This is a genomic window from Staphylococcus edaphicus, assembly GCF_002614725.1.
Taxonomy (GTDB): domain Bacteria; phylum Bacillota; class Bacilli; order Staphylococcales; family Staphylococcaceae; genus Staphylococcus; species Staphylococcus edaphicus.
The window spans coordinates 57672-115342 of record NZ_MRZN01000002.1; the positions used below are offsets into that span (position 1 = coordinate 57672).

The following is a 57671-nucleotide window of genomic DNA, read 5'->3' on the forward strand; positions in this document are numbered from 1 at the left end:
TATTAAAAAGCGTTTTGAGTTAAGCGTGAATTGTTTATTATTGTATACATTGTTCGTATTTTGCTATAATGGAGTACATATCTAACTTTTTAGAAAATTCAAAAAATAAGGGGGACCATGATGTGAAACAAATAAACAAGCTTTTGGTAGCCAATCGTGGTGAAATAGCAATAAGAATTTTTAGAGCAGCGACAGAATTAGATATTAAAACAGTTGCAATTTATTCAAATGAAGATAAGGGATCTTTACATAGATATAAAGCAGATGAATCCTATTTAGTAGGGAAAGATATAGGACCTGCTGAGTCATATTTAGATATAGAAAGAATCATTGAAGTTGCAAAACGTGCAGATGTAGATGCGATACATCCAGGTTATGGTTTTTTAAGTGAAAATGAAACATTTGCCCGCAGATGCCAAGAAGAAGGGATTAAGTTTATTGGCCCGCGTGTGGAACATTTAGATATGTTTGGTGATAAGGTTAAAGCGAGAACAACCGCGATTAATGCTAATTTAACCGTAATTCCTGGAACTGACGGTCCAATTGATAATCAAAAAGATGCTGTAGCATTTGCGAATGAAGCAGGTTATCCGCTTATGATTAAAGCAACAAGTGGTGGCGGCGGTAAAGGTATGCGTATTGTACAATCAGAAAATGAATTAGAAGATGCTTTCCACCGAGCTAAATCTGAAGCTGAGAAATCATTTGGTAACAGCGAAGTTTATATTGAAAAATATATTGATAATCCAAAGCATATTGAAGTACAAGTGATTGGTGATGAACATGGCAACATTGTACATTTATATGAACGTGATTGCTCTGTACAAAGACGACATCAAAAAGTAGTAGAAGTAGCGCCTTCAGTTGCTTTGTCAGACGATTTAAGAGAACGTATCTGTAATGCTGCAATTCAATTGATGGAAAATATTGACTACGTCAATGCCGGCACTGTTGAATTTCTCGTATCAGGTGATGAATTTTATTTCATTGAGGTTAACCCACGTGTCCAAGTAGAACATACTATTACCGAGATGGTCACAGGCGTAGATATAGTGAAAACTCAAATACTTATAGCTGATGGTGAAAACCTGTTTGATGAAGAAATTAGTATGCCTAGACAGGATGATATCAGAACACTAGGTTATGCTATACAATGCCGTATTACGACAGAAGATCCGACAAATGATTTTATGCCGGATACAGGACGTATCATCGCCTATCGTTCAAGTGGTGGATTTGGTGTGAGATTAGATGCGGGTGATGGATTCCAAGGTGCAGAAATTTCGCCATACTATGATTCATTATTAGTGAAATTATCAACGCATGCGATGTCTTATAAACAAGCGAATGAAAAAATGGACCGTTCATTGCAAGAAATGAGAATTCGTGGTGTTAAAACGAATGTTCCATTTTTAATTAATGTAATGAGAAATGAACAATTTAAAACGGGCGACTATACTACTAAATTTATTGAGCAAACACCCAATTTATTCGATATAGAACCAACACTAGATAGAGGAACGAAAACACTAGAATATATCGGAAACGTTTCAATCAATGGATTTCCAAATGTGGAAAAACGTCCAAAACCAATTTATGAAACATCACCTATACCACAAATTTCTAAAAAGGAAATAGCTCAATTAGAAGGAACAAAGCAATTACTGGATGCAAAAGGGCCAAGGGCAGTAGCGGACTGGTTAAAACAGCAAGACGATGTGTTAATTACTGACACAACATTTAGAGATGCGCATCAGTCATTATTAGCTACACGTGTGAGAACTAAAGATATGATGAACATTGCTTCGAAGACGGCTGAAGTAATGAAAGATAGCTTTTCACTTGAGATGTGGGGAGGCGCGACATTTGATGTTGCCTATAATTTCCTGAAAGAGAATCCATGGCAACGATTGGAAAGATTGAGAAAAGAAATACCTAATGTGTTATTCCAAATGTTGTTACGTGCATCTAATGCTGTAGGTTATAAAAATTATCCAGACAACGTAATTAAAAAATTCGTTAAAGAAAGTGCAGAAGCGGGTATAGATGTATTCCGTATTTTCGACTCATTAAATTGGGTGGATCAAATGAAAGTAGCCAATGAAGCCGTACAAGAAGCTGGAAAAATATCAGAAGGGGCGATTTGTTACACAGGCGATATCTTAAACCCAAATCGTTCGGATATCTATACATTAAAATACTATGTTGATATGGCTAAAACACTTGAACGTGAAGGATTCCATATCTTAGCAATTAAAGATATGGCAGGTTTATTGAAACCTAAGGCTGCCAATGAATTAATTGGTGAATTGAAAGCTGCCGTTGATTTACCTATTCACTTACACACGCATGATACAAGTGGGAATGGCTTATTAGTGTATAAACAAGCTATCGATGCAGGTGTGGACGTAATTGATACTGCCGTTGCTTCGATGAGTGGCTTAACAAGTCAACCTAGTGGTAACTCGCTATATTATGCATTAAATGGATTTGAAAGAAATATGCGTGCAGATGTAGATGGTATGGAAGAGCTATCACACTATTGGGGTACAGTACGTCAATATTACAGTGATTTCGAAAGTGATATCAAATCACCAAATACGGAAATCTATAAACATGAAATGCCAGGTGGTCAGTATTCAAACCTCAGTCAACAAGCTAAAAGTTTAGGTTTAGGTAATCGATTTAACGAAGTGAAGGAAATGTACAAACGAGTTAACTTCTTGTTTGGTGATATCGTTAAGGTAACACCATCTTCAAAAGTAGTCGGTGACATGGCATTATACATGGTACAAAACGATTTAGACGAGGCGTCTATCTTGAAAGATGGTTATAAATTAGATTTTCCTGAGTCTGTAGTATCGTTCTTTAAAGGGGACATTGGACAGCCTGTAAATGGGTTTAACAAAGATTTACAAAAAGTCATACTCAAAGGTCAACCTGCTATAACAGATAGACCAGGTGAGTACTTGGAGCCTGTGGATTTTGAAGCAGTAAGAAGTGAATTAGAAGAAAAACAACAAAGTGAAGTGACAGAACAAGACATCATTAGTTACGTATTATATCCAAAAGTGTACGAGCAATTTATAGCAACACAAGAACAATTTGGTAATGTATCGTTATTAGATACACCGACATTCTTCTTCGGTATGCGTTCTAATGAAACAGTTGAAATTGAAATAGATACAGGTAAACGATTAATTATTACACTCAAAACAATAACAGAACCAGACGAAAAAGGTATACGAACAATATTTTATGATATGAATGGTCAAGCACGACGAATCTTTATTCAAGATGAAAATGTTAAGGCAAATGAAAGTGTTAAACCTAAAGCGGATAAATTAAATCCTAATCATATTGGTGCACAAATGCCAGGTTCGGTTACAGAAGTTAAAATTTCCGAAGGTGAGTCTGTAACGAGTGGTCAAGCATTATTGATTACTGAAGCGATGAAGATGGAGACAACAATTCAAGCACCATTCGATGGCGTGGTTAAGAAATTGACAGTACAAAGTGGTGAAGCTATTGAGACAGGCGATTTGCTTATTGAAATAGAAAAAGAGCCAGTTGACTAAATTAAGTTGAAATTAACATTTAACATAAAAAAAGTACCTTCAAATTGAAATGAAGGTACTTTTTTTGATGATGAGGATGAAGTTATTATCCGCCACTGCGAATTGTTCGTAACATTAATACAATAAAGTATGCGATTAATCCAAAGAGTAACGTAATAAATAGCGCATGTAATAATGCGATGAATAAGTTAACTTCAGTAATAATAGATAATGCGCCTGTTGTTACTTGTAAGATAACTAAAATAAATGCTGCAGTATAACCATAACGAATGGTACGATTATCTGCATAATTGTTTATTGCATGGATAAATGTAATCATAATCCAAATAAAAGCGATTAAAGCCATACCTCTGTGTGTGAAGTTCACCCAATCTTGAACGTTGTGTGGCATCAAATCGTTAAATGGTAAAGGCCATTGTCCATAAGCTAAACTAGCTTCTTTGTGTCTCACAAGTGCACCGGTATAAATTGTCATGTAAACAATGAGTGCCATAATCCATGTGTAAATTCTCAATGGTTTTCTGATAAATAATTCATCAGCTTCATATTTACGATCAATCTCATATATGATTAAAGTAAGCACGAATACAGATGAAAAAGAAATTAAAGATATACCAAAGTGAAGTGCTAATACATATGCATTTTGTTGCCACATAACTGCTGCAGCACCTACTAATGCTTGTATTAGTAAGAAGCCAATACTGATACAACATAGTGGTTTAACTTCTTTAATGTAACCAATATGTTTCCAAGATACGATAACGAGCCATAATACAATGATTAAGGATAAACCTGATACGGCCCGATGACTTAATTCAATTATAGTTTGAATTGGTAAATTTTGAGGTAAGAAAGCACCATGACAAAGAGGCCAGTCAGATCCACAACCATCTGCCGAACCGGTCTTTGTTACCAATGCGCCACCAAGTTGAACAAAAGCCATAATGACTGTTGCTATCACAGATAACCATTTTAGGTTTTTTTTGCTAAACAAGAAGTAACCCCCCACTTTAAATATATAGCGTTTGAGAAATTCAATGACCACATATTATTAATTAAGCCACATAATAGTAGTTATAAATCTCATTAATATATTTTATGTTCATAAATCTTAAATTTAATTATAACAATAAATGCCAAATAAAATGTGTCACAAAAATGACTTTTTATTAATGTCGATAAAGTGTCACAAATATCTTCGCATTAATGTAGTCAATCGAACAAAATTAATATATCATTGAATTATATGAAAAAATAGGAGGGAAATTATGAACAAAGAACAAACTTTGGCACATAATTCTAGCCGCATCACTTTTAAAGAGTTGCAGCAAATTATTAAAATGGGATTAGTTCAAGGCAATCTCATCCCTGCATTTGCTGGATCATGGTTAGCAATTGTGTTGGCAAATCATTCCTTCCTCTCGTCAATACCACAAATCTTAATGATGTTAGTGGGCTCTACGTTAATTATGGGGGGCGCATGTGCTTTAAATAATTACTATGATCAAGATATTGACAGTATCATGCCAAGTAAACAACAGAGACCTACAGTTAATGAAAGAATTTCAAATAGAAATTTATTAATTCTCAGCTTTGGAATGATGCTTATAGGGGAAGCATTACTATTTGCACTAAACATACCATCAGGTGTTATTGGCTTGTTAGGTATTGTGGGATATGTATCATTTTACTCTATTTGGTCTAAAAGACACACAGTTTGGAATACAGTAATCGGTAGTTTTCCTGGGGCAGTGCCACCGTTAATTGGTTGGACGGCAATAGAAGGAAACATTAGTCTAGTTGCAGTTGCACTATTCTTAGTTATTTTCTGTTGGCAACCAATTCATTTTTATGCGTTAGCTATTAAGCGTAAAGATGAATATGCATTAGCAAATATTCCGATGTTACCATCAGTTAAAGGATATAACCGTACGAGAGTAAGTATGTTTATATGGTTAGTCATTTTATTACCATTACCTTTTTTATTGAGTAGCTTAGGTACCACATTTATTGTGTTAGCTACTTTATTAAATTTAGGCTGGTTATATCTAGGATTGACAAGTTTCAAAAAGGATACAGACCAAACTAAATGGGCAACAAAAATGTTTATATATTCACTAAACTATTTAGTTGTTTTTTTCGTTCTAGTTGTTGTCATATCGCTAATTCAAATGTTTTAATAATTTATGATAAGGATGTATTAAATGAACTTACCAATTTTACCTACAATCAGTACAAGCTTTATTGTGATTAGTGCAATCCTTGTTGCAATAGGGTGGCGCCAAATTTGGAAAAGAAAAATTGAAAGTCATAAAAAAGTAATGCTTTGCGCTGCATTTTTTGCACTAGCATTCTTTATTATTTATGCTTCGAGAACAATTTTTATAGGTAATACTGCTTTTGGTGGTCCAGATTCAATTAAAATTTATTATACAATATTCTTAGTCTTCCATATTAATTTAGCAACAATCGGTGGAATATTAGGCATTGTACAAATCGTTACTGCTTTTAAAGATAAATTTAAAGTACATAGATTTGTTGGACCTATTGCGTCAATCATATGGTTCTTCACAGCCATCACAGGTGTGGCTGTCTATCTATTACTTTATGTATTTTATCCAGGTGGCGATACGACTTCGCTCATCAAAGCGACATTTGGATTATAAAAAATCAAAAATAAAGCGTTAGTTTTTACCTAAATAAAAGGCATATAGCGAAGGTGAGCAATCTTTATAAAGATTGCTCACCTTTTAGTTTATAAAGTATAGGTTAAGATGAAGACGACACATATCTTTTTAAATATTTTGCAGTGATGGACGATTTTACCTTTAATAAGCCACGTGGTTCGCCTTGATAAAGTAATTTCCCACCTTTTTCACCAGCAAAAGGTCCAATATCAATAAGCCAATCGGCATGTGTCATCATCGTTAGATTGTGTTCTATTATAATTACAGTGTTGTGTGCTTCAATGAGACGCTTAAAACAATCCATTAATATAGGAATATCGTCTTCATGTAAACCCGTAGTAGGTTCATCAAAAACAAAGGTATGATGCTGCACAGTTTTAGTTAAGTATTTACTTAATTTGACTCTTTGTATCTCACCACCCGATAATGTATCCAAGGTCTGTCCTAAAGTCATATAGTTTAAACCCGTAGATTTCAGTGCTTGGAGTGGTTGAGCGATAAAATCATTTTTTTTGAAAAAAGTGATTGATTCATCAACGGTTAAAGCTAATATATCTGCTATATTCAAACCATCTATTTTAGCATCCAATACTTCTGGATTGTATCGTTTACCATGACAAATATCACATATTTGTGTGAAATCTGGCATAAAGGCTAATTCTGTTTTGATGATTCCCTTACCATGACATTCGGGGCATGCCCCTTCAGAATTGTAACTGAATAATGATTTTTTTAGGCCGGTTGCTTCACTAAAATAAGACCGTACATCATCAAATATGTTTAAATAAGTAAGTAAATTAGAACGGCTCGAAGCATGTGCAGGTTTTTGATTTATAAAAATAGTATCTTCTACTTGCTTTAAACCTGAATGAACCAATGAACTTTTACCAGATCCTGCAACACCAGTAACGACAGTCATTGCATGTTGAGGGATTTTTACAGAAACATCTTTAATATTATTACATGAAATATGTGATAAGTGCATATAATTTAAATCGCTTAAATTAGGTGATTTCAAGTGATGTGTTCGACCTAATGCATCTCCAGTATGTGTGTCCGAGTTTAATAAATCATTATAAGTACCAGTAAAAGTAATTTCACCACCATGTTTACCAGCTAATGGTCCTAAATCTATAATGTGGTCAGCTATTTTGATAACGTCTGGGTCATGTTCAACAACTAACACAGTATTTCCTTTATCTTTCAAAGATTGAATGATTTCATTGATTCGTTGGATATCATCTGGATGGAGGCCAATACTTGGTTCATCAATGATATATACCAAATCACTTAAAGCACTGTTTAAATGTCTAATTAATTTAATTCTTTGTGATTCACCACCTGATAAAGTGGTCGTTTCTCGGGATAAAGTTAAGTAATTTAATCCAATATAACTCAGAGCTTCTAATTGTTGTTGTAACGGCTCAATAATGACATTTGCCTTTGGTGAATCAATGTCTGCTATGAATTTTAAAGCATCATCGATGGATAAATTTGTGAAATCAGCAATATCTAAGTTATTAATTTTACATGTTAAGACAGAAGGGTTAAGTCTTTTACCATGACAATCTGGACATTTTTTAGAAGTTACCACTCTATCAATTGCATCTCTGAATTTATTTTTCTCAAAGTTGTCATTTAATAAAAATGAACGTCTAAATCTATGGATAAGCCCCTCAAACTTTGCAGTTCTAGGCCAGTTATCTGGTGGATGCTTTATTTTAGTTGGTTTGGTATATAGCAACGTATCTAGTTCTTCTTTAGTATAGTCTTTTAACTTTTTATCATTATCAAACAAACCAGAATATAAGTAACGTTTACCTCGCCAACTATCGGGCCTGAAAGATGGGAAACGAATGGCATCTTCATTGAGTGATTTATTAAAATCTAATAACTCATTTAAATCAATATCTTCAACATAGCCAAGTCCTGAGCACGTTTCGCACATACCTTTAGGATTGTTGAAAGAAAATATATCAGAGTATCCAACAAAGGGTTCACCAATTCGTGACCAAAGTAATCTAACTGATGCGTAAATATCAGAGATTGTACCAACCGTTGAGCGCGAATTTCCTCCTAACCTTTTTTGATTTATAATCATTGCAACTGGTAAATGCTCTATTAAGTCGACATTTGGCTTTGAAAATTGAGCTAATTGATGCTGTATGTATGTTGAATAAGTTTCATTTAAGAGACGTTCAGACTCAGCCGCAATCGTATTAAATACTAATGAAGATTTACCTGAGCCAGAACGCCCCGTGAATACAGTTATTTGATGTTTGGGTATATCAACAGAAATATTTTTTAAATTATTTTGATTTGCACCGTGTATACGTATCATTGACATTCATTTTCACCTCTATTATTACTATACCCAAAATTAAGTTGTGTATGACTAAGGTTTAGAAAAAGTATGAAGATGAATATTGCATGTCATATTTAACCATATACACTTAAAATTGTAACGACATGCCTTGCTTGTGATATATTGAAACATGTACAATAAATGAAAGAGAATAATAGGTGGGTGAGCGATGAAAAAATTAATAATTAAAATTATAGGTGTGTTGTTATTAATATGTTTCTTGATTTATCTTTTTTACTCACCTCGATTAAAGTTTGATGTTCTGGAAAATCCCAATAAAGATGCGACAAAGACAACTCAAAATAAAGTGCCCAATACGAATGAGGAATCAGTTGAAAATTCTATGCCCAAAGAAGGTATAGGGACCTGGGTAGGTCAAAATCTTAAAAAACTTACAGATACGTATGGACAAGCTGAAAGGGTTTATTCATATAAAGGTGATTTTAAAAATTACATTTTTAAAAAACATAACCAATATTATCTTGTTACTACAAAACATAATATTATTAGATCAGTGTATGCAACGGGCAAAGCAGCAAAGGTAAACCCATTAAAAATTTCTGATAATGCATCACATGTATTTGAAAAATACAGTATTAATCCTGAACCGACAATTAAAGTTGACGGTAAGCAATATGAATTAGAATTATCTGATTCAGATATGAAGACGCAAACACTTATAAAATTCAAAGATGTTTATGCGCAGGTTTATATTGATCAACAGTCCAATGAAATTGTGGCTGTTCGATTTTTAGACAATGAAGCATTGGCAGCATTTAAACCGTATCAAATGTTAAGCTCTAAAGGAGACAAAGAAGTTCAAAGTAATCACGATGATTTACCTTACGAACAAAATGCTAATCAATTAATGACTTTATATGAAATTACCAACGAGATGAGAAAGCTAAAAGATGCTAAGCCGCTTACTGTAAATAACGATATAGCTCACATCGCATCATTTAACTTGTATGAAGCAACAGGTACTGATAGCGTGGAGTTTACTGAAGATGCTTTAAAACAACAGCTAAATGATCAAGACATACCATTTTTATCTACAAGTCAAAATGTAGGATATGATTTTAACGATGTGCCAACGTTAATACATAGTTGGTTAAACTCTGATATTCATAGATCAAGAATGCTCAATTCGAAATATAATGAAATGGGTGGTGAGGTAACTAACGGTTATTACACACTCATTTTTGTAGAAGATAAATAGAAAGGTGATTGATAGCGATGATTACAGAAGAAACTTTATCAGTGCTTGATGAAATCGAAACACTTAGTGATAAAATATTGGAATCTCGATTATATAAGGCGTATAAAGCAGCTGAACAAGCATTGGCAGATGATGATGAAGCACATCTACTATATCAATCTTTTTTGAAATCTAAAGATAAATACGATGAGATTATGCGGTTTGGGAAATATCATCCTGATTATCAAAGTGTGATGTTAGATACGCGTAAACGTAAACGTGCTTATGAGATGCTTGATGTAGTGATGGATTATAAACAAAAAGAAGTTGCATTACAAGAACTCATTGATCAGGTCATTGTGAAGATTGCATATGCAGTATCTGAAAATGTAAAGATCGAAGCGGGTAACCCGTTTTTCCAAAAGGAAACAGGTGGCTGTGCGACTGGCGGTTCATGCAGTTGTTCATTATAAGACGTTAAAAATGATCTAATCAAAGAGGCTGGGACATAATTAATACGTCCCAGCCTTCTATCATACTTGCCGGGGTGAGACGAGGAAATCTTTTTAATATAATAAGATTTCAGTCCCACTCCCTTTTGCTATAAAATAACTTACTTTATATCAATATGAGTATGGTTTTAAAATGAGTTATTGTAAAAGTAAATTTCACTTCAAAAAAATGTTGCTGTTCTCAATGTTATTTACGATGCGTTTGTTTAAATCTTTGTGCTAAATCTGGTCTATCGGTAACCAAGGTATGGGCGCCATAAAATATTAGATCAGTCATCATATCTAGATTGTTAATACCATAATAGCCAGGTATGATATTTCGTTCATTTAACCATTGTATAAATCTTGGTGATGTTAATTTGATGCCTTTAAAAGAAACGGGCATCTGAAAAGTATTAGCTTTAGGTTGAAACGTGTGGCCAAGCCCTGTGAAAAATTTTAAAACGCCTTCAGCTACTTCTTTTTGACTTGCACCAATAGCTACAGTGCCCTGACTTATTAAATTAAAGCGTTCAATTTGTTTATCATGGAAACTTGTAACTAGAATACGCTTTTGGGCTTGTTGCGCAACAATGAGATTATAAATAATTTCTGGAGCTAATTGGCCTTCTATGTTATCAGGCGTATCTTTCAAATCAACATTAATAAGTTGCTTTGGATATAATTCTAATAGCTCATCAAACGAAAGTATTTTGGCATCTTTATGTCCACGGAAAGGCCTAACGCCATTTATATCAATGTATTGAAAGGCGGCGTCTAGTTGTTTCAATTCTGCTAATGTATGTTCAGCTACTTTACCAGACCCATTTGTAGTGCGGTCGACAGTAGCGTCATGAAACACTACAAGTTGATGATCTTTAGTGAGTCTTACATCAATTTCAAAACCATCTATATCATGTGTGACTGCATTATCAAAGGCAAGTTTGGTATGCTCTGGTCTGACAGCCATACCACCTCGGTGAGCGAAAATATATGGCGCTTTTTTAGAAAAGAAAGGTGGTATACTTTGATTACGTGGTTGCGCTTTATATTTAGTAATAAAAAATAAACTGCCAACCAAGCCGACTGTACCTAAAAAACTACCTTTAATCATTTTATTGAATTTTGCCACGAGCCATCCTCCTTTATTTTTGTGTATATAGAGTAATATAGCAAAAGTTAAAGTTACTTCAAAATAATTGTTATTTATAAAATGAAAAAGTCGTGATATTATATAATGGCTAATAAATGGAGTGATAAATAAATGAATATGATACCGAGAACAAGTTTAATTATATATTTAAAACATATGAAGCATGAAAGACAAGTACGTAAATTTGGTCATATCGTAAATACAAATAGACAAGAACGATTTGTTGTTATGTATATTAATGAAAATGAAGCTGACCAAATTGTTGATAAATTAATGAGGTTAAAATATGTGAAACATGTTGAAGGTTCTCCATATAAATATTTGAAAAAAACCTATGAGAAAGAACAACATGAATTTATATAATTTAAAATTCATGGCATTACGCACTTTAAACTATACAAGTATTTAAATATAATGATTAATTCTAAAAAGCCACAATAGTACAAAATTTGACTACGGTGGCTTATTTGTTTCATTATTGCAACGGCGGAATCCACCTTTGTAAGCGCAAGACACTCGTTAAATAATTAAAGTACAATTCATTATCAGGAAAGAAATCTGGCGGTTGGACATCGATTGCTTTTACATCAACATGATATTTTGCAGCTTGATCGTTTATGAGTTCAAATTTTTTATTGGAATCAGGGTAGGGATATTTAATCGCATTGATCATAATATACATTGCCTGAAAATGGCGTTCACGAGTAGGTTCCATTATAATTGCAACGGATGAACGTTGATTTTCATATTTTGAAGAATGAAAATAAACAATGTGGGCTATCCGTTGATAGTTGAATTCAATTAACGTATTGAATTCAAATAAATCTGTAAGGCCTTCTCCGAGTTTTATAAATGATTGTTTCATGAATCATATCTCTCCTTGTCTACAATATGCATTATATAAAAATTATTTTGAGAATGGAAGTGTAAATCACATGAGAGTAATTTCCGGTATACATAAGAGTAAAGCACTTGAGAGTTTAGAAGGGCGTAACACTAGACCCACAATGGATAAAGTGAAAGAAGGCATATTTAATAGTCTGCATGAAGTATCTGGTATTGGTTTAGATTTGTTTGCAGGTAGTGGGGCGCTTGGTATTGAAGCTTTATCTCGTGGCATTGAACAAATGATATTTGTGGATCAGAATTTTAAAGCGGTAAAAGTAATTAAAGCGAATTTGAATAATCTTGGTATTGAAACACAAGCTGAAGTTTATAAGAACAATGCTGACCGTGCTTTGAAGGCATTAGCTAAACGTGAAATACAATTTGATGTAATATTTTTAGATCCACCATATGAAAAAGGGTTGATTGATGAAGCGTTAGAAGGTGTTGCAAAGTTTAATTTATTAAAAGAAAATGGTATTATCGTTTGTGAGTTCAAACATCATGAAAAAATAAAAACTGAGCCATTCCATGTGATAAAACGTTATCATTATGGCATGACAGACACTTTGTTATTAGAAAAAGGAGATTAAAATGTCTACAACTAAAGCAGTCATTCCAGGAAGTTTCGATCCAATTACATACGGCCACATTGATATTATAGATAGAAGTGCGGATCGTTTTGATGAGCTACATATTTGTGTCTTAAAAAATAGTGGTAAGTCAGGAACGTTTTCAATTGAGGAACGTATTGCACTGATTGAAGAATCAGTGAAACATTTGAATAATGTAACAGTTCATCATTTTAATGGATTGTTAGTTGATTTTTGTGACAAAATTGGTGCACAAACGATTATAAGAGGATTGAGAGCTGTGAGTGACTTCGAATATGAATTAAGACTTACATCAATGAATAAAAAATTAAACAGCAATGTTGAAACAATGTATATGATGACAAGTACAAATTATTCGTTTATTAGTTCAAGTGTTGTCAAAGAAGTTGCAGCATACAAAGCTAACGTTTCAGACTTTGTGCCCGTCCACGTTGAAAAAGCACTAAACGAAAAATTTAAAAAATGATAAAGAACCACTTACCAACTTGTTGGTTAGTGGTTCTTATGCAATTGCAAAGCAATTGTAAACCAAAATACTTACCAACTTGTTGGTTAGTGGATACACAGTAGCTGACTGAAATCTAAATGCACAAGTAGCGTGATTTTTTAGATTCCTAGTCGACCTTGTGGGGGCGAGAAAACGAAATCAAAAAGATTTCTGTCTCGCTCCCTTATGCAATTGCAAAGCAATTGTAAACCAAGAGACTTACCAACTTGTTGGTTAGTGGATACACAGTAGCTGACTGAAATCTAAATGCACAAGTAGCATGATTTTTTAGATTCCTAATCAGCCTTGTGGAGGAGAGAAAACGAAATCAAAAAGATTTCTGTCTCGCTCCCTTATGACTAATCATCTATAGATTGTTTAAGCACGTATAACGGGTGTGTTAAAGTCATTTGCAGTTTGTCCTGAGATAAGATTGTAAATTTGAGTTGCATGTATCTCATCAATAAAGAAATCAGCAGTTTGTTTGTTAATTTGTGTTATGAAATTTTTATCTGGATATAATTTTTTAAGTTGTTTTATATATTGTTGCCCTTTTTCGGACATGCCTAATATTCGAACAGCATGAACGGATGTAGGTTTGTTTTGTTTTTTGAAATTTAAAAGTATATTCATAAGTAAACGTTGTATATGTGTATAGGTATACCGTTTCGTTTTTAATATTGTCATTAAATGTTCAAAATTAGTCGCTTGTGAAATGTTTTGAAGTATTCTATTTTCAATGCCTTCACTCATTGTATAGATTTGACTTAATGATAGCGCATCATGAGTTAAAATTGCATATTTCAAATAGTTAAATGTATCCTCAACAGATATTTGAGGTGATTCATAATGACTTTGTATCGTATTTGGTACGACTTTCTTCCACTGATCATTTTTGTTCAGTAAGGATTTTCGGATAGATGTACCACTAGCAAATTTTTGATTTGAGATTTCACCATCATGATGGGCGCTTTGTGATCGTGCAATAGTCCAAGGCTGAATCGATGGCGCGTATTTTTGTATTGCCCTCACATAAGATATGCCTAACGTATTATTAGGCGATGAAAGTAAATCATTATCAGGAACTAATTCACTTAATATTCTGGGAAAACTTTTGCCTTCTTTTGATTTTGCCAAAAATTGAGGAGACTGTTCCACGTCACTAATGCGATCAGCTAATGATAAAAAATCTGTAATTTCACCAGACTCACTACCAAATGATAAATGAGAAACATTTAAATAATCTGCTATTTTCACAGCTGTTTCTGCAAAATACTGACCGGCAGATATCGATGCATAGGCTGGGAGCTCGACGACGAGATCAACTGCACTCAACGCCATGCGAGTGCGTGTAAATTTATTATAAATAGCGGGCTGCCCTCTCATCACAAAGTTTCCACTCATGATGGCTATGGATATTTCAGAATCTGTAATTGACTTTGATTGCTGTGCATGGTATAAGTGACCATTGTGGAAGGGATTATATTCAGTGACTAGTGCAACGCTTTTCATTTGCAATTCTTCCTTTCAGAATTCATTATAGATATTGTAACAGATGTAACTGTGTTAAGAAAAAATCTTGACAACTTATATCTATAAAGTTAAAATAAATTTTGTGCTTGTTAGAGGTGAAGCCATATGAAATGGTCAATAACACAATTAAGAAAATTCCAAGATAAACCTTTTGAATTCCATCAAACGGTTAATTTTGATCATTTAGTAAAATCATTAGATTTAATAGATCTATCTGATATTGATGTTGAGGGTGAATTAACCGTCAAATCAAATGAAGTCATTGCAGATATGCATATAACTGGAACTTATACAATGTCTTGTGCACGTACTTTAGTTCCAGTTGAAGTTCCTATTGATATCAAGTCTCAAGAAATTTTTGATTTAGAAGGATACGAGCAGTTTGACGATGATGTAGACGATGATGAACATTATCATGACGCAACAGACGGTATGATAAATCTAAAAGATATTGCTGAAGAACTTGTTATTATTGAAAAACCAATGCGCGTTTTTTCAAAAGAAAGCGATCAGATGTTACGAGAAGGTAATGGTTGGGAAGTTATTGACGAAGAACAAGCGATCGAAATTGCGAAAGATAAAGCGTCATCTGAATCAGAGCAAATCGATCCAAGGCTTCAAAAACTACAACAATTATATGACGAAGAGCAATAGCGGATTTAGATAATCTATAGTATAATAGATTATTGAATCTGAAAATATCTATTTAGTGTTTGAATATAAGGAGGATTATCATGGCAGTACCAAAAAGAAGAACGTCAAAAACAAGAAAAAATAAACGTCGTACGCATTTTAAAATTTCAGTACCTGGTATGACTGAATGCCCAAATTGTGGAGAATACAAATTATCTCACCGCGTATGTAAGAACTGTGGTTCATACAAAGGCGAAGACGTTGTATCAAAATAATTTCATTTAATTGAAAGGCTAAGTAATAGCCTAATCTAATCGTTCATTAATTATTCACTTGATAATTTTTGAACGATTTTTTATGTTAGAGATAGTGATGCTATATATTCAACTGATAGGTTGTGTAAAAAGGTATGGAAATAATAAATGCACAAAAAATTATAAATAAAATTGAGCAGAACGATGCACGCTGGCTTTATGATCATTTTAGCGAATCATTTCAAGATATCTCATCTTTTGAAGAACTTGAGAAGTTGTTGAATCGATATAATACACTCAGAAGTGAAAATGTTTTATTCAGACATCTGAACATTAATCGACACGATGAATATATTTGGTTTGATAATAAAATGGCTACAGGAGCAAGCGTTACGTTAAATAAATACCAAGAAATTATAGGTATGTCATTGTTGCCAATTAGCCATAAACATAATGTGAAACAATCTAAATATCAATACACCATTCCTATAAAAACATCGTGTCTTGTTTATTGGGGTGGAGACAATGAATTAATTAATTTTCATTATCGATTTAAACAACAACGTCATGCTTTAGATTTAGTGAAAATTAAAGATGGCTATACATATAAAGGTAATTCAAATGAATGTGCAAATTATTATAGCTATGGATTGCCGATTGTAGCGCCAGCAAATGGTGTGGTAGAAGCAATTGTTGATGGTATACCAGATAATACACCTGGTGATATTAATACTGTACATCCAGAAGGTAACTATATTATTATCAAACATGCGCGTAATGAATATAGTATGATTGCACATATCAAAGCAAATTCTTTTAAAATTGAAAAAGGAGATACACTGTTGCGAGGACAGCATATTGCAAATGTTGGTAATTCAGGTAATACACCTGAACCACATATACATTTTCAAGTGATGAAGGATAAAAATATTCAAGTTGCACAAACGTTAAAAATTCAATTTCAGAATGTTACAGCGCCTGTGAAAGGTGATATAGTAACTTATACGGGTGATCAAATTATGGTGAACGAAAAGCGTGAACCGTCCAAATTGACCAAAGGCATACGTTCGAACATTACACACCTATTCAAAAGTTGAAAATAAATATATAAAGAGGCTATGTTATGGAAATAATAACTTCGGCACAAAATAATAAAGTGAAAAATGCGAATAAATTGAAGAAAAAGCGTGAACGAGATAAAACTGGTCTTGCACTAATAGAAGGATATCATCTTATAGAAGAAGCATATAAAAGTAATATAAACATTCAACAGTTATATGTCGTTGATACGGATAGAATAAATGATGATATGTTAAGTTATGCTGATGAAGCATTTGAAATTAACTTAAAAGTGGCAGAGGTATTATCAGGCACTGTGACGCCGCAAGGATTCTTTGCGGTTATTGAAAAACCCCACTATGAAACTTCAAATGCGAAACAGGTTTTACTGATAGATTGTATACAAGACCCGGGAAACCTAGGTACACTGATTCGTACAGCAGATGCTGCAGGTTTAGATTTAATCGTTCTAGAAAAGGGAACAGCAGACCCTTATCAAGATAAGGTTATGCGAGCAAGTCAGGGTAGTGTGTTTCATATACCGATCTTAACTACAGACTTAAGTGACTTTATCAATGGTTTCGAAGGCAACGTTTATGGTACAGCATTAGATGATGCAGTAGAATATAAGGAAATACCAAGTCAAGAGACGTTTGCATTACTTTTAGGCAATGAAGGAGAAGGTGTAAATACCAAATTACTTAGCCAAACAACACAAAATTTAACTATCCCAATTTACGGTAAAGCGGAAAGTTTAAATGTTGCAATTGCTGGTAGTATTGTAATGTATCACTTGAAAGGTTGACCCTACTGTAAAATATCGTATATAATGAAATTAATGATATTTAAAATACTAACCGATAAAAAGACGTAAACTAAATGAATACAGCAGTAGAAGGGAGATTATCCATGACTGAAAGATAATCCGCTGTAGTTAGTTTTTTCACCTTTTTGGTTACTTAAAGAAATTTAAGTCGGAAATCATGTCCGTTATCAATGACAACAAGTGTATGCTAAGGCATAAATTTGGGTGGTACCACGGAAGGCTTTCGTCCCAGTTTCAAGGGATGGAAGTCTTTTTTTGTACAATTTTAAAATTAGAAAATAACTATTTAAAAAATACGAGTAGGAGGGCTAAGTATGGTACAAACAGAAGCAATGGCCGAGATTAAACAACAGGCGTTAGTTGATATAAATGAAGCTCAAAATGAAAAAGCGTTACAAGATGTAAAAGTTAAATACTTAGGAAAAAAAGGTTCAGTAACTGGATTAATGAAACATATGAAGGATTTACCAAATGAAGAAAAACCTGCATATGGTCAACAAGTGAACGAAGTGAGACAAACGATAGAAAAAGAAATTGAAGTGCGTCATGAATTATTGGCTAATGAACAATTGGAACAGCAATTGACAGAAGAAAAAATTGACGTTACCTTACCTAGTCGCAAAATAGCAATTGGCGCCAAACATCCACTGACAAGAACAATAGAAGAGATTGAAGATTTGTTCTTAGGTTTAGGTTATGAAATCGTTGATGGTTTTGAAGTTGAACAAGATTATTATAACTTTGAAGCATTAAACTTACCTAAATCACATCCTGCGAGAGATATGCAAGATAGTTTTTATATCACTGATGAAATTTTAATGCGTACACATACATCGCCGGTGCAAGCTAGAACTATGGAAACACGTAAAGGTCAAGGTCCAGTTAAAATTTTGTGCCCTGGTAAAGTTTATCGTCGAGATTCAGATGATGCGACACATAGTCACCAATTCACACAAATTGAAGGCTTAGTCGTTGATGAAAATATCAAGATGAGTGATTTAAAAGGGACTTTAGAATTATTAGCTAAGCAATTATTTGGTGAAGATAGAGAAATTCGATTACGTCCAAGTTATTTCCCATTTACTGAACCTTCAGTTGAAGTAGATGTATCTTGTTTTAAATGTAAAGGTGAAGGTTGTAATGTGTGTAAACACACTGGGTGGATAGAAATACTAGGTGCTGGTATGGTTCATCCAAATGTACTTGAAATGGCAGGTTTCGATTCAAATAAATACACAGGCTTCGCGTTTGGTATGGGACCTGACCGAATTGCAATGTTGAAATATGGTATTGAAGATATACGTCATTTCTATACAAATGATGTGCGTTTCTTAAGCCAATTTAAAGCAGTAGAAGACAGAGGTGAAAAATAATGTTTATTTCTAAAGAATGGTTAGAGTCTTATGTAGAAATTAATCAACCCATCAATGTACTTGCAGAACGTATTACACGTACCGGCATTGAAGTAGATGATATTATAGATTATACAAAAGAGATTAAAAACCTTGTCGTTGGTTATATTGAATCTAAAGCAGCACATCCGGATGCAGATAAACTTAATATATGTCAAGTTGACATTGGAGAAGCGGAACCTGTACAAATCGTCTGTGGTGCCCCGAATGTTGATGCTGGTCAAACTGTCATCGTCGCTACAGTTGGAGGTCGATTACCAGGAGGAGTGAAAATCAAACGTGCTAAATTGCGTGGTGAGCGCTCTGAAGGTATGATTTGTTCATTACAAGAAATTGGTGTGCCTAGTAATTTGGTACCAAAACAATTTGAAGATGGTATTTTTGTATTCTCAACTGATGTTAAACCAGGTACAGATGCATTAAGTGCTTTATACCTAAATGATCAAGTGATGGAATTTGATTTAACTCCAAATAGAGCAGATGCGTTAAGTATGATTGGTACAGCATATGAGACTGCTGCATTATACAATGTGCCAATGACGAAACCAGAAACACAGAGCAAAGAAATCAGTGGTCAAACAGCAGATGAAATTAGTGTCGAAATTCAAAATGAAAGCAAGGTACCATACTATAGTGTACGTGTAGTAAAAGATGTCACAATTGCACCATCACCAGAGTGGATGCAAATGCGTCTGATCAAAGCAGGTATTCGTCCAATTAATAATGTTGTCGATATTTCTAATTACGTTTTAATTGAATATGGCCAACCATTACACATGTTTGATCAAGAACAAATTGGTTCGAATCAAATCACGGTACGACAAGCTAAAGCAGATGAAAAAATGACGACCTTAGATGCTCAAACACGTCAACTAAAAGAGAATGACATCGTAATAACGAACGGTGAAGCACCTATAGCTATTGCTGGTATAATGGGTGGAGATTTCTCTGAAGTCACAGAAACAACGAAGGATGTTGTAATAGAAGGCGCAATCTTTGATCCAGTATCAATCAGACACACTTCACGCCGATTAAATCTAAGAAGTGAAGCATCGAGTCGTTTTGAAAAAGGTATCGCAACAGAATTTGTAGACGAAGCGGTTGATAGGGCATGTTATTTATTACAAACCTATGCAAGTGGTTCAGTGACACAAGGACGCGTATCACAAGGTGATTTAGGAGACTTTGTGACACCAATCGATATTTCAGTTACAAAAGTTAATCAAACCATTGGATTTGAACTTGGCGCTGAAGACATTGAAGCCATTTTTGTACAATTAGGTTTTGCTACAACGAGCAATGGAGATGTTCTGACAGTTATGGTCCCTTCACGTCGTAAAGATATTTCAATTAAAGAAGATTTAATTGAAGAAATTGCACGTATATATGGCTATGATGAAATTCCTTCAACATTACCTGTATTCAATCATGTGACACACGGTGCTTTAACGGACAGACAAGCTAAATCCAGAATAGTGAAAGCAACATTAGAGGGTGCAGGTTTAAACCAAGCCATCAATTATTCGCTTGTCGATAAAGAGAGAGCCAAAGATTTCGCACTGCAAGAACGTGAAACCATCGACTTATTAATGCCTATGAGTGAGGCGCACGCAACATTACGACAAAGTTTGATTCCGCATTTAATTGATGCAGTTACTTATAATGTTGCACGCAAAAATAATCATGTGCGTTTATATGAACTAGGCAGAGTTTTCTTTGCCAATGGTGAAGATGAACTGCCAGACGAAGTAGAATATTTAAGTGGTATTTTAACAGGTGATTATACAGTTAATCAGTGGCAAGGTAAAAAAGAAGAAATTGATTTCTTCATTGCTAAAGGTATGGTTGACAGAGTAGCTGAAAAATTAGATATCCAATTTGAATATGAAGCAGGAGAAATAAATGGACTACACCCAGGTAGAACAGCATATGTTAAGTTGAATGGAGATATTGTAGGTTTCGTAGGTGAATTGCATCCAAAAATTGAAAAAGATAATGACTTAAAACGTACCTATGTATTTGAATTAAACTATGATAAATTAATGTCTGTATCTGTTGGGTATATTAACTATCAACCAATCCCAAGGTTCCCTGGTGTTTCAAGGGATATCGCTTTAGTAGTAAATCGAGCTACACCGTCAGCCAAATTAGTAGATACGATTCATGAGCATGGTGGCAATATTTTACAAGATGCAGAGGTTTTCGATGTTTATGAAGGTGAACATATGGCAGACGATGAAAAATCAATCGCAATACGTTTAGCTTATTTAGACACTGAACAAACACTAACAGATGATAAAGTGAACGCTGTACATGAAGCAATCTTAGATGCATTGAAAGCTGAAGGTGCAACGATTAGATAAATTACCAAAACTGTTATTTAAAATAGCATAATATAAATTACAATATGAATTTTTGATTTCTAATTCTTAATAAAAACAGCTATCATCCTTTGAGGGATGATAGCTGTTTTTTTATTTATGACGCTTCTTATGAACTAAAGCTTCAGCCTTTGTACGATTGGCAAAATGTTTTTTTGAAATAGAATCAAGATAATCTATGCCACTACGTTCGATTATTTTTGCTGCAGTTAAATCCACTTTATTGCTCGCACCTTTTGGGATTTCCATGTTAACTGAGCGTGATAAACGATCCATATGTTTTACGAAGGCATATCGTGAAATAATACTTGCTGCAGCTATAGCAATGGATTTTGATTCGCCTTTAGTTTCAAATTTAGTTTTACTAATAAATGGTAAATCACTTAGAGCATAACGTTTATAAACATCTGCCTTGGCAAATTGATCTATGACGATATAATCTAAAGCACTAGTGTCGATTTTTTGAGTCACGTTCTTGATAGCTTCATTATGCAATACAGCTTTCATTTTAACTTGTGACCATCCTGCCTTTTGTTTGTCGTTATATTTCTCATTATCCATGACGAGTAATGAATGAGGAATAAACGTAACGAGTTGTTCTGCTATGGCTACAATTTTTGCATCTGTTAATTTCTTAGAATCATCGACGCCTAACGTTTTTAATATTTGCACATTTTTCTGTGAGACATAGGCAGCACATACAGTGAGCGGACCGAAATAATCACCACTTCCTGCTTCATCACTGCCAATGCATTGGAAATTATTGTATGAAATTGTTTGTTTTGATGTTGAGGTTGCTTTAGGTGATGATTGTGACTTCACTTTGTTAGGTATTAATTGTGAAGCAATACGTTCTGCATCTTTACCTTGGAACATGACCTTATTCGAATTATATATTGAGATGGATGTACTTTTGTATTTTGTTTTTGCCTTCATACCTTGTGATAGATTTGAAGTATCAAAAGGTATTTTTGATATTAATTGGTTGATTTCTGAATGCGTTAATTGATGTACAACGTTTGTCATGTACGAGACCTCACTTTATATATGTATAACTTATGTATCAAGACATTGAACATCATACCATATGTAAGACGTGGTGTTAGGTGATAAACTTACATCTTTATAAGCGATAGCACAAAATATTTATTATTATTGACAAAAATGGAATAAATAACAAATATTTCTTATATAACAATTCTCACCTCTTACAAAATAATATTATGTCGTGTATAATGGTTCGTGATAAATAATCTAAAAGACTAAATTACATACTTAATTGAAACAATTAGAAAATAAGTTCGGAAATATATATTAAAAGTCAGGAGTTATTATATGGGTGAGTTTAAAAATCGGATTAACGTAACAATTAATGATCAACATTACACTATTGTTGGAGAGGACAATCCTGAGCATATCCGTTATGTAGCACATTTAGTAGACGAAAGACTCAAAATGTTAGCCAGTAAAAGTGCTGGTCTAGATACGACGAGAAAGGCAATATTGACTGCTGTCAATATTATGCATGAAAAAGTACAACTGGAAGAGGAAAACTATCGTCTGCAACAAGAAATAAAACAGTTAAAAAATAGTGAAGATAAATGATTTTAGATTTGCTGGTCGTAATCATTTTTCTTTATATTGGAATGATTGGTTTTAGAAGAGGCGCTTGGCTGGGGGCATTACATTTAGGATCAACAATATTTTCAGTTTGGGTAGCTCAAAAGTTCTATCACCAAATAGCACAGCGTTTAGAATTATTTATACCATTTCCAAAAACACGTGCATTTGATTTGAATTATGCGATTCATTTTGATAATATACATCAACGCTTTGATCATATTATTGCATTTTTAATCATTGCGACGCTTACTAAAATTATTTGTTATGGCATAATAGTTGTTTTTGATAATATTTTAAAATTTAAAAGACCTAATTTCTTGAGCCGTATGATTGGTACAGTGATGAGCTTGGTTTCTTCAATTATTATCAGTGCTACGTTATTATATGCTATTGCATTGTATCCTTTAGAAATAGTGCAGAATCAATTCATAAATGGGGAAATCTCAGAATTTTTAATATTACATATGCCCTATATATCAACTTACATACTGAATATTTAACGTGGTATGGGTGATGAGTTAGTATGGTTTTATAAAATATAGGAGGTCAGGACATCATTAATTTACTGAAGTAGTGTTGCAGTAATCTGTCTTGACCTTTTTTTATGGAGTGAAAATAATGACTAAAAAAGATATTATTCAGCTGTTAGAAAAAATAGCAACTTACATGGAGTTAAAAGGTGAAAATACGTTTAAAGTTTCTGCTTATAGAAAAGCTGCACAAAGTCTTGAAATTGATGAACGTCCACTAGATGACATAGAAGATGTTACCGAATTAAAAGGTATTGGTAAAGGTGTTGGCGAGGTGATTAATGAATATCGTCAATCAGGTACGTCTACAACCTTAGATGCTTTACAGCAAGAAGTACCGGAAGGGCTAATTCCTTTATTAAAAATACAAGGGCTTGGAAGTAAAAAAATAGCTAAATTGTATAAAGAATTAAACATAGATGGCAAAGAAGCATTGCAAATTGCTTGTGAACAAGGCAAAGTAAGCGAGTTAAGTGGATTTGCTAAAAAAACTGAACAAAATATACTTGAAGCAGTAAAAGCATTAGGTGCTAAAAAAGAAAAATACCCAATTGATCAAATGCGTGGATTAAATGGTAAAATTAATGACTATTTAGCCAACGTGGAAAATATAGACAAATACGAAGTTGCTGGAAGTTATAGAAGATATAAAGAAATGAGTAAAGACTTAGATTATATTGTGAGTACAGACAGTCCTCATGCAGTACAACAAGCTTTATTGAAAATGCCGAATATAGTTAAAGAAGTAGCAGTTGGTCAGACAAAAGTATCACTTGAATTGGCATATGATGATGAAACGATAGGCGTTGATTTTAGATTAATAGAACCGTCGGCTTTTTATCATACATTACAACATTTTACAGGCTCAAAAGATCATAATATTAGAATTCGTCAATTAGCTAAAGAACAAGATGAGAAAGTAAGTGAGTATGGTATTGAACAAAATAACGGCAAAATGATTCAATACCAGAGTGAGCAAGCAATTTATGAACATTTTGGCGTGCATTGGATTGAGCCAGCTCTAAGAGAAGACGGAAGCGAATTTGATAAAGATTTATCTCAAATTATTCAATTATCAGATATTCAGGGCGATATGCACATGCATACGACATATAGCGATGGTGCATTTAGTATAGAGGATATGGTGAAAGCAAACATTGCTAAAGGCTATCAATTTATGGTAATTACTGACCATTCTCAAAGTCTGAAAGTTGCGAATGGCTTATCAGTAGAACGTTTATTACGTCAAAATGAAGAAATTAAAGCCTTAAATAAAAAGTATAAAGAGATTGACATTTACTCCGGTATAGAAATGGATATTTTACCGGATGGGCAATTAGACTATGATGACGAGGTACTGGAACAATTAGACTATGTTATTGCTGCGATACATCAAAGTTTTAATCAGTCACAAGAAGAAATTATGCGTCGATTAGAGCATGCTTGTCGTAATCCATATGTACGTCATATTGCACATCCCACTGGTCGCATTATAGGAAAACGTCCTGGTTATGAACCAGATATAGATAGATTATGTCAACTTGCAGAAGAAACGCATACGATTTTAGAAATAAATGCCAATCCAAAACGGTTAGATTTAAATGCTGAAACGGTTAAAAAATATCCAAATATACAACTCGCAATTAATACTGACGCACATCACATAGACCATTTAGAATTTATGAAATATGGTGTTGCAACGGCACAAAAAGGGTTTGTTACAAAGGATAGAGTTGTTAATACAATGTCTCGAGAGGAATTTAAGTCATTAATTGAGAATAATATTAAATTGAAGAAATAGAGGGATTAGATGAGACAGAAATCTTTAAATGTCTTAGAATTCGATAAAATAAAAGCGTTAATAGAAAATGAAACAATCAGTGATTTAGGTAAAGAAAAAGTCGTAGACATGTCACCTGCGACTGATTTTAATACGGTTGAATTTCAAATGAATGAAACAGATGAAATTTCACAAATTTATAATAAACAGCGAATGCCTAGCTTGAGTGGGTTAGCTAAAATATCAACCTATGTTCACAGAGCAACTATAGGTGGCGTTCTAAGTGTTAATGAATTAAATATCATTAAACGATTAATACAAATTCAAAATCAATACAAAACATTTTATAATAATTTGATAAATGAAGAAGAAACAATTAACTATCCAATATTGAACGATAGAATGGAGCAATTGCCGGTATTAACTGATTTATATCAAAGTATACATCAAAAATGTGATGCATATGATTTATACGATAATGCAAGTTATGAGTTGCAAGGTATCAGAAGTAAAATCTCTAGCACAAATCAAAGAATCAAACAAAATTTAGACAAGATTGTTAAAAGCCAAGGCAATCAAAAGAAACTTTCTGATGCCATTGTCACAGTGCGTAATGAGCGTAATGTCATACCAGTCAAAGCAGAATACAGACAAGACTTTAATGGTATTGTTCATGACCAGTCTGCTTCAGGACAAACCTTATATGTGGAACCATCATCTATTGTAGAAATGAGTAACCAAATTAGTCGCTTGAAAAATGATGAGGCGATTGAACGAGAACGTATTTTAACTGAACTAACGGTAGAAGTGGCTGAAGAAGCAGAAGCATGTTTGGTTTCGGAAACGATTATGGGCCAAATTGATTTCTTAACAGCTAAAGCGCGTTATGCACGTTCAATTAAAGGTACGAAACCTCAATTCACAAAGGATAGAACGGTTTATTTACCAAAAGCATTTCACCCTTTACTTGATAAACGTACAGTCGTTGCTAATACAATCGAATTTGCAGAAGATATTGAAACGGTTATAATCACAGGGCCTAACACAGGCGGTAAAACGGTAACATTGAAAACGTTAGGTTTAATTATTGCGATGGCTCAATCAGGCATACTTATTCCAACGCTAGATGGCAGTAAACTAAGTATTTTTGAAAATGTATATTGTGATATTGGTGACGAGCAATCAATAGAACAGTCACTCTCAACATTTTCATCACACATGAAAAATATTGTTGAAATATTGCAAGATACAACTAAAAACAGTTTAATATTATTTGATGAATTAGGTGCAGGTACTGATCCAAGTGAAGGCGCAGCATTGGCGATGAGTATTTTAGATTATGTTCATGACATAGGTTCATTAGTAATGGCTACAACACACTATCCTGAGCTAAAAGCTTATAGCTATAATAGAGATGGTGTGATGAATGCAAGCGTTGAATTTGATGTAAATACATTAAGCCCAACATACAAATTATTAATGGGTGTGCCAGGTCGTTCAAATGCATTTGATATCTCAAAAAAACTAGGCTTAAATATGAAAATAATTCAGAAAGCCAAATCTATGATTGGTCAAGATGAGCAGGAAATTAATGAAATGATTGCCTCCTTAGAATCCAATTCCAAACGCGTAGACGAACAACGCATTGAATTGGATTACTTATTAAGAGAAGCTCAGGATACGCATGATGCATTGGCGAAACAATATGAACAATATCAAAATCATGAGAAACAGTTGTTGAATGAAGCAAAAGAAAAAGCAAATCAACGTGTGAAGTCTGCTACTAAAGAAGCGGATGATATATTAAAAGAACTGCGTGAATTGAGAGATCAAAAGGGTGCCGACGTAAAAGAACACGAGCTCATTGATAAGAAAAAACAACTTGACGATCAATATGAAGCCAAATCTCTGAAACAAAATGTTCAAAAGAAAAAATGGGATGAAATCAAAGCTGGTGACGAAGTGAAAGTACTTACTTACGGCCAAAAAGGTGAAGTCATAGAATTGATTGATAAAAATGAAGCTGTTGTTCAAATGGGAATTATTAAAATGAAATTGCCTCTAGAAGATTTAGAAAAAACGAAAAAAACCAAAACAGAGCCAACGAAAATGATTAAACGTGAAAATCGTCAAAGTATAAAAATGGAATTAGATTTACGTGGTTATCGTTATGATGAAGCAATGGTTGCAGTTGATCAATATTTGGATCAAGCTGTTCTAAGTAATTATGAGCAAGTTTACATTATACATGGTAAAGGAACAGGTGCATTACAAAAAGGTGTGCAAAATCATTTAAAACGACATAAAAGTGTGGCATCATATAGAAACGGTATGCCAAGTGAAGGTGGATTTGGTGTAACCGTTGTAGAATTAAAATAATCGTGAGCAAGAGGTATGCAGATTTGCATAAAGTCTGTTATAATTTCTTCATCATTTGAAATTTAAGGAGGATTGGCAGTTATGGCAATCGTAAAAGTAACAGATTCAAACTTTGATGAAAATATTCAATCAGGGGTCAATTTAGTAGATTTTTGGGCAACATGGTGTGGCCCATGTAAAATGATTGCTCCAGTATTAGAAGAACTAGCTGGCGACTATGATGGCAAAGCTAATATTTTAAAACTAGATGTAGATGAAAATCCATCAACAGCTGCTAAATTTGAAGTTATGAGTATCCCAACTTTAATCGTATTTAAAGATGGCGAACCAGTAGACAAAGTAGTAGGTTTCCAACCTAAAGAAAACTTAGCTGAAGTAATCGAAAAACACTTATAATAAATTAAGCTCCTTCGAGAGTGAGACAGAAATCTGATGATACTCAAAAGATTTTGTTGTCCCACCCTTTTAAGGATAACTAGAATTGAAAAAGAGGCTGGGACGAATTTATTATGTCCCAGTCTCTTTTCAATTTCTGCAATAATCAATCCATTGTGAAACATAGCGATGCTATTTTATAATATAAATAAGCGCAAATGAAATTTATTTTGATATCATAAACGGAAAGGTCGTTTAATAAAGTATTGGAATTTAAAAATATTAATGAAAGGAGGCGGCACATCATGGAAGCATACCAAGAAAAAATCAAACAAAAGCTGACTGTCGTACCAACAGAGCCAGGTTGCTATCTAATGAAAGATCGTAATGACCAAATTATATATGTAGGTAAAGCGAAGAAACTTAGAAATAGATTAAGGTCTTATTTTACAGGTGCACATGACGCAAAAACAACGAGACTAGTCGGTGAGATTAGAAACTTTGAATTTATTGTAACGTCTAGTGAAACGGAATCGTTGTTATTAGAACTAAATCTAATTAAACAGTATCAACCACGTTATAATATTCTATTAAAGGATGATAAGAGTTATCCCTTTATTAAAATAACTAAAGAAAAATATCCTAGATTAATTGTAACCCGTACAGTGAAAAAGGGTAGTGGTAAATATTTTGGACCATATCCCAATGCGTATTCAGCACAAGAGACCAAAAAGTTATTAGATCGTATTTATCCATTTAGAAAATGCGATAAAATGCCGGATAAATTGTGTCTTTATTATCATATTGGACAATGTTTAGGCCCATGTGTATACCCAGTTGATTTAGAAAAATATGCTGAGATGACAAAAGAAATAACAGATTTTTTAAATGGTGAAGATAAAACGATTTTGCATAATTTAGAACAAAAAATGCAAGAATCTAGTGAATCATTAGATTTTGAACAAGCTAAAGAATATAGAGATTTAATACAACATATCCATAACCTAAATAAAAAACAAAAAATCACGTCTTCAGATAATACGATAAGAGATGTGTTTGGCTATAGTATTTCAAAAGGATGGATGTGTATTCAAGTGTTCTTTATTAGACAAGGCAATATGATTAAACGTGATGCAACTATGATTCCACTTCAGCAGACGGAAGAAGAAGAATTCTACACGTTTATTGGTCAATTCTATGATTTAAACCAGCATATTTTGCCAAAAGAGGTACATGTGCCTAAACATTTAAATAAAGAGATAATTCAATCTGTAGTCGATACGAAAATTGTTCAACCGTTAAAAGGTAAAAAGAAAGACATGGTTGATTTAGCAAATCATAATGCTGAAGTCACGCTTGAACACAAATTTGAACTCATTGCTAAGGATGAATCTCGTACAGTTAAAGCAATTGAGGAGTTAGGCGATGTGATGGGCATTCAAACACCAATAAGAATAGAAGCTTTTGATAATTCTAATATACAAGGTGTAAACCCTGTTTCAGCAATGGTTTCTTTTATTGATGGTAAACCAAATAAAAAAGGTTATCGGAAGTATAAGATTAAGACAGTTGAAGGCCCAGATGATTATAAATCAATGCGCGAAGTAATACGTAGACGCTACACCCGCGTGTTGAATGAAGGTAGCCCACTCCCAGATTTAATTATTGTAGATGGTGGTAAGGGGCATATGAGCGGTGTCATCGATGTTTTGGAAAATGAATTAGGCTTAGACATACCTGTTGCTGGTTTAAGAAAGAATGATAAACACCAAACTTCAGAAATATTATACGGTGAACAAGCAGAAGTTGTACCTATGAAAAAAAATAGTCAGCCATTTTATTTATTGCAAAGAATTCAAGATGAAGTACATCGGTTTGCCATTACATTCCATAGACAAACAAGACAAAAGACTGGATTGCAGTCAGTACTTGATACCGTAGATGGTATTGGTGCCAAACGCAAGACAACATTATTACGTACATTTGGTTCAATTAAGCGAATGAAAGAAGCAAGTGTAGAAGATTTAAAAAATGCTGGCCTTCCTCAAAATGTGGCTGAGAATCTTCATCGCGCCTTATCTAGCGAATCATAGATTTAACTTTGTGGCATGAGAATCATTCTCATGCCCAATTTTTATTTAATTAGTGTTACAATAATAAATAACAGGAATTCTTTTTTTACATGTATATGGAAGCGTTTTCTAATTGAGAATGTTCTCACTAACTTTTATTTTTAAACTGGTATGACTAAGTCTTGATATTCTCAACGATGTTTAAAAGTTATGCAATGTTATTGTGTTGTAACAAATATATAGCACAAAAAAATTATTGCCTATAAAGTTTATATGAAAATAGCAAATACTTTGTACAGTAAAAAAGAAATCCAAAAAAATTAACTGTTTCACAGGGGGGACTTCCTTTTGGCATATTCGAAAAATCAATTCTATTTAAGACGCTTACATTCTTTGCTAGGCGTAATACCAATAGGTGGATTCTTGTTAGTTCATTTACTTGTTAACCATCAGGCAACACAAGGTGAAGCCGCGTTTAACAAGGCAGCTGGATTTATGGAATCTATACCTTTTTTAATTGCAGTGGAATTTATCGTTATCTATATTCCAATTCTGTATCATGCGGTATACGGTGTACATATTGCCTTTACGGCAAAGGAAAATGTGGGGCACTATTCTACATTTAGAAACTGGATGTTTTTACTACAACGTGCTACAGGTGTTTTAACATTTATATTCGTAGCAATTCACCTTTGGCAAACACGTATCCAACGTGCGCTAGGACATGAAGTGAACTTTGACATGGTTCATGACATTGTATCTAATCCATTATGGTTAATTTTTTACATTGTCTGTGTATTAGCAGTAACATTCCACTTTGCGAATGGTCTATGGTCATTCTTAGTTACTTGGGGTGTATTACAATCTAAAAAATCTCAACAAATTTTCACATGGGTTTCACTTATTGTTTTCCTAGTTGTTTCATATATTGGAGTTAGTGCAATTTTAGCGTTTTTATAAAGTATTAAAACAAAGTTTCATATATATTTGAGGGAGTGACATATATGGCAGAGAAGAAAATTATTGTTGTCGGTGGAGGACTTGCCGGTCTGATGTCAACAATTAAAGCAGCAGAACAAGGCGCACATGTTGACTTGTTCTCACTTGTTCCTGTTAAACGATCACACTCTGTTTGTGCTCAAGGCGGTATAAACGGAGCGGTAAATACAAAAGGTGAAGGGGACTCACCATCAGTGCATTTAGATGATACTGTATATGGCGGAGACTTTTTGGCAAACCAACCACCAGTTCAAGCTATGACGGAAGCTGCACCTAAGATTATTCATTTACTTGATCGTATGGGTGTTATGTTTAATAGAACTAAAGAAGGTTTGTTAGACTTTAGACGTTTTGGTGGTACGATGTATCACAGAACAGCTTATGCGGGTGCTACGACAGGTCAACAATTACTTTATGCTTTAGACGAACAAGTTCGTAGCTTTGAAGTCGATGGTTTAGTTACTAAGTATGAAGGTTGGGAATTCTTAGGTATCGTTAAAGATGATGACAACATGGCAAGAGGTATCGTTGCACAAAACATGACGACATCAGAAATTGAATCATTTGGTTCAGATGCAGTTATTATGGCAACTGGTGGCCCTGGTATTATCTTTGGTAAAACGACTAATTCAATGATTAACACAGGTTCAGCAGCTTCTATCGTATATCAACAAGGCGCAATGTATGCCAATGGTGAATTTATTCAAATTCATCCAACTGCTATTCCTGGTGATGACAAACTTAGATTAATGAGTGAGTCAGCACGTGGTGAAGGTGGCCGTATTTGGACTTATAAAGATGGTAAGCCATGGTATTTCCTAGAAGAAAAATATCCAGATTATGGTAACTTAGTACCTCGTGATATTGCAACACGTGAAATCTTTGATGTATGTGTTAACCAAAAATTAGGTATTAACGGTGAAAACATGGTATACCTAGACTTATCACATAAAGATCCACATGAGTTAGATATTAAACTTGGTGGAATTATAGAAATTTATGAAAAATTCACAGGTGATGATCCTCGTAAAGTTCCAATGAAGATCTTCCCAGCAGTTCATTACTCAATGGGTGGTTTATACGTTGACTATGATCAAATGACAAATATCAAAGGTTTATTTGCAGCTGGTGAATGTGATTATTCACAACATGGCGGTAACCGACTCGGTGCTAACTCATTGTTATCAGCTATATATGGTGGTACAGTTGCAGGACCTAATGCAGTGGAATACATCTCAAATATTGAAGATTCATACACAGATTTGGATGATAGCTTTTACGAAAGACGAGTTCAAGAAGAACAAGAAAGATTTGATCACTTACTTAATATGAAGGGATCAGAAAATGCTTATAAACTCCACAGAGAACTTGGCGAAATTATGACAGCCAACGTGACGGTTGTTCGTGAAAACAAATCATTATTAGAAACAGACAAAAAAATTGTAGAATTGATGGAACGTTATCAAGATATTGATATAGAGGATACGCAAACTTGGAGTAACCAAGCCGTGTTCTTTACACGCCAATTATGGAATATGTTAGTGTTGGCACGCGTAATTACAATCGGTGCATATAACAGAAATGAATCTCGTGGTGCACATTATAAACCAGAATTCCCTGACAGAAACGATGAAGAATGGTTGAAAACGACACTAGCTACTTATCAAGGTAAAACAGAGGCGCCTAAGTTTACTTATGAACCTGTGGATATCAGCTTGATACCACCACGTAAACGTGATTATTCTAGTGCGTCAAAAGGAGGTAAATAATTATGGCAGATACACAAGAAGTACATGATACTCCTGCACAAAACGAACAGAATCAACAACCTAGTCAAAAAACAATTAAATTAATCATTAAACGTCAAGACACGGATAAATCAACACCTTATATGGAAGAATTTGAAATTCCATATAGAGAAAACCTTAACGTGATTGCCTGTTTAATGGAAATTAGACGTAACCCAGTAAATAGCAAAGGTGAAAAAACAACGCCTGTTATTTGGGATATGAACTGTTTGGAAGAAGTATGTGGTGCTTGTTCAATGGTTATCAATGGTCAAGCGAGACAATCATGTTCTGCGATTGTCGACCAACTAGAACAACCTATCAAATTAGAACCAATGAGTACGTTCCCAGTCATTCGTGACTTACAAGTCGATCGTACTAGAATGTTTGATAACTTAAAACGTATGAAAGCATGGGTTCCGATTGATGGTACTTACGATTTAGGTCCAGGACCACGTATGCCAGAGAAAAAACGTCAAACGGCATATGAATTATCTAAATGTATGACGTGTGGTGTTTGTTTAGAAGTTTGTCCTAATGTAACGCAGAATAATGATTTCGTTGGTGCGCAAGCGATTTCTCAAGTGAGACTGTTCAACTTACATCCTACAGGTTCCATGACTAAAGATGAAAGACTTGAAGCATTGATGGGCGGAGGCGGTTTACAAGCATGTGGTAACTCACAAAACTGTGTCAATGCTTGTCCTAAAGGCATTCCTTTAACAACGTCAATTGCTGCATTAAATAGAGAAACTTCATTCCATATGTTCAAGTCATTCTTCGGTTCAGATCACCAAGTACAATAATAGAATATATTTTATAATAAGGGCTTAGCATTTGTGTTTAACAAGTGTTAAGTCCTTCTTTATATTAAGCGTAATTTATACATACGACAACAGATTAAAAATAAGTACAAAAAATTATTTAAAATGCTAGTGTTGTTAAATGATTTTAAAAACATGTCTATGCTACAATAAAATACAAGATGATAAATAATAAGGATGAAAATGAAAATGGAAAAACCAATAGGTGTAATCGATTCAGGTGTTGGTGGTTTAACAGTTGCAAAAGAAATTATGCGTCAACTACCGAATGAAACAATATATTATTTAGGCGACATTGAACGTTGTCCATATGGACCAAGAGAAGGTTCTGAAGTAAGACAATTTACTACGGAGTTAGCGCAAAAACTAATGAATTTTGATATCAAAATGTTGGTCATTGCTTGTAATACTGCTACTGCCGTTGCACTAGAACATTTACAAAGTATTTTACCGATTCCAGTTATAGGCGTTATTGAACCAGGTGCAAGAACAGCAATTATGACAACCAAAAATAATGATGTTTTAATATTAGGAACAGAAGGTACAATTAAATCAGAAGCCTATAGGCATCATATAAAGAATATCAATCCCAATGTTGAAGTTTCTGGTATTGCCTGTCCGGGCTTTGTACCTTTAGTAGAACAAATGCGCTATAAGGATCCAACAATTACAAGTATAATCATTCATCAAACATTAAAACATTGGAGAAATAGTAATGCGGACACGGTTATATTAGGTTGCACACACTATCCATTATTATATCAACCAATTAATGATTATTTTGGCGGTGAAAAGGTAGTTATATCTTCGGGATTAGAAACTGCTAGAGAAGTAAGCGCATTGTTAACATTTAGTAATGAACATGCAGGTTATCAACGCCAACCCAAACATAGGTTTTTCGTTACAGGTGAAACAGAGCACATCGAACGTATCATTGCTGAGTGGTTACATATGAGCGTTACCGTTGAAAAAATAGACTTACATGAATAGGAGACATGACCATGGAAGATATTGTTATTGCATCGAATAATAAAGGGAAGATTAATGATTTTAAAGTTATATTCCCAGATTTTAATGTCATTGGTATTTCAGAAATTATAGAAGGTTTTGATGTCGAAGAAACAGGAGATACATTTGAAGCAAACGCAAGATTGAAATCAGAAGCAGCTGCGAAAGCTTTGAATAAACGCGTGATTGCAGATGACAGTGGTTTAGAAGTATTTGCATTGAATGGAGAACCAGGCATTTATTCAGCACGTTACGCTGGTACTGAAAAAGACGATGACGCTAATATCCAGAAATTATTGACTAAGTTAGGTGATGAAACGGATAGAAGTGCTCAGTTTGTATGTGTGATTAGTATGAGTGCCCCAGGAGAACCGACCGTACAATTTAAAGGGACTGTGCAAGGGGACATTACATTGAGTAAAATTGGCGAGCATGGGTTTGGCTATGATCCAATCTTTACATAGATGATAAAAACAAAACAATGGCTCAACTTACAGCTGAAGAAAAAAGTGAGATAAGTCATAGAGGGAAAGCAATTGAAAAATTACAACAATATTTAGAAGGTGATGAATCGTGACAAAGTGGATTATAGTCAGTGATAATCATACAGAGCAAGGCATTCTTTTTGATATCATCAATCATCATGAACATATCGATGTAGCGATTCATTTAGGTGATTCTGAATTTGCATATGATGATAGTGAGTTAAGTCATTTCCATAGAGTTAAAGGCAATACAGATTTTTATCCTGAATTTCCAAATGAAGAAACTGTCGAAGTTAAAGGTATTAAAGCATTTTATACACATGGTCATTTATATCAGGTTAACCGTAACCGTATGCTACTTGCGGAACATGCACAATCAATAGGTTGTCAGTTTGCTTTTTATGGACATACACACGTAGCAAAACACGAGCATATCGGAGATGTACATGTTATTAATCCTGGTAGCATATCTCAATCGAGAAGCGATATTGAAGAAACGTATGCTGAATTGCTAGTTGATGAAGATAAGAAGCAAGCAACATTGAATCTTTATAATCGTGATCATAAAAACATTGATAGTGAGCAATTTGAAATCTAAAGATAGCATGCATATAACAGTGATAGTTTAACATCTGATAAATTATTGTTTGGATTTATTGGGTTATCGGTGAACTAGTGATATATGATACGGCTAGGTGAGAGAACCCAATTTTAAAATATTTGTTTTCTTATCTAGCGTTTTAATTAAAGTGAGCAGACTTAACGTTTTATAATTGTTTTAAAGTATTTTAAGAAAAGATGATAAAAAGTCCATTAAAGTGAAAAATCATATTTATTTTTAATACTTGAAGTATTGCTTTATAGCGCTAAGTTAGATATAATTATTCTTGTGTTCAAAAACAACATGTCCTGGTAGCTCAGCTGGATAGAGCAATGGCCTTCTAAGCCATCGGTCGGGGGTTCGAATCCCTCCCAGGACACTATACCCGTTGATATATCAACGTTTCTAATGAGTAAGTGTCAAATATGTGTCAAGAGAATAATTCTCTGACACGTTGGCCTTGCTCTTTTTTATGTTCATCAAGTAAATGTGTGTAAACATCAAGAGTAATTGATATGCTAGCATGTCCTAATCTTTTACTAATATATTCAATTGATATCCCTTTACTTATAAGATAACTTGCGTGTGTATGTCTTAATGAATACGGTGTTATCTCATCTGCGATATTAAGTTTTTCCTTGGCCTTTTTAAAAACTTTCGAAACTGCATTATGAGATAGACTGAATAAATTTCCATCAATTCTTCTTGGATGGTTAGCTATACTTTTTTTAATATATTTCAAATGGCACTATTGTGCAGAAGAATTGAGTTGGGTCGGTCATTATATGAATCGGTAAATGTACCAGTTGGTATGAAGATAAAAGAGTTTAGAGAAAATGAACAAAAGCGAAAATTAAATTGCGTAGAACATAACAAGAAATTGCACATATTGCTTTTAGAAGAAAAACAAAAGAGAGAAAGGAAACCATGGTTATACGATGGCACGCCTCAAATACATCCAAGAAGCCAATATGTGCAAGATATGATGGTAAATGATATATATCTAAAAATGTAAGTAACTATGAAAACGATTGACTAAATGTAATAAAATGAATCATTTATTTCGTTTTGAAAAGTGAAGAATTGACATTAAGAAATTAAATTTTGCTTTTTTAAATTTGTAAAAAAACCATATTATTAAAAATAATAACGCTAAAAAAGTCATAGTTTGTGTTAAGAATTGAGAAACATAGCTTCCTATAACAAAATATAAAAAAGGAAAAGAAGAAAAAAAGATTGTCATATAAGAAAAAAGTTGAATTTCACTCTCCCAAAGTTTAATTTTAATTAGTTCTGTCTCTTCATAATCTTTAAATGTATTATAATATTGTTCTTTACTTACATTGACGAAATAGTTATATAACTTAGGGATAAGATTACCATTAATTAAAGTAATAGTAGTTAATGAAATTGCTATATAATCAATGGGCAAAGTACTTTTACTGTTGACAATAGAATTAAATAAAACACTAACATTAAGTACAAATAATAAAATGCATATTAAAAACATAGACCATTTACTATATCTATAGGGTTTTTGAATTTTTTCTAAGATATTAGTATTTTCTTTTGTGGAATTGATGCTTGAATATTGGTTTTGATCACTATTTAAAATTATTTTTTCTTTATTCTTTAAATTATAATACTTGTTTGAAGTTGCTTTTGTATGTTTAATCAATAGTAGGGCTCCTTGGAATAAGAAATTTAATTTAAATGATATTAAGGCAATAAATTCATAGATATGGTTATTTAATGGAGCTAAAGCAAATGACATTCACACTTAATATATTAAGTGTAGATGGAGAATTTCTAAATAAAATAACAAGAGATAATTTAAACTACCCCTTGTTATTATTGAAAACAGTATAACAAAAGCTTATAGATGCGCCAATAGCTGATAAAGCACTGAAAACAATCGTGTTATTTGAGGGGTTTGTAGAAGCTAATATAAATACAAAAATGAATGTTATCAAGAATACACCTAACGAGCATAGTAAACTAATTTTTAAAATTTTTATGGTGTGATTGAAATTAAGAATTAAGATGAATAACATCCAGAAAATAAAAATTAAATATGTAACTAGAAATGATAGTAAAAATGATAAAAACCAATTTTCTTGAAGAGATTTTAAAAGTAAACCTAAATTACTACCTTCAGTTTTCATGAGTATCTGTGGAAACTTGGTATAGGTTGAAACGCATACGTATAAAAAGCAAACTACGATAGTAATAACTAGAAATGATTTTGTGATTTTTTCGATTTTATTACCTAAATCAGTTAGAAATAAATCTTTTAAGTCTTTTTTTCATTTTTATCTCCTAAAAAATTAATTTACAAAATAATATTCTACATGAATTTAGGAGTGATAACAATGCAATGTCTAATACGCATATTTATTTTTTAAGGTTTTATACTAATATTAAAGGAGAATACAACTATGAAAACTATTATTAATTCCATTAGTGGCATTAACTTTTTTATTAGTAGGTTGTACTTGGTTTGATAATGTTAAAAAAGACCATGAGAGTGATACTAAAGGATTGAAAAGAACTGTTACCGTATACAGCAAAACTGGAGAAATTTTGAAGAAATATAAGGGGGATAATGTAAGGACTAAATATAATGAAGGTGGAGTATTAGTAATTAATATTTATGGTAAACGTGTTCAAATCATGAATAGTGATGTTTTTTTGAAGAAAAGGGTGCAGAAAAGTTTGAGGTGAATAAGTAATGTGGATAGCAATAGCATTTATATTAGCAATCATAGCTTTAATAACTTTAATTACAAATAGTATCAAAGACGATGAGATAAAGAAACTACAACTTAAGCTAGGTTATGTAGAGGGAATTATTGAAGGTAATAAAAGATACAAGCAATAAAGCTAAGGAGGAATATTATGCAAAAGTTATTTAGTTCAGTTGAAGTTGATTATAGAAAAACAAGAAAGAAGGTATACAAACTATTTGAGCGTTATAGATATCTTATAGAATTATTGCCTTTAGAAGTATCACCAAGACTTACGCAGAACTTTAGCTTTATTCCTCCTTCGACTAAGCAAACATTAAATGGTATTGAATCTATTGCTAATAAAAGATAGAATGACAAAAATTAGAAGATGAATTGAATAGTATATCTCAACTATTAGATGATGGATTAAATACGTTAAGTGCAGAAGAAAGTATTATCATAGGTAGAAGATATTTAGTAAAAAATAATGATACAGATTATCAAATATATACAGAAATGCATTTAGGTAAAACTAAGTATTATAAGATGAAGAAAAGAGCTGTAAATAAAATGGGTATTCATCTTAACTTAGAATTTTATAAATAATAAAACGTGAACTATTTGCGAATGAAATGCGAACAATATTTTGAGTTCCATGTGTTACATTAATAGTGTGAACTGTAATTGTTAAGTGTTCACTATACTATATTATATTAAGGCATATCACATAATGTGGTGTGTCTTTTTTAATTTATAGGATATAATAAATGTGTTGTGTAATGAAAACAAGGGAGATAAATAATGGATAATAAAGAAAATTTAAAATATTACGATGAAAAAGATTTTAAGAGAATAAAATTGCATTTTAAATACGTAGGCATTATTTTTATACTATTTACAACACTTATATTATCATATGTATTTTTTGATAAGAATGGAGCGTGGCAATTTTTATCATTTGCAGGAGTTTCATTATCGATTGTATTATCAGTGATTGCTATCTTAATTACATTAATTGATGTAGCAGGTCAAAAGCAACAAGTAAATGAAATTTTTAAAAGTTCTGAAGAATTAAAAGAAACAATTAGCAAACAAAAATTATTGATTCAAAAGCATGTAGAAAACATAAATAATGTTGATGATATGTTGAACAATGCCTTTGAAAGAAATTTGAAAGATATAAATTTTGTAAGAGAGAAATCTGATGGAGACTCTGATATAGAAAAAGATGAAAAAAACAAAGACAATTCTACACCATCTATAGCAACTAATTATTATTCTGAAAGTTGGTTCTCTTCTGTATTTAGAACTATACATATTAATAAAGAGTTAAGTTTATTACAAGAAGATGAAATAATTAAAATATTAAGTGAATTTAAATTTGTAAAAGTTAAATTTTACAGCGACAAAATTGAATTAGTCTATAGCTCATTATATACTTCGCCTTTGGTTGATAAGGAATATATGAAAAATAGAGCTTCAAATCTAATATTAAGATATTTAAATAAAGAAAATTTATTAATGTCATCTAATGAATAGATGACGTATTTATTTTTTCAATTAGCATAAGAAGGTGATTCGATTACATGAAATTAACAGTAAAACAACAAAGATTTGCTGATGAATATATTATTGGTGGCAATGCTACAGAAGTCGCTATAAAAGCTGGTTATAGTAAGAAAACAGCTAGGTCAGTTGGGGCTGAAAACTTAACAAAACCATACATTAAGGAATATATAAATAAGCGACTTAGCGAACTAAAAGAAGAGCGGTTAATGAGTGTGGAGGAAGCATTAATGATTTCTGCATCAATAGCTCGAGGTGAACATCAACAGTCTTATACAAAGATATATAACAATTTAAAGGATGAAGTTGATAAAGAAGTTACGTAAACCATTACACATAGAATCGAAGAACGTCAAAGATCTATTGAACATATATTGAAAGTTCATGGTATTTTAAACGGTCGTTTAGCTAATGAAAAGCTTGAAAAAGAAATACAAATATTGCAGAAGAAAATTGAACAAATGGATAAAGCAGAAGGCAATAATCAAGAATCACAGATTGCTAAAGCACTTATTAAATTAGCTGGTGGTTCTGATGATTGATAAAGTATTGAATTCAAAACAACAAGAAGTTTGGAATTGTTTTATAAACAAAAAACCTAAAATTTTAATAGCAAGCGGAGCTAAGCGAGCAGGTAAAACGTATGTGTTTATACTGCTTTTTTAATGCACATAGCTGGTTATGAGAATAAAGAACTGAACTTTATTATTGGTGGTGCAACTCAAATTTTCATCCGTCGTAATGTGCTAGATGATATTGAATTGATACTTGGGAAAGAGCTTAAATTAGATAAATCAAATGCAGTTAAAATATTCGGCAATAAAGTTTATGTATTTGATGGTCAAAACGCAGATTCGTAGAAAAAAGCGCGTGGTTTTACTTCAGCTGGAGCATTTCTCAATGAAGGTACAGCATTACATGACACATTTATTAAAGAAGTATTGACACGTTGTAGTTATAAAGGCGTAAGAATATTAGTTGACACAAACTCTGAAAACCCGATGCATCCAGTTAAAAAAGATTATATTGATAATTTTGGCCAAAAACTATCCAATGGCAGACTAAACATTAAAGCATTTCAATTCACTCTATTTGATAATACTTTTTTAGATAGTGAATATGTTGAGTCAATTATTGCTAGTACGCCAACAGGAATGTTTACTGATAGAGATATATACGGTAAATGGGTAGCAGCTGAAGGCGTTGTATATAAGGATTTCAACGAAGAAATACATTACATCACAGAAGAATATTATAATCAAAAACAAATTAAAAAGAAGTATGCTGGTGTCGACTGGGGATATGAACATCACGGATCAATTGTTGTGATTGCAGAAGATATAGAAGGCAAGCGATACCTAATTGAAGAACATGCTTATCATCATAAAGAAATAGATGATTGGGTTGAAATCGCAAAAGGTGTTATAGAGCGACATGGCAATATCTTATTTTATTATGATACAGCTCGAACTGAACACATAAGCTGATTTGGTAAGAAGGAATTAAAGCTAGGTATGCTGATAAATCGGTTTTATCTGGTATAGAAGTAGTTGCTAGAGGATTCAAATTTAATATGTTATTTATTATTAAGGAGAAAGTTAAGTTGTTCAAAGATGAAATATATAACTATGTATGGGATGAGAAACAAGATGAATCATTGAAAGCTAATAAGGAGGTAAATAATGGATGAAACTAGTCTCATATATTGGAATTTTAGTGTATTAATTCCATTTTTTTATAAATATTTCTACATTTTGGATAAGAATTAATAAAGATAAGCGAGAGAATGAAAATAGGGTGACGGTAATTGAAAGTAAAATATGCAATCATGATGATGATTTGAAAGATAATAGAAGATTTTAAAAGTCAAAATGAAGTTTTGAAGTTACTTTATAAACTTAATACACATAGTGATATAATGCTTAAAATGATGGATGAAATTAAACAAGAATTGAAGAAAGAATATTAGTGTATGTGGTAAAATATTAATGTGAGTAAGTTGGATAGATGGTGGCTAATCTCTTTAATTAAGGGGTGATGCCTATGAGATATGGTTTGACTCCTAGAAAGGAGTAACATTGACTGATTATGAAATGTTGATGATTGTTTTGACAATCATTGGCCTAGTATTAGTTAGTAAAAATGACCATAAAAAATAACCATCTCTAGCTTTGGCGAGTTGTAGATGGTTATACAATCATTTATAAAAGTCACCGTCTTTTTAACGGGCTCACTTGGGCGATGCACTTATGGTGTGTGTTGCCCTTTTTTCTATCTATAAATTAACACAATATAAAAAAATTATCAATTTTTTGAGTCGGCATAGTCATGTCGGCTTATTATTATGAGGAGAAAAATAATATGGACGTAAAAGTAACGGTAATCGTAAGGGTATAAAGTTTAATTTTGGTGTTAGTGAAACAGTGGTTATCAAATAAAGGAGTTAGTCCAATTCCAGTTGATGAGTCAACGTTAATGACTATTGCAGTCGCATTAAGTACAACATGGAAAGATAATCCGTTTACTAGCGCTGCTAAAGAAAGTAATAAAATGATGAAAGAATTAAAAACGCAAAATAAGTATGAAAAAGTAGTGATGCGTAGTGGCAAAGAAAAATGAAGCATTAAAATATGTTAATTCACGCACAGGCATTCAACATGATTATGATAGTAATGGATTTTGGGGAGTCATACGACTCCCTTTTTTTGATGACTTAAAAAAGGATGAGAAAGTATGGGCAAATAGAGAATAGGTACATGGAAAGGCGTATCCGTTTATACTGATTTTTTACCAATTGGTACGCGTCGAACAGGGCAACGATTAGATAGCGGTAAACCTCGGTTTGCGGTATTTCACGATGCAGGAAATCGTGATTCCACAGCACAACAAAATGTTAATTATTATAGAAATACTTATAATATTGATTGGGCTAGTTCAGCATCAGCACATATTTTTGTAGATGATAAAGAATGTATCATTTGTATACCAGTTACGGAGAAAGCATGGCATGTTTTATATGATATACCTATCGATAATAACTGGTATAGTGATGATGCAAATGATATCGCATTTGGACTTGAATCATGTTATTTCTCTGAGCGTTCACGCACACTTAAATCACTAGATAATCCATGTCGTATTATGGAAGCATTATGTAATTCATGGGAAATCAACCCACGTAATGAGATGCCTGGACACCAACAAATACAATATGATAAACAAGACCCAGGTAATTTATTAGCAGCAGCAGGTTATGGAAGAAATGATATAAGTGTACTTGATAATTTAGTACTCAAGCATATGAAAGGTGATTCACCAATACGAAAAGTAGCAAAAGACGTAAAAGAACCAATAAAAGCAAAACCACCTCGTATAGTTTGGGCGTGGAATGATATATTCACATCTAGTAAAAATAATACGGAACCAATTGTTGTTAGACGTGCAACGGGATTAGATAAAGCGCAAGTAGATAGAGGTTCTTGGATTTATCCAGGAGAATATGTGAAATTCGATCAAGTTATTAAAGATAAGAAAAATGGTTTGTGGTGGATTAGGTTTAAATATCAGGCATTTGGAGCAAACAAAAAAGATAATTTTTTTCATGCCTATAGGTAAGATTACTGATAAAGAAGAGAGGTTATTAAAAGAAAAAGCATTATGGGGTAAATTAGAAGTTAGATAGCATAATATATAGCTTTAGCTCGTTGTAAAATATCCTCTGAATATATAATATAAACAAGGTGAAAATATAGCTATTAATAACTTGTGGTAATAGCATGATATCATCGTTATATTGAGGGTAAATAGCGTTATGCACTTACCCTGTTTTTTATAAGTCTGAGAGTAACGCGAAATTATTTAATTAAGTTATAATTTGATTAAAAGAAAGGTTTTTAAGATGTGCTTCAATATTTGTTTTGTTGGATTACAGTTCAAATATATTTTTTGATCCTAATATTACAAAAGTTCTATCTAAAAGTGCAGTTTGTTGATCTTTACTCAACTCTAAATTATTTAAAAATTCATCTATAACTTTATCCTTAAAAATTCTTTTCTGACGAGGAAGTAATTCAGCTTCACCTTTGTCTTCGTCATTTAAATATTTATTTATAATTAGAAACTTATTACTATTTGAAATTACTTGGGTCGCGATTTTTTCCCACCATAATTTATCGGTGACGCCCATAGACATCCCGAAAATAAAGTATATTTGAGTTTTATTTATCAAAGAATTAATAGTTTTGGGTATTGTTCCATCGTCATAATTTTGTAGTTCTGGTTTTATTATATCTCTTAAAGAACGTTCTTTAAAAACATCTGGATTAGAAATTTGACTTATATCATTTACACCTAAAAATGCTCCGGTTCTTAATTTTCTATGAACGTGTATAGGCTCTCTACATATGAATCTTCCATTGTTAGAGTCATTAATTTGTTTAGTAAATTTTATGATATTATTCAAAGTATCTGTGTAATTAAAATTAACGAAATTGAAGTAGTATGTGGGATTATTAGTACTTTTCAAAAGATTTTTAATTCTAATTTCATTCTGTTTTTCTATTCCAATATAGAAATTTAACCTTAGTTTTTCAAACATTTTTTTAGCCATATCTTCTGTTACAGTGTAATTGTTTTGTTGTGAATCTATGTATTCAATAAAATCAAATCTAAAATCATCTAAATCATTTAAATATTTCTCGCTTTCTGTCTCATTTTTCAAGTTGATTGTATATTGACCCAAAGCTTTTTCAAAATCTGCCCAATCCACATCGGATGCATCATCCTCAGTAACATTTATATCTTTGGTATCAATCATAAACTTTTTAATTGCTTCCAAAAAGTAATTATCTTTTTTAATCCTCTTTTTAATTTTTTGATCATCTACTAGAAATTTATAAAAATCTATATAACTAGTTTCTAATTGTCTTGACAAATCAAAACCGTTACCTATGAAAAATGTAATATCCATTAATCGTATCTCTACCTTTCTTATTTTGTAAAAAACATTATATCATACAAGTGTGAGATTAAGTATCATTACAAGGATGGGTAGAAATAAGGTGGGCTATGGTGTATAAATTTTATTTCAGATTCAAAACCACTTAAACTTTAATAATATAGATGGAATTTTAAGAGTAAATCTATGGAGAAATATAATTTTGTAATAATAGACTAATAAAAGTACTGAAAGACGAGTTTCTACCATTATAATGTGTAATCATTGTTAAGTTTTATTTTTATGGCACTGACATGGCACTAAAACGCTATAAACGCTGATAATAAGGGCTGTATAGCAGTCCTCCCAGGACACTAATACGTGATAATACATGATATTGTGTAACTTATCTCATAGCAAGAACGTTGATAAATCAGCGTTCTTTTTATTTTACCTTAAAATGCTATATGTAAAGCATTTGGTCAAGCAGTGGCCAATATATAATAACCTAGGTAACATGTTATATATGTATTTAAAATTACCAAGACTTTAACGGAATAATTATATATCATTCATTTAAGAATCTTGTTCGAGCGAGGTTCTTTTTATTTTGTAAATTATCTGAATAAAGCATATTGCTTTTTGAAACTGGTACTACACTGTTGTAGTAGAAACGTCTTTGCGAAAGTAGGGTTTGTTTTGTAAAAATCAACCTTTTTCATTAGTTGCTCTTCAACATCTCATACCTGTAAAAATAAGAGCAATGTTGCAAATGATACTAATTATTAAATGAATATGTTGCATTATAGAGAAGTTAAAATAGCTAAAGTAAACATCACCTTCTATTTCCTTCTAATAATAATGAAATTCAAAACTTTTTAAAGCATATAAATTTTATTCTTTTAACACAAATAAGTTAATTTTAAGTGTAGTGTAAGAGGATTATATGTTACGTTAGTGTAAGCCTTTTTCAAAATTTAAAAGTATGTATATATACAGATATATAAATTAAATTACAAAGGGTTAGAAATAAGATATATAGAATATCATATAAATTATATAGAAATTACTTAAAAGGGGATTCATGCAATGAAAAAATTGCTATCTATCATAGTACCTGTATACAATAAAGCATTATTTTTGGAAGACTGTATTGAGTCTATCAATCAGTTAAATATGAATAAAGAAAACATTGAAGCAATTTTTGTAGATGATTGTTCTAGTGACCAGTCATTAGAAATCTTAGAAAAATTTGTGGCAAAGTATCATTTTATAAAATTGATTAAATTAACAGAGAATACTGGGAGCCCGTCAGAACCTAGAAATGTGGGGATAAAGCAGGCACAGGGTGACTATATTACATTCTTGGATGCGGATGATTGGTTGGATGCAGAAGGGTTGCCAATGTTGCTAAATCAAGCAGCGACGCATCAATCGGATGTTGCTTTTGGCCATAGTGTTAAACACACTGAAAAAATTATTAAAAAATTGGGCAGATTCAGTTCATATAAAGTCGCTAATAATTTAGTTCCTTATGAGATTGATCGAATATTTAGAGCAGTTGGACCACCTGGGAAAATAATAAAACGTGAAATTATATTAAAAAACAATATAACATTTAAACATATGAAATATGGAGAAGACAAATTGTTTTTTATAGAAGCAATTTCCAAATGTCAAACTGCATCGATGAATCCAGCCCCTGCTTATCATGTTAACCGCTATTCATATAATCAATCACTAGTTGGTCAAACGAGTATCATTGAAAAAACACAACTAAATTTATTAGTTTTAGAAGAAGTGTTGAAATTAGATATTCCTGAATATGCAGAATATCAAGCAATTAGTAGGATTGTTGAGATGGATTTTATGTCGCGTTTATTTAGTAACAAGCGTTTTTTAACCGCTGAAAATAAGACTGCATTTTATGAATTATTTAATCAAATGGAACGCACGCTTGAAAAATACGGGAAAAATTTAGAAAGTTATCTATTAAATGATAAATTTAGAAATATTTATCATTTTTTGAAAAACGGAGCATATCAACAACTATGTGACTTTATAGAGATTATCATACAAGGACAGAATGCGAAGAGATATGTAAAAGATAACCAACTATATTTTTTATTGCCTGAAAATTTAACAGAGGCATTACCTATAAAGGAACCACTTTTCGCTGTATATGAAGGAACCCAGCTCATTGATCAACAAATGAAAGATGTCATTCGTATATATAAAGATGAGCAGAGGGTAATTAACAAGGTTGAACTGACGGAAATTAATAACGAAATAAATGCTAAAAATGTAAAATTTGAAGAGCATCATCATTATATCTATATAGATACACATGAATTAAACCAATGTGATTTTGATTTTAACATTAGTATTATTTATGATGATTATAATTTTGTAAATATCAATACAACTCTGCCGAATGCGAGTAATCTCGTTAAACTTAAAAGACAGAATTTTAAGGCTGAATTTTTATCAACTTTAAAACCAAGACAGAAGCAAAAGCAAAATGTGGTTGATACAAGTAAATATTTAACTTACAACCCTGAAGCAGTGTCATTAGTTAAACAGGCTAAGCTGTATAACGATATCGAGTTTAAACAGCCTGCTAATGTTGAAATTGAAATTGGAGAATTGATAGATATTCATGCACTCGTGTATACAGATAAAGGTACTCCTAGGCTGCAAACGGTGAATGGTTATTATTTAACAGCGAATAAACAATTTGTACAAGAGGTAAATAGATTTAAAATAGCTCAATATATTAATAAGCGACCAGAAGCTATAACTATTTTGAAAAAATGCAAAGAATATCAAAATAGGAAATTTGAAGGGACAGCATTAAATATCATGACGATGGGTGAACGTGTAGATATCAAAAAAATTGTACTATCTCCCAAAGGCACACCTAGACTTAAAACCTTTAACGATACATTTATCACTGCCAATCGTGATTTTGTAAAAATATCGAAGTGATATTTAATTTTTCAAACAGAAAACGTATATTAATCAAAAGAGACGCTACGGTAAAGCGTCTCTTTTTTTATGTAATAATAAGCTAAATTTAATAATATATTAGACATCCATTTAAATGTGGGGTTTATTTATGTAGTGAAATAGATGAAGGAATATAATCAAATAACCTGAATATAACATCAATAGTAAATTCACATGTTTTCGTATTTTATTATCATAAATAAAATATTGATTGAACTTATAAAGAACTGTTTGTTTCACTAAATTGCATATAATTAAATTGTGCATTATACAGTTAGGCATGCAAAACTGTTTTGATTAATAAAAAAATTAACAGATAAAGCAATTTTATGATTGAGTAAGAAAAAACACACAATTTAATAGCGTGATATCTTATAGTATATATATCGAACGATAGCTAGACAAATCCATATTTGAATAGCATTGTTCACTTCATAAATAACAGTCATAATAATCTAATTTTTAATAAGGGGTGTTTATAATGGAAGGTTTATTCGAAGCAATTAAAAACACAGTCCAAGCAGGAATTGCTGGAGACGGCGCAAAAATTGGATCAGGCGTATTAGATATTATTTCTAACGGTGCATCATTAATTAGTAAGGCACTAGGACTTTAATCTAAATTTTAAAATAATACTTTAAAGGGGCTAAACATAATGGCAGACTTATTCAACGCAATTAAAGAAACAGTACAAGCAGGAATTGCTGGAGACGGCGCTAAATTAGGAACAAGCATTGTAAGTATCGTTGAAAATGGCGTAGGCGTATTATCAAAATTATTCGGATTTTAGAATTAAACTATATATAAACAATAAATTATAAATAAAAGGAGCATTAAATTATGACTAAATTAGCAGAAGCAATCGCAAACACAGTACAAGCGGCAAAATCAGGTAACGGATCAGAACTAGGATCAAGCATCGTAGATATCGTATCAAGTGGTGTAGGTTTATTAGGAAAATTATTCGGATTCTAAATCAAAAATATAAAATAATTAAAATAAAAAGGGGCACATTATAATGGCAGACTTATTCAACGCAATTAAAGAAACAGTACAAGCAGGAATCGCTGGAGACGGCGCTAAATTAGGAACAAGCATTGTAAGCATCGTTGAAAATGGCGTAGGCGTATTATCAAAATTATTCGGATTCTAGAATTAAACTATATATAAACGATAAATTTTAAATAAAAAGGAGCAATTAAATTATGACTAAATTAGCAGAAGCAATTGCAAACACAGTACAAGCAGCAAAATCAGGTAACGGATCAGAACTAGGATCAAGCATCGTAGATATCGTATCAAGCGGTGTAGGTTTATTAGGAAAAGTTTTCGGATTCTAAATCAAAAATATAAAAAAATTAAAATAAAAAGGGGCACATTATAATGGCAGACTTATTCAACGCAATTAAAGAAACAGTACAAGCAGGAATCGCTGGAGACGGCGCTAAATTAGGAACAAGTATTGTAAGCATCGTCGAAAATGGCGTAGGCGTATTATCAAAATTATTCGGATTCTAGTATTGTTCATATTTAGATTCAATGGTCAGGGTGATAACCTTGGCCATTTTTTGTGTTATATTATTCATAAATAGATTGAAAGTATTTGAGGGTGAAATATGACAACTAAAAGTTTATTGATAGATTTTGATGATACATTGGTGGATTTTCATGATGCAGAAGCATATGCGTTTTATAAAATGACAAAGCAATTTCAAATAACAACAAACGAAAATGATTTAAAGATATTTATGAAAATTAATCAGGCACACTGGGATGCATTTCAACAGAATGAATTAACGAAAGCCGAAGTTTTAAGTAAGCGTTTTGAGGCGTACTTTCATTTACATCAAATGACTGTGGATGGTAAATTAGCTGACCAAATCTTTAGAGATGAATTAGCGAATGCACCGATTAAACATTTTGATCTTACAATAGAAACACTCAAACAGTTAAAAGAAGAACATGATTTATACATAGTGACTAATGGCGTATTGGAAACACAAGAAAGACGTATTGCAAAGACGAAGATTGGACATTGGTTTAAAGGTGTTTTTGTTTCAGAACAAACCGGCTTCCAAAAACCGATGCCGGAGTTTTTTGATTATGTATTTAATGAGATTGGTGAGGATAAACGAAATAACGCTATGATTATAGGGGATTCTATATCTTCAGATATTTTAGGTGGAAAAAATGCAGGCATTGAAACATGTTGGTTTAATCCAAGGCATAAAGATAATGATACTGAAATTAAACCAGATTATGTGATTAATGTTTTAAGTGAGATGATTTCATTGGTATAGTGGTTCATAAAAGAGTGCATTAAATCAAAAGTGAGCCTGGAACTTAAAATAAGTTCTAGACTCACTTTCATAATGTCTGTAAGCATTTGAGCTTAAGCTCAAATAATCATTTAAAGCTATTTCTCAATTTATTGAGTTTGTTGGACTTATGCATGAGCATGAACTCAAGTAATCCATGACGGAACGGGCTAACGAAATATTTTAATAAGATTAGCTTTCTGTCCACCGATCACTTAATTATGGTGTCCAAACTAATACATCATGACCATCTCTATTTGTTTCTTCTAAATCTGTAAAGCCTTGTTTAATGAAAAAGTTTTTAGATTGATTACGTGCGATTACTTTAATTGGCAAGCCTTGATCTTTGGCATAATCTAATAATAACTTACCATAACCACGATCTTGAAAATCACTTAAAACTTCTAATTTCCAAAGTATATTGTAATCATCAAAATTCGGAAAATGAGTTTCTTCTACTTCTCCTTTGCGATATAGTGCCATTCTTGCCCCTAAACGATCACCTACATATATACCATAGAATGGTGAGTCTGAGCTTGCATCAATCATTTCTCCTTGAAGTTCATCAACTAAGTATAAGTCTTTGTTACCGAAGTTTCTGAAATCTTCGAATAATTCGTCTGTTTTATAATTTATATCAAGACGCTTTACACTACTCATCGCATCTTCCCCCTTTGTAATAATATATTCTATTATACCTTATTTTTAATATTTTTTCACAAAAATGACGGCTTAAACATATTTCTATTTGCATAGGCGATTTTATTTACAAAAAATTATAAACTAGAGCAAATCAAATTATAGAGAAAAGAAATTCAAAATCATTATACAATGGATTAATAATTAAAAATTTAATAATTATAAGCCGTTAAATTGTCAATAATGGATATAAACTTTATACTAATGAGGAATAGAGTAACATAAGGAGAATTACGCATGGATTGTATGATTACAAAACTAAACGATAAAGACCAATTTATTTCTAAAATTAAAGCTAGTGATTCAACATTAGGACAATTTTATAATTTCGATGCTATGAGTGAAAATAGCTACAGTGAGCGATTATCAGCTCCAAATAATGGTAGAGAAGCTGCATTAGCGCAAGTCATAAAAAATTACATGAGTGACTTAACATTAACAGAGAAACAAACTGAAAATATAACACGATTAAGTAAAGGTGCAAAAGTAGTTATTGGAGGACAACAAGCTGGCTTATTTGGAGGTCCATTATATACTTTTCATAAAATATTTTCTATTATAACGTTAAGCGAGAAGCTTTCAAACGACTATAATACAAATGTGGTGCCTGTATTTTGGATTGCTGGTGAAGACCATGATTTTGACGAAGTGAATCATACTTATGCCTACAATGCGCAAATTGCAAAATTGCAAAAAGTAAAATATCATACAATGACACCGCCAGAAGCAAGCGTCTCAACCTATTATCCGGATAAATCACAATTAAAAAATGCATTAACACAATTTTTTAAAGAAATGAACGAAACGCAGCATTCTAAGCCGTTAATAGACATGTGTACAAAGATTATTGATCAATATGATTGTTGGACAGATATGTTTAAAGCGTTACTAAATGAAGTGTTTAAAGCATATGGTTTATTAATGATTGATGCGAATGATGCTGAGTTACGCCAGTTGGAGCAACCTTTTATAAAAAAAATAATTAAAAACCACAAGGATGTAGATGCATCATTTAGGAATAACCAAATAAACACGGTTGCAAGTGGATTAGAAAAAATGATACAGACAGATACGAATGTACACTTATTTCTACAAGAAGATAATATGAGGCAGTTGCTCTTGTTCAAAGATAATCAATTTTACTTAAATAAATCAGATAAATACATATCTGAGAAGGCATTGTTAAATATAGTTGAAACAGAACCAGAACGTTTTTCAAATAATGTAGTAACTCGGCCTATAATGGAAGAATGGTTGTTTAACACGGTTGCATTTGTGGGTGGTCCAAGTGAAATTAAATATTGGACAGAGTTAAGCGATGTGTTCAATACATTGGATGTATCTATGCCTATCGTCTTACCACGTTTGAGAATCAGTTACATGTACACACGTACTGAAAAATTACTTGCTCAATATCAATTGAATGAAAGTTCAATTATAGAAAATGGTATAGGAGAAGATAAAGATAGGTTTATACGCGCCAACGCTTCTCAAACATTTCTTGATAATGTTGAAGAGATGAAGAAACAACAAGAAAAATTATTTACTTCTCTTCAATCAGAAGTTTTAGGAAATAACGATAATCAGTTATTGTTAGAGAAAAACAATAATATTCACCAAAATCAGTATGATTATTTAATTAAGCGTTACTTGTTGAATATTGAAAGAGAAAACGAGATCAGTATGAAACATTTTAAAGAGTTAAGTGAAACGCTTCATCCAATGGGTGGATTGCAAGAAAGAATATGGAATCCACTACAAATAATGAATGATTTTGGGATAGATGTGTTCAGTCCCTCCACCTATCCACCACTTTCTTACACATTTGATCACATTATCATTAAACCCTAGAAACTAAAGGGTTTACCCGATTCATCAATATGATGAATCGGGTATTTTTTTACGTTTTTTAAGAAAAATAGGTGAAATTTGTATAATTAGTGGAGGATAGTGGTGAGATGTGGTAAATTATATATATAAGAAGGTGAGGTGATTATAAATGTTCATGGGAGAATACGAACATCAATTGGATACAAAAGGACGTATGATTGTTCCATCCAAGTTTCGCTATGACTTAAATGAGCGTTTTATAATCACTCGAGGCCTTGATAAATGCTTGTTTGGCTATACTTTAGAAGAGTGGCAAGTAATTGAAGAGAAGATGAAAACATTGCCAATGACTAAAAAAGACGCACGTAAATTTATGCGTATGTTTTTCTCTGGTGCCGTAGAAGTGGAATTAGACAAACAAGGGCGTATTAATATTCCACAAAATTTACGCCAGTACGCGAATTTAAGTAAAGAATGTACAGTAATAGGTGTTTCAAATCGAATTGAGATTTGGGATAGAGAAACATGGAACAGTTTCTATGAAGAATCTGAAGAAAGTTTCGAAGATATTGCTGAAGATTTAATTGATTTTGATTTTTAAATGGAGGTGTTAGTTTGTTTCATCATGTCAGTGTAATGCTTAAAGAGACCATTGATTATTTAAATATTAAGGAAGATGGCGTTTATGTCGACTGTACATTAGGTGGGGCAGGCCACGCACTCTATTTATTAAATCAACTTGGTGACGAAGGTAGACTTATTGCAATAGATCAAGATATGACAGCCTTAGAAAACGCAAAAGAAGTTTTGAAAAATCACCTACATAAAGTGACCTTCGTCCATAGCAACTTTAGAAAAATAACTGAAATTTTAAATGATTTAAATATTGAAAAAATAGACGGTATATATTATGACCTTGGGGTTTCCAGTCCACAATTGGATGTACCTGAACGTGGTTTTAGTTACCATCACGATGCAAAACTAGATATGCGGATGGATCAAACACAATCATTATCTGCTTTTGAAGTAGTTAATGAATGGGAGTTTGAGAAATTAGTCAGAATATTTCATCGCTATGGCGAAGAAAAATTTTCCAAACAAATTGCACGACGTATTGAACAAAATAGAGAACAAAAACCAATTGAAACAACATTAGAACTTGTAGATGTAATTAAAGAAGGGATACCCGCTAAAGCAAGACGCAAAGGTGGGCACCCAGCAAAAAGAATATTTCAAGCAATTAGAATTGCTGTGAATGATGAATTATCAGCATTTGAAGACTCATTAGAACAAGCGATTGATGCAGTTAAAGTAGATGGGAGAATTTCAGTCATAACGTTCCATTCGTTAGAAGATCGATTATGCAAACAAATGTTTCAAGAGTATGAAAAGGGGCCAGATGTACCAAGGGGATTACCAGTAATACCTGAAGCATATACTCCTAAATTGAAACGTGTTAACCGTAAACCAATTATCGCTACTGACGGAGATCTTGAAGAAAATAATCGAGCGCGTAGTGCGAAGTTACGTGTTGCAGAAATATTAAAATAAGGAGTGAATGTTGAGTGGCAGTAGAAAAGATATATCAACCTTATAACGACATTGAAACACAGGTACCTGAGTCGCCACCGTCGGCCCAGCCGAAAACCGTAAAGCGTAAAGTAGTAGTTCAACTTACAAAATTTGAGAAAATGTTATACATAGGACTAATAACAGTAATTGCTTTAATTAGTATATATATGCTATCTTTAAAAATGGATGCGTATGATACTCGAGGAAAAATTGCAGATTTAGATACAAAAATCGAAAAACAATCAAGTGAAAACAGCGCAATAGAATCTGAAATTAAAAAGAACTCTTCATATGAACGCATTTACGATAAGGCTAAAAACGAAGGAATGAGCCTTAAGAACGACAATGTAAAGGTAGTGCGTAATAATGGCGAAGCGAAAAATTAGATTAAAAAAACCTAAATTTCAAATAAAACAAAGTAAAATAGGGGCAGTCCTACTCATCCTTGGATTCGGACTGCTCTTTTTTACGTTGGTTTTAAGATATTCCTATATCATGTTGACTGGACATTCTTCTGGTGAAGATTTAATAATGAAAGCAAATGAGAAATATTTAGTGAATACACAGGAACAACCTGAGCGAGGAAAGATTTATGATCGTAATGGTAAAGTGTTGGCTGAAGATGTAGAGCGGTATAAAGTCGTAGCAATTGTTGACAAAAAAGCAAGTGAGGGCAGTGACAAACCTAAACATGTGACTAATAAAAAAGAAACTGCTAAAAAATTAGCGACCATCATTGATATGTCAGCCAAAGAGATAGAAGAAAAGTTAAACAATAAAAAAGCGTTCCAAGTTGAATTTGGACAAAAAGGTACAGATCTAACGTACCAAGAAAAAGAGAAAATTGAGAAAATGAAACTTCCAGGTGTCACTTTATATCCTGAAACTGAAAGATTCTATCCTAATGGAAACTTTGCGTCCCATCTAATAGGTTTGGCACAAAAAAATCCAGATAATGGAGAATTAAAGGGTGCTATGGGCGTAGAAAAAGTTTTCGATAGCTATTTAGCTGGTCAAAAAGGAGCATTATCCTATATACATGATATCTGGGGCTATATTGCACCAAATACTAAGAAAGAACAAACGCCAAAACGTGGTGATGATGTTCATCTTACACTTGATTCAAATATTCAAGTGTTCGTTGAAGAAGCCTTAGACGGCATGGTTGAACATTACAAACCAAAAGATTTGTTTGCGGTGGTAATGGATGCCCATACAGGGGAAATATTAGCATATAGCCAAAGACCGACATTCAACCCAGAAACTGGAAAAGACTTCGGAAAAAAATGGGCAAATGATTTATATCAAAATACGTATGAACCTGGCTCTACTTTCAAGTCATATGGACTAGCGGCAGCTATTGAAGAAGGTAAATTTGACCCGGATAAAAAATATACAGCAGAACCAAGAGAAGTAATGGGTGCAAAAATCTCTGACTGGAATAAAGTAGGTTGGGGCAGGATACCAATGTCTCTAGGCTTTACGTATTCTTCCAATACATTAATGATGCATTTGCAAGATTTAGTCGGTGCAGATAAAATGAAGGATTGGTACGAGAAATTTGGTTTCGGTAAATCAACTAATGGTATGTTCGATAGTGAAGCTTCGGGCGGTATCGCTTGGGATAATGAAGCGCAACAAAAAACATCTGCATTTGGTCAATCTACAACTGTTACACCAGTCCAAATGTTGAGAGCGCAATCTGCATTCTTTAATGGCGGTAATATGCTGAAGCCTTGGTATGTAGATAGCATTTCTAATCCCGTTAGCAAAGATACATTCTTCAAAGGTAAGAAAGAATATGCAGGTAAACCTATTACTAAGGATACCGCTAAAAAAGTACGGACTGAGTTAGATAAAGTTGTAAATAGTAAAGATAGTCACGCAAAAAATTATCAAGTTGATGGTTACGATATAGCTGGTAAGACAGGTACAGCACAAGTAGCTGATTCAGATAATGGCGGCTATGTTAACGGTGAAAACCCTTATTTTGTGAGCTTTATCGGCGATGCACCAAAAGATGATCCTGAAGTTATTGTTTATGCTGGTATGAGTTTAGCTCAGAAAAACGACCAAGAAGCTTATGAAATGGGTGTAAGTAAGGCATTTAAACCAATCATGGAGAACACATTGAAATATCTAAATGTTGGAGATAAAAACTCTAAAGATAAATCAGATGTTAAGTATAGTGAGGTGCCTGAGGTTGAAGGTCAAGAAACTCAAAAAGCACAAGATAAAATGAACAGTAAATCACTTAAACCAATTGTTATTGGCAATGGTGAAAAAATCACTAAACAATCAGTAACTGCCAATAAAAACGTATTACCGAATAGTAAAGTCTTATTACTGACTGACGGTGATATTACAATGCCAGATATGTCAGGTTGGACGAAAGAAGAAGTTGTAGCATTTGAAAATCTAACAAATGTGAAAGTGACAACAAAAGGCAGTGGATTTGTTTCGGAACAATCTACGACCAAAGGTCAAAAAGTAAGCAAAAAAGACAAAATTGAAGTTACTTTATCTTCAGAACAAGTAAATGGACAATCTGCTGATAAACAAGATAGCGACAAGGACTCAAAAGAAAAAGATTCAAAAGATAATGAAGGTTAAAAAGTCACACAACAACTGTTGGTCATTACAGTAACTAGATGTGAGAAGGCCATTTCATTAAATGGAGGTGTTTAACAGTAGTGCAAACATTTTTAGAACTAAAAAAATGCTTGCCTACGACCTCTTTACATAATTTCTAACTACTCAGCATGACGATATAATCCAATTTAATATATAAAGGAGCATAATATGGTTTATTTACTCGCAATCATCGCACTTTTAGTCACATTTATATTAGTCCCGGTTTTGATACCGACATTAAAAAGAATGAAATTTGGACAAAGCATAAGAGAAGAAGGGCCTCAAAGCCACATGAAAAAAACAGGCACACCTACAATGGGTGGACTTACATTTCTCATTAGCATCATTATAACTTCGAT

General features: G+C 32.7%; 59 protein-coding genes, 1 tRNA gene and 3 pseudogenes (1 of these 63 only partly in view). 53 read left to right on the forward strand and 10 right to left on the reverse strand.

Going from position 1 to position 57671, the window contains the following annotated elements; translation table 11 throughout:
• Positions 1-122 precede the first annotated feature (122 nt).
• Entirely contained in the window at positions 123-3578 is a 3456-nt protein-coding gene (locus BTJ66_RS01815; protein WP_161940536.1) for a pyruvate carboxylase, read from the forward strand.
• An 85-nt stretch (positions 3579-3663) separates the two neighbouring features.
• Here the strand turns inward: BTJ66_RS01815 and BTJ66_RS01820 are convergent, their stop codons facing one another.
• Complete coding sequence (locus BTJ66_RS01820) at positions 3664-4572, reverse strand: COX15/CtaA family protein (RefSeq protein ID WP_099089292.1); 909 nt, start codon at positions 4570-4572, stop codon at positions 3664-3666.
• Between the two features lie 274 nt (positions 4573-4846).
• Here BTJ66_RS01820 and cyoE point away from each other — a divergent pair, with 274 nt between their 5' ends.
• Positions 4847-5758 (forward strand): heme o synthase, encoded by a 912-nt coding sequence (gene cyoE / locus BTJ66_RS01825; RefSeq protein WP_099089293.1) that lies wholly within the window; start codon positions 4847-4849, stop codon positions 5756-5758.
• Between the two features lie 24 nt (positions 5759-5782).
• Positions 5783-6244 carry a DUF420 domain-containing protein gene (locus tag BTJ66_RS01830; protein ID WP_099089294.1) on the forward strand — a complete coding sequence of 154 codons (462 nt, stop codon included), beginning with the start codon at positions 5783-5785 and terminating at the stop codon, positions 6242-6244.
• A gap of 103 nt (positions 6245-6347) precedes the next feature.
• Here BTJ66_RS01830 and BTJ66_RS01835 read toward each other — a convergent pair whose 3' ends face one another.
• Positions 6348-8612, reverse strand: a complete 2265-nt coding sequence (locus BTJ66_RS01835) for an ATP-binding cassette domain-containing protein (RefSeq protein ID WP_099089295.1) — start codon at positions 8610-8612, stop codon at positions 6348-6350.
• A 187-nt stretch (positions 8613-8799) separates the two neighbouring features.
• Here BTJ66_RS01835 and BTJ66_RS01840 point away from each other — a divergent pair, with 187 nt between their 5' ends.
• The gene (locus BTJ66_RS01840) at positions 8800-9849 is read left to right on the forward strand and encodes a CAP-associated domain-containing protein (protein ID WP_099089296.1); all 1050 of its coding nucleotides are present in this window, start codon (positions 8800-8802) and stop codon (positions 9847-9849) included.
• A 17-nt stretch (positions 9850-9866) separates the two neighbouring features.
• The gene (locus BTJ66_RS01845; protein WP_099089297.1) at positions 9867-10301 is read left to right on the forward strand and encodes a YlbF/YmcA family competence regulator; all 435 of its coding nucleotides are present in this window, start codon (positions 9867-9869) and stop codon (positions 10299-10301) included.
• Positions 10302-10527: 226 nt separating this feature from the next.
• On the opposite strand, the gene BTJ66_RS01850 is transcribed toward BTJ66_RS01845, so the two are convergent.
• On the reverse strand, positions 10528-11451 hold the full coding sequence (locus tag BTJ66_RS01850) for a glycerophosphodiester phosphodiesterase family protein (protein ID WP_099089298.1): 924 nt from the start codon (positions 11449-11451) through the stop codon (positions 10528-10530).
• A gap of 132 nt (positions 11452-11583) precedes the next feature.
• Here BTJ66_RS01850 and BTJ66_RS01855 point away from each other — a divergent pair, with 132 nt between their 5' ends.
• A complete protein-coding gene (locus BTJ66_RS01855) occupies positions 11584-11835 on the forward strand; it encodes a YlbG family protein (RefSeq protein ID WP_099089299.1) in 252 nt (83 codons plus the stop codon).
• A 112-nt stretch (positions 11836-11947) separates the two neighbouring features.
• On the opposite strand, the gene BTJ66_RS01860 is transcribed toward BTJ66_RS01855, so the two are convergent.
• Positions 11948-12337, reverse strand: coding sequence for a DUF7147 family protein (locus tag BTJ66_RS01860; RefSeq protein WP_099089300.1), 390 nt, complete (start codon positions 12335-12337; stop codon positions 11948-11950).
• A 70-nt stretch (positions 12338-12407) separates the two neighbouring features.
• Between BTJ66_RS01860 and rsmD the strand changes: the two genes are divergently transcribed.
• Together rsmD and coaD are read left to right on the forward strand one after the other, a co-directional pair.
• A complete protein-coding gene (gene rsmD, locus BTJ66_RS01865; RefSeq protein WP_099089301.1) occupies positions 12408-12950 on the forward strand; it encodes a 16S rRNA (guanine(966)-N(2))-methyltransferase RsmD in 543 nt (180 codons plus the stop codon).
• Position 12951: 1 nt separating this feature from the next.
• Positions 12952-13437, forward strand: a complete 486-nt coding sequence (coaD, locus tag BTJ66_RS01870; protein ID WP_099089302.1) for a pantetheine-phosphate adenylyltransferase — start codon at positions 12952-12954, stop codon at positions 13435-13437.
• Positions 13438-13836: 399 nt separating this feature from the next.
• On the opposite strand, the gene BTJ66_RS01875 is transcribed toward coaD, so the two are convergent.
• The gene (locus tag BTJ66_RS01875) at positions 13837-14970 is read right to left on the reverse strand and encodes a nucleotidyltransferase (RefSeq protein WP_099089303.1); all 1134 of its coding nucleotides are present in this window, start codon (positions 14968-14970) and stop codon (positions 13837-13839) included.
• A 126-nt stretch (positions 14971-15096) separates the two neighbouring features.
• Here BTJ66_RS01875 and BTJ66_RS01880 point away from each other — a divergent pair, with 126 nt between their 5' ends.
• From BTJ66_RS01880 to pheT, 6 genes are all read left to right on the forward strand, one after another.
• Positions 15097-15645, forward strand: coding sequence for a YceD family protein (locus BTJ66_RS01880; RefSeq protein WP_099089304.1), 549 nt, complete (start codon positions 15097-15099; stop codon positions 15643-15645).
• An 80-nt stretch (positions 15646-15725) separates the two neighbouring features.
• Positions 15726-15899: a 50S ribosomal protein L32 gene (rpmF, locus tag BTJ66_RS01885; protein ID WP_011303391.1), complete on the forward strand. Its 174-nt coding sequence runs from the start codon at positions 15726-15728 to the stop codon at positions 15897-15899.
• Between the two features lie 134 nt (positions 15900-16033).
• Entirely contained in the window at positions 16034-16975 is a 942-nt protein-coding gene (locus BTJ66_RS01890) for a M23 family metallopeptidase (RefSeq protein ID WP_099089305.1), read from the forward strand.
• Between the two features lie 26 nt (positions 16976-17001).
• Positions 17002-17742, forward strand: a complete 741-nt coding sequence (locus BTJ66_RS01895; protein ID WP_099089306.1) for a TrmH family RNA methyltransferase — start codon at positions 17002-17004, stop codon at positions 17740-17742.
• 335 nt (positions 17743-18077) lie between these two features.
• Positions 18078-19136 (forward strand): phenylalanine--tRNA ligase subunit alpha, encoded by a 1059-nt coding sequence (gene pheS, locus BTJ66_RS01900; protein ID WP_099089307.1) that lies wholly within the window; start codon positions 18078-18080, stop codon positions 19134-19136.
• Positions 19136-21538, forward strand: a complete 2403-nt coding sequence (gene pheT, locus BTJ66_RS01905) for a phenylalanine--tRNA ligase subunit beta (RefSeq protein WP_099089308.1) — start codon at positions 19136-19138, stop codon at positions 21536-21538. The genes pheS and pheT overlap by 1 nt, the downstream gene beginning before the upstream one ends.
• A gap of 111 nt (positions 21539-21649) precedes the next feature.
• Here pheT and rnhC read toward each other — a convergent pair whose 3' ends face one another.
• Positions 21650-22582 carry a ribonuclease HIII gene (gene rnhC, locus BTJ66_RS01910; RefSeq protein WP_099089309.1) on the reverse strand — a complete coding sequence of 311 codons (933 nt, stop codon included), beginning with the start codon at positions 22580-22582 and terminating at the stop codon, positions 21650-21652.
• 309 nt (positions 22583-22891) lie between these two features.
• Here rnhC and zapA point away from each other — a divergent pair, with 309 nt between their 5' ends.
• From zapA to BTJ66_RS01975, 13 genes and pseudogenes are all read left to right on the forward strand, one after another.
• Positions 22892-23161: a cell division protein ZapA gene (zapA, locus tag BTJ66_RS01915; protein WP_099089310.1), complete on the forward strand. Its 270-nt coding sequence runs from the start codon at positions 22892-22894 to the stop codon at positions 23159-23161.
• Entirely contained in the window at positions 23158-23679 is a 522-nt protein-coding gene (locus tag BTJ66_RS01920) for a CvpA family protein (RefSeq protein ID WP_099089311.1), read from the forward strand. Before zapA ends, BTJ66_RS01920 begins: the two co-directional genes overlap by 4 nt.
• 118 nt (positions 23680-23797) lie before the next feature.
• Entirely contained in the window at positions 23798-25510 is a 1713-nt protein-coding gene (polX, locus tag BTJ66_RS01925; protein WP_099089312.1) for a DNA polymerase/3'-5' exonuclease PolX, read from the forward strand.
• A 9-nt stretch (positions 25511-25519) separates the two neighbouring features.
• Positions 25520-27868: an endonuclease MutS2 gene (locus tag BTJ66_RS01930; RefSeq protein WP_099089313.1), complete on the forward strand. Its 2349-nt coding sequence runs from the start codon at positions 25520-25522 to the stop codon at positions 27866-27868.
• Positions 27869-27949: 81 nt separating this feature from the next.
• Entirely contained in the window at positions 27950-28264 is a 315-nt protein-coding gene (gene trxA, locus BTJ66_RS01935; RefSeq protein WP_002483634.1) for a thioredoxin, read from the forward strand.
• A gap of 284 nt (positions 28265-28548) precedes the next feature.
• The gene (gene uvrC, locus BTJ66_RS01940; RefSeq protein WP_099089314.1) at positions 28549-30336 is read left to right on the forward strand and encodes an excinuclease ABC subunit UvrC; all 1788 of its coding nucleotides are present in this window, start codon (positions 28549-28551) and stop codon (positions 30334-30336) included.
• 327 nt (positions 30337-30663) lie between these two features.
• Positions 30664-31275: a succinate dehydrogenase cytochrome b558 subunit gene (locus BTJ66_RS01945; protein WP_099089315.1), complete on the forward strand. Its 612-nt coding sequence runs from the start codon at positions 30664-30666 to the stop codon at positions 31273-31275.
• 44 nt (positions 31276-31319) lie between these two features.
• A complete protein-coding gene (sdhA, locus tag BTJ66_RS01950) occupies positions 31320-33083 on the forward strand; it encodes a succinate dehydrogenase flavoprotein subunit (RefSeq protein ID WP_099089316.1) in 1764 nt (587 codons plus the stop codon).
• Positions 33084-33085: 2 nt separating this feature from the next.
• Entirely contained in the window at positions 33086-33907 is an 822-nt protein-coding gene (gene sdhB / locus BTJ66_RS01955; protein WP_099089317.1) for a succinate dehydrogenase iron-sulfur subunit, read from the forward strand.
• Between the two features lie 207 nt (positions 33908-34114).
• Positions 34115-34915, forward strand: coding sequence for a glutamate racemase (gene racE, locus BTJ66_RS01960; protein ID WP_099089318.1), 801 nt, complete (start codon positions 34115-34117; stop codon positions 34913-34915).
• Between the two features lie 11 nt (positions 34916-34926).
• A pseudogene (locus BTJ66_RS01965) lies at positions 34927-35510 on the forward strand (XTP/dITP diphosphatase).
• On the forward strand, positions 35507-36016 hold the full coding sequence (locus BTJ66_RS01970; protein ID WP_099089319.1) for a YfcE family phosphodiesterase: 510 nt from the start codon (positions 35507-35509) through the stop codon (positions 36014-36016). The pseudogene BTJ66_RS01965 and the gene BTJ66_RS01970 overlap by 4 nt, the downstream one beginning before the upstream one ends.
• Positions 36017-36324: 308 nt before the next feature.
• A tRNA-Arg gene (locus BTJ66_RS01975) sits at positions 36325-36398 on the forward strand.
• A 51-nt stretch (positions 36399-36449) separates the two neighbouring features.
• On the opposite strand, the pseudogene BTJ66_RS01980 reads toward BTJ66_RS01975, so the two are convergent.
• Positions 36450-36737: pseudogene (locus BTJ66_RS01980) on the reverse strand (tyrosine-type recombinase/integrase); the annotation flags it as partial.
• Positions 36738-36761: 24 nt separating this feature from the next.
• On the opposite strand from BTJ66_RS01980, the gene BTJ66_RS01985 reads away from it, so the two are divergent.
• Positions 36762-37034 (forward strand): SA1788 family PVL leukocidin-associated protein, encoded by a 273-nt coding sequence (locus BTJ66_RS01985; RefSeq protein ID WP_099089321.1) that lies wholly within the window; start codon positions 36762-36764, stop codon positions 37032-37034.
• A gap of 39 nt (positions 37035-37073) precedes the next feature.
• Here the strand turns inward: BTJ66_RS01985 and BTJ66_RS01990 are convergent, their stop codons facing one another.
• Complete coding sequence (locus BTJ66_RS01990) at positions 37074-37793, reverse strand: hypothetical protein (protein ID WP_153043309.1); 720 nt, start codon at positions 37791-37793, stop codon at positions 37074-37076.
• Between the two features lie 689 nt (positions 37794-38482).
• Between BTJ66_RS01990 and BTJ66_RS01995 the strand changes: the two genes are divergently transcribed.
• The 11 genes and pseudogenes from BTJ66_RS01995 to BTJ66_RS14080 all read left to right on the forward strand — a co-directional run bounded on the left by BTJ66_RS01995 (position 38483) and on the right by BTJ66_RS14080 (position 43996).
• A complete protein-coding gene (locus BTJ66_RS01995) occupies positions 38483-38743 on the forward strand; it encodes a hypothetical protein (protein WP_099089323.1) in 261 nt (86 codons plus the stop codon).
• 7 nt (positions 38744-38750) lie between these two features.
• Positions 38751-38900 (forward strand): DUF1514 domain-containing protein, encoded by a 150-nt coding sequence (locus tag BTJ66_RS13490; protein ID WP_153043310.1) that lies wholly within the window; start codon positions 38751-38753, stop codon positions 38898-38900.
• A gap of 17 nt (positions 38901-38917) precedes the next feature.
• Complete coding sequence (locus BTJ66_RS02000; RefSeq protein WP_099089324.1) at positions 38918-39118, forward strand: ArpU family phage packaging/lysis transcriptional regulator; 201 nt, start codon at positions 38918-38920, stop codon at positions 39116-39118.
• A gap of 23 nt (positions 39119-39141) precedes the next feature.
• Positions 39142-39354 (forward strand): ArpU family phage packaging/lysis transcriptional regulator, encoded by a 213-nt coding sequence (locus tag BTJ66_RS02005; RefSeq protein WP_099089325.1) that lies wholly within the window; start codon positions 39142-39144, stop codon positions 39352-39354.
• Positions 39355-39549: 195 nt separating this feature from the next.
• Positions 39550-40287 carry a hypothetical protein gene (locus BTJ66_RS02010; protein ID WP_099089326.1) on the forward strand — a complete coding sequence of 246 codons (738 nt, stop codon included), beginning with the start codon at positions 39550-39552 and terminating at the stop codon, positions 40285-40287.
• A gap of 47 nt (positions 40288-40334) precedes the next feature.
• On the forward strand, positions 40335-40640 hold the full coding sequence (locus tag BTJ66_RS13750) for a terminase small subunit (protein ID WP_238597572.1): 306 nt from the start codon (positions 40335-40337) through the stop codon (positions 40638-40640).
• A 48-nt stretch (positions 40641-40688) separates the two neighbouring features.
• Complete coding sequence (locus tag BTJ66_RS13755) at positions 40689-40856, forward strand: hypothetical protein (protein WP_238597573.1); 168 nt, start codon at positions 40689-40691, stop codon at positions 40854-40856.
• Positions 40849-41989 (forward strand): annotated as a pseudogene (locus BTJ66_RS02020) (PBSX family phage terminase large subunit); the annotation flags it as partial. The gene BTJ66_RS13755 and the pseudogene BTJ66_RS02020, both read left to right, overlap by 8 nt.
• Positions 41990-42723: 734 nt before the next feature.
• Positions 42724-42933, forward strand: coding sequence for a phage holin (locus tag BTJ66_RS02030; protein WP_249740087.1), 210 nt, complete (start codon positions 42724-42726; stop codon positions 42931-42933).
• Positions 42934-43062: 129 nt separating this feature from the next.
• The gene (locus BTJ66_RS13760) at positions 43063-43929 is read left to right on the forward strand and encodes a peptidoglycan recognition protein family protein (protein WP_476661998.1); all 867 of its coding nucleotides are present in this window, start codon (positions 43063-43065) and stop codon (positions 43927-43929) included.
• The gene (locus BTJ66_RS14080) at positions 43916-43996 is read left to right on the forward strand and encodes a hypothetical protein (protein WP_476661999.1); all 81 of its coding nucleotides are present in this window, start codon (positions 43916-43918) and stop codon (positions 43994-43996) included. The genes BTJ66_RS13760 and BTJ66_RS14080 overlap by 14 nt, the downstream gene beginning before the upstream one ends.
• Positions 43997-44239: 243 nt before the next feature.
• Here the strand turns inward: BTJ66_RS14080 and BTJ66_RS02040 are convergent, their stop codons facing one another.
• Positions 44240-45283 carry an AbiH family protein gene (locus tag BTJ66_RS02040; RefSeq protein WP_099089329.1) on the reverse strand — a complete coding sequence of 348 codons (1044 nt, stop codon included), beginning with the start codon at positions 45281-45283 and terminating at the stop codon, positions 44240-44242.
• 1056 nt (positions 45284-46339) lie between these two features.
• Between BTJ66_RS02040 and BTJ66_RS02045 the strand changes: the two genes are divergently transcribed.
• The 8 genes from BTJ66_RS02045 (at position 46340) to BTJ66_RS02080 (ending at position 50559) form a co-directional block, all read left to right on the forward strand.
• Positions 46340-48238, forward strand: coding sequence for a glycosyltransferase family 2 protein (locus tag BTJ66_RS02045; RefSeq protein ID WP_099089330.1), 1899 nt, complete (start codon positions 46340-46342; stop codon positions 48236-48238).
• 502 nt (positions 48239-48740) lie between these two features.
• Positions 48741-48875, forward strand: coding sequence for a beta-class phenol-soluble modulin (locus BTJ66_RS02050; RefSeq protein ID WP_099089331.1), 135 nt, complete (start codon positions 48741-48743; stop codon positions 48873-48875).
• A 39-nt stretch (positions 48876-48914) separates the two neighbouring features.
• The gene (locus tag BTJ66_RS02055) at positions 48915-49049 is read left to right on the forward strand and encodes a beta-class phenol-soluble modulin (protein WP_011303334.1); all 135 of its coding nucleotides are present in this window, start codon (positions 48915-48917) and stop codon (positions 49047-49049) included.
• Positions 49050-49099: 50 nt separating this feature from the next.
• Entirely contained in the window at positions 49100-49234 is a 135-nt protein-coding gene (locus BTJ66_RS02060; protein WP_099089332.1) for a beta-class phenol-soluble modulin, read from the forward strand.
• 43 nt (positions 49235-49277) lie between these two features.
• Complete coding sequence (locus BTJ66_RS02065; RefSeq protein WP_011303334.1) at positions 49278-49412, forward strand: beta-class phenol-soluble modulin; 135 nt, start codon at positions 49278-49280, stop codon at positions 49410-49412.
• A gap of 52 nt (positions 49413-49464) precedes the next feature.
• Complete coding sequence (locus BTJ66_RS02070) at positions 49465-49599, forward strand: beta-class phenol-soluble modulin (RefSeq protein WP_099089333.1); 135 nt, start codon at positions 49465-49467, stop codon at positions 49597-49599.
• A 43-nt stretch (positions 49600-49642) separates the two neighbouring features.
• Positions 49643-49777 (forward strand): beta-class phenol-soluble modulin, encoded by a 135-nt coding sequence (locus BTJ66_RS02075; RefSeq protein ID WP_011303334.1) that lies wholly within the window; start codon positions 49643-49645, stop codon positions 49775-49777.
• 98 nt (positions 49778-49875) lie between these two features.
• Positions 49876-50559, forward strand: coding sequence for a YjjG family noncanonical pyrimidine nucleotidase (locus BTJ66_RS02080; RefSeq protein ID WP_099089334.1), 684 nt, complete (start codon positions 49876-49878; stop codon positions 50557-50559).
• A gap of 237 nt (positions 50560-50796) precedes the next feature.
• On the opposite strand, the gene BTJ66_RS02085 is transcribed toward BTJ66_RS02080, so the two are convergent.
• Positions 50797-51237 carry an N-acetyltransferase gene (locus tag BTJ66_RS02085; protein WP_099089335.1) on the reverse strand — a complete coding sequence of 147 codons (441 nt, stop codon included), beginning with the start codon at positions 51235-51237 and terminating at the stop codon, positions 50797-50799.
• A gap of 276 nt (positions 51238-51513) precedes the next feature.
• Between BTJ66_RS02085 and bshC the strand changes: the two genes are divergently transcribed.
• The 6 genes from bshC to mraY form a co-directional block, all read left to right on the forward strand.
• The gene (gene bshC / locus BTJ66_RS02090) at positions 51514-53127 is read left to right on the forward strand and encodes a bacillithiol biosynthesis cysteine-adding enzyme BshC (RefSeq protein WP_099089336.1); all 1614 of its coding nucleotides are present in this window, start codon (positions 51514-51516) and stop codon (positions 53125-53127) included.
• A 148-nt stretch (positions 53128-53275) separates the two neighbouring features.
• Positions 53276-53707: a division/cell wall cluster transcriptional repressor MraZ gene (gene mraZ, locus BTJ66_RS02095; RefSeq protein WP_099089337.1), complete on the forward strand. Its 432-nt coding sequence runs from the start codon at positions 53276-53278 to the stop codon at positions 53705-53707.
• Between the two features lie 14 nt (positions 53708-53721).
• Entirely contained in the window at positions 53722-54657 is a 936-nt protein-coding gene (gene rsmH, locus BTJ66_RS02100) for a 16S rRNA (cytosine(1402)-N(4))-methyltransferase RsmH (RefSeq protein ID WP_099089338.1), read from the forward strand.
• A gap of 14 nt (positions 54658-54671) precedes the next feature.
• Positions 54672-55064: a cell division protein FtsL gene (gene ftsL, locus BTJ66_RS02105; protein ID WP_099089339.1), complete on the forward strand. Its 393-nt coding sequence runs from the start codon at positions 54672-54674 to the stop codon at positions 55062-55064.
• A complete protein-coding gene (locus tag BTJ66_RS02110; protein ID WP_099089340.1) occupies positions 55045-57291 on the forward strand; it encodes a penicillin-binding protein in 2247 nt (748 codons plus the stop codon). Before ftsL ends, BTJ66_RS02110 begins: the two co-directional genes overlap by 20 nt.
• A 189-nt stretch (positions 57292-57480) precedes the next feature.
• Positions 57481-57671, forward strand: the start of a protein-coding gene (mraY, locus tag BTJ66_RS02115; RefSeq protein ID WP_099089341.1) for a phospho-N-acetylmuramoyl-pentapeptide-transferase. The gene runs 775 nt beyond the window's last position; only the first 191 of its 966 coding nucleotides appear in the window; it begins with the start codon at positions 57481-57483; its stop codon lies off the right edge, out of view.

What these genes read in the sequence shown, in the direction of transcription:
- cyoE (WP_099089293.1), top strand. Translation starts at nt 4,847, where the DNA reads ATGAACAAAGAACAAACTTTGGCACATAATTCTAGCCGCATCACTTTT.
- BTJ66_RS01830 (WP_099089294.1), top strand. Translation starts at nt 5,783, where the DNA reads ATGAACTTACCAATTTTACCTACAATCAGTACAAGCTTTATTGTGATT.
- BTJ66_RS01835 (WP_099089295.1), bottom strand. Translation starts at nt 8,612, where the DNA reads ATGTCAATGATACGTATACACGGTGCAAATCAAAATAATTTAAAAAAT.
- BTJ66_RS01840 (WP_099089296.1), top strand. Translation starts at nt 8,800, where the DNA reads ATGAAAAAATTAATAATTAAAATTATAGGTGTGTTGTTATTAATATGT.
- BTJ66_RS01845 (WP_099089297.1), top strand. Translation starts at nt 9,867, where the DNA reads ATGATTACAGAAGAAACTTTATCAGTGCTTGATGAAATCGAAACACTT.
- BTJ66_RS01855 (WP_099089299.1), top strand. Translation starts at nt 11,584, where the DNA reads ATGAATATGATACCGAGAACAAGTTTAATTATATATTTAAAACATATG.
- BTJ66_RS01860 (WP_099089300.1), bottom strand. Translation starts at nt 12,337, where the DNA reads ATGAAACAATCATTTATAAAACTCGGAGAAGGCCTTACAGATTTATTT.
- rsmD (WP_099089301.1), top strand. Translation starts at nt 12,408, where the DNA reads ATGAGAGTAATTTCCGGTATACATAAGAGTAAAGCACTTGAGAGTTTA.
- coaD (WP_099089302.1), top strand. Translation starts at nt 12,952, where the DNA reads ATGTCTACAACTAAAGCAGTCATTCCAGGAAGTTTCGATCCAATTACA.
- BTJ66_RS01875 (WP_099089303.1), bottom strand. Translation starts at nt 14,970, where the DNA reads ATGAAAAGCGTTGCACTAGTCACTGAATATAATCCCTTCCACAATGGT.
- BTJ66_RS01880 (WP_099089304.1), top strand. Translation starts at nt 15,097, where the DNA reads ATGAAATGGTCAATAACACAATTAAGAAAATTCCAAGATAAACCTTTT.
- rpmF (WP_011303391.1), top strand. Translation starts at nt 15,726, where the DNA reads ATGGCAGTACCAAAAAGAAGAACGTCAAAAACAAGAAAAAATAAACGT.
- BTJ66_RS01890 (WP_099089305.1), top strand. Translation starts at nt 16,034, where the DNA reads ATGGAAATAATAAATGCACAAAAAATTATAAATAAAATTGAGCAGAAC.
- BTJ66_RS01895 (WP_099089306.1), top strand. Translation starts at nt 17,002, where the DNA reads ATGGAAATAATAACTTCGGCACAAAATAATAAAGTGAAAAATGCGAAT.
- pheS (WP_099089307.1), top strand. Translation starts at nt 18,078, where the DNA reads ATGGTACAAACAGAAGCAATGGCCGAGATTAAACAACAGGCGTTAGTT.
- pheT (WP_099089308.1), top strand. Translation starts at nt 19,136, where the DNA reads ATGTTTATTTCTAAAGAATGGTTAGAGTCTTATGTAGAAATTAATCAA.
- rnhC (WP_099089309.1), bottom strand. Translation starts at nt 22,582, where the DNA reads ATGACAAACGTTGTACATCAATTAACGCATTCAGAAATCAACCAATTA.
- zapA (WP_099089310.1), top strand. Translation starts at nt 22,892, where the DNA reads ATGGGTGAGTTTAAAAATCGGATTAACGTAACAATTAATGATCAACAT.
- BTJ66_RS01920 (WP_099089311.1), top strand. Translation starts at nt 23,158, where the DNA reads ATGATTTTAGATTTGCTGGTCGTAATCATTTTTCTTTATATTGGAATG.
- polX (WP_099089312.1), top strand. Translation starts at nt 23,798, where the DNA reads ATGACTAAAAAAGATATTATTCAGCTGTTAGAAAAAATAGCAACTTAC.
- BTJ66_RS01930 (WP_099089313.1), top strand. Translation starts at nt 25,520, where the DNA reads ATGAGACAGAAATCTTTAAATGTCTTAGAATTCGATAAAATAAAAGCG.
- trxA (WP_002483634.1), top strand. Translation starts at nt 27,950, where the DNA reads ATGGCAATCGTAAAAGTAACAGATTCAAACTTTGATGAAAATATTCAA.
- uvrC (WP_099089314.1), top strand. Translation starts at nt 28,549, where the DNA reads ATGGAAGCATACCAAGAAAAAATCAAACAAAAGCTGACTGTCGTACCA.
- sdhA (WP_099089316.1), top strand. Translation starts at nt 31,320, where the DNA reads ATGGCAGAGAAGAAAATTATTGTTGTCGGTGGAGGACTTGCCGGTCTG.
- sdhB (WP_099089317.1), top strand. Translation starts at nt 33,086, where the DNA reads ATGGCAGATACACAAGAAGTACATGATACTCCTGCACAAAACGAACAG.
- racE (WP_099089318.1), top strand. Translation starts at nt 34,115, where the DNA reads ATGGAAAAACCAATAGGTGTAATCGATTCAGGTGTTGGTGGTTTAACA.
- BTJ66_RS01985 (WP_099089321.1), top strand. Translation starts at nt 36,762, where the DNA reads ATGGCACTATTGTGCAGAAGAATTGAGTTGGGTCGGTCATTATATGAA.
- BTJ66_RS01990 (WP_153043309.1), bottom strand. Translation starts at nt 37,793, where the DNA reads ATGTCATTTGCTTTAGCTCCATTAAATAACCATATCTATGAATTTATT.
- BTJ66_RS13490 (WP_153043310.1), top strand. Translation starts at nt 38,751, where the DNA reads ATGTGGATAGCAATAGCATTTATATTAGCAATCATAGCTTTAATAACT.
- BTJ66_RS02000 (WP_099089324.1), top strand. Translation starts at nt 38,918, where the DNA reads ATGCAAAAGTTATTTAGTTCAGTTGAAGTTGATTATAGAAAAACAAGA.
- BTJ66_RS02010 (WP_099089326.1), top strand. Translation starts at nt 39,550, where the DNA reads ATGGATAATAAAGAAAATTTAAAATATTACGATGAAAAAGATTTTAAG.
- BTJ66_RS13750 (WP_238597572.1), top strand. Translation starts at nt 40,335, where the DNA reads ATGAAATTAACAGTAAAACAACAAAGATTTGCTGATGAATATATTATT.
- BTJ66_RS14080 (WP_476661999.1), top strand. Translation starts at nt 43,916, where the DNA reads ATGCCTATAGGTAAGATTACTGATAAAGAAGAGAGGTTATTAAAAGAA.
- BTJ66_RS02040 (WP_099089329.1), bottom strand. Translation starts at nt 45,283, where the DNA reads ATGGATATTACATTTTTCATAGGTAACGGTTTTGATTTGTCAAGACAA.
- BTJ66_RS02045 (WP_099089330.1), top strand. Translation starts at nt 46,340, where the DNA reads ATGAAAAAATTGCTATCTATCATAGTACCTGTATACAATAAAGCATTA.
- BTJ66_RS02050 (WP_099089331.1), top strand. Translation starts at nt 48,741, where the DNA reads ATGGAAGGTTTATTCGAAGCAATTAAAAACACAGTCCAAGCAGGAATT.
- BTJ66_RS02055 (WP_011303334.1), top strand. Translation starts at nt 48,915, where the DNA reads ATGGCAGACTTATTCAACGCAATTAAAGAAACAGTACAAGCAGGAATT.
- BTJ66_RS02060 (WP_099089332.1), top strand. Translation starts at nt 49,100, where the DNA reads ATGACTAAATTAGCAGAAGCAATCGCAAACACAGTACAAGCGGCAAAA.
- BTJ66_RS02065 (WP_011303334.1), top strand. Translation starts at nt 49,278, where the DNA reads ATGGCAGACTTATTCAACGCAATTAAAGAAACAGTACAAGCAGGAATC.
- BTJ66_RS02070 (WP_099089333.1), top strand. Translation starts at nt 49,465, where the DNA reads ATGACTAAATTAGCAGAAGCAATTGCAAACACAGTACAAGCAGCAAAA.
- BTJ66_RS02075 (WP_011303334.1), top strand. Translation starts at nt 49,643, where the DNA reads ATGGCAGACTTATTCAACGCAATTAAAGAAACAGTACAAGCAGGAATC.
- BTJ66_RS02080 (WP_099089334.1), top strand. Translation starts at nt 49,876, where the DNA reads ATGACAACTAAAAGTTTATTGATAGATTTTGATGATACATTGGTGGAT.
- BTJ66_RS02085 (WP_099089335.1), bottom strand. Translation starts at nt 51,237, where the DNA reads ATGAGTAGTGTAAAGCGTCTTGATATAAATTATAAAACAGACGAATTA.
- bshC (WP_099089336.1), top strand. Translation starts at nt 51,514, where the DNA reads ATGGATTGTATGATTACAAAACTAAACGATAAAGACCAATTTATTTCT.
- mraZ (WP_099089337.1), top strand. Translation starts at nt 53,276, where the DNA reads ATGTTCATGGGAGAATACGAACATCAATTGGATACAAAAGGACGTATG.
- BTJ66_RS02110 (WP_099089340.1), top strand. Translation starts at nt 55,045, where the DNA reads ATGGCGAAGCGAAAAATTAGATTAAAAAAACCTAAATTTCAAATAAAA.